The following is a 56,644-nucleotide window of genomic DNA, read 5'->3' as shown; positions in this document are numbered from 1 at the left end:
GACGCCAAAGAAAACACCGCAGCCGCACCGGCTGCACCTCAGATTCAAATGCGCGTTCTGGGACAATTCATTCGTGATCTGTCTTTTGAAAACGTGATGGCCCAAAAGGGTGTGTCAGGCGACGTGCAGCCCGAGATTTCTGTTCAGGTCAATCTTGACGCTAAAAAGCGTCAGGTCGAGCATCAGTATGAGGTCTCGGTCAAGCTGAACCTCAAGTCCAAAGCCAAGGGGATGGAAGACGTCCTGTTCCTGTGCGAGATCGACTATTGTGGTCTGTTCCATGTGGAAGGCGTGGCCGAGGATCAGCTGCACCCCTTCCTGATGATCGAATGTCCCCGGATGCTGTTCCCGTTCCTGCGCCGTATTGTCAGCGACGTAACACGCGACGGTGGATATCCGCCGGTCAATCTGGACAATATCGACTTTGTAGCTTTGTACCGGAATGAGCTGATGCGCCGTCAGGCCGAGGCGCAGAAAGCAGAAGCCTAAACAATCTGACCCGCGCCGGGGACACCTTCAGGCGCGGGTCCACAGGGCGTTTTCGCCCAGTTTTTCAACAAAACCTTCATGCGCCGCGCGCTCTTCTTCCGTGATCCTTGAGGCCAACGGCGTCGGACGGGCTGTAGGCCGCCATTCCTCACCCCCGGCTGCTGTTGCCGCCACCGAAGTCGACAGACCAAAATCCGGCTGTCGTCCGCCGATAAGCTCAAGATAAACCTCGGCCAGGATCTCCGAGTCCAAAAGCGCGCCGTGCAGCGTTCGGTTCGAATTGTCGATATTAAACCGCCGGCACAGCGCGTCCAGAGTCGCAGGCGAGCCGGGGAATTTCTTGCGCGCCATGGCCAGCGTATCCAGTGCCTGTGCCATAGGCAGGGTCGGCAAACCCATCCATTTGAGTTCGGCGTTCAGGAATCTCATGTCGAACGAGGCGTTGTGGATCACCAACCGCGAATCCCGCACGAAATCCAGAAACCCCTGACCGACCTTTGCGAAAACCGGCTTATCCTTCAGCGTGACCTCGCCCTTTTCCGGCGGGCGTGGGTTATCCAGCAGGTCGGGGCCGATACCATGCACGCCAAAGGCCTCTTCGGGCATCCCGCGTTCGGGGTTGATATAGACATGATAGGTCTCGCCCGTGGCCATGTGGTTCCACAGCTCAACCGCGCCGATCTCGACGATCCGGTCGCCGCTTTCTGGGTCAAAGCCCGTGGTTTCGGTATCCAGTACAATTTCACGCATCTGCCAGCCCCGCCCGTATCTGCCTGACCACATCCTGCACCTGCGCGCGGGCGTGGTCCAGACTGTCCGTCTCGATCACATAGTCCGACCGAGCACATTTTTCGTTATTGGGCATCTGTTTGGCGCGGATCTGTTCGAACTGCGCCTCGGTCATCGTGCCGCGCGCCATCACGCGACGCTTTTGTTCATCGGCTGGGATCGACACACAGGCGACGGCATCCATCGAAGCGTCTCCACCGGTTTCGAACAGCAAGGGAATGTCGAAAACCAGAATATCCGCCGTGGCGTTCGCCCGAAACGACGCACGGTCTGCAGCGACCAAAGGGTGCACTATGCCTTCGATCTTTTTCAGCACAGCCGGGTCATTTCCGATGATTTGTTTCAACGCCTCCCGGCTGACTGCGCCGTGAACGATTGCGGTCGGGAAAGCTGCGTGCATTGGGTCAACGGCAGCTCCACCCCTTGAATAGAGTCTATGTACGGCCGCATCCGCATCCCACAGCGCGCAGCCTTCATCGACAAACATCTGCGCCGTCGTGCTTTTGCCCATTCCGATCGAGCCTGTCAGGCCCAGCGCGAAACTCATGACAAAACAGCCGCGCGCAGGTCCAAATTGACCTCGGGGCGGACGCCGAACCAGCTTTCGAAACCCGGCACCGCCTGATGCAGCAACATGCCTAGGCCGTCGACAGTGGTGCAGCCGACCTCTTCGGCGGTTTTTAATAAATGCGTTTTCAGCGGTGCGTAGACCAGATCCGTCACAACCGCACCGGGCTGCAACCCGTCCAGCGGCACACGCAGTTCGGGCTGGCCTTGCATCCCCAAAGAACTGGTGTTGACCACCAATTCCGCATCCTCGATCACATTTCCAGCCTGAACCCAATCGACAACCTTGACGCTGGGTCCAAATTCATCGCGCAATATCTCGGCCCGTTCACGGGTACGGTTGGTCAGCAAAATCTCGGGCACCTCTGCGTCAACCAAAGCCTGAAGCACCGCCCGCGCAGCACCGCCTGCCCCGAACACAACCGCAGGTCCGCCCGACGGGGACCAATCCGGCGCACCGCTGCGCAGGTTCTCAAGAAACCCGTAGCCATCGGTATTGTCGGCGTGAATTCGGCCATCTTTCTGGAACACCAGCGTATTTGCCGCGCCGATCTTGCGTGCCCGGTCCGAAACCTCGTCGGCCAGTCGCAGCGCAGCCTCTTTATGTGGAACAGTGACATTTGTCCCCACGAACCCAGCCTTGGGCAATGCGCGCAACACATCCTGCAAATCTTCCAGGGCCACATCCATCGGCACGTAGTGACCCGGCAGCCCATATGTCTTTAGCCAATGTCCATGCAACTGAGGCGACTTCGAATGCGCGACCGGATGACCAATCACCCCAGCCAAAGGAATTTTTGTCTTGCTCATTGATCAATCACCCCTTTGACAGCCAGGTAGTTCAGCAGCTCTAATAGAGGCATACCCAAAACGTTAAAATAATCGCCGTCAATGGTTGCGAACAAGCGCGCGCCCTCTTCTTCAAGCTTATAGGCCCCGACCGCATGGCGGATACTCTCCCAGTTGCGGTCGATATAGTCGCGCAGATAGGCGTCAGAGCTCATCCGCATCCGCAGTCGAACCTGACCCACATGCCTCCAGATCGGCTCGCCGTCTTGATAGATTACAGCAGCAGATAACAACATGTGCCGCTTGCCCCGCATCGCCTTAAGCTGCGCAAAAGCATCTTCGGCCGTTTTGGGCTTGGACAAAAGCTGACCGTCGAAATCCAGCACTTGGTCACAGCCCAGCACCATCGCGCCGGGGCTCTTGTCACTGACCTTGCGCGCCTTCATCTCGGCCAGCGCATCGGCAATGTCGCGCGGGCTGGCACCCTCGGCCAGCAAGGCGCGTTTCATCGTCTCTTCGTCTACGCGCGCGACTTGGACGGTAAACGGCACGCCTGCGTTCTGCAGAAGCTGCGCGCGAATGGATGACCCCGAGGCCAGAATGATGGGGACAGACATGTGGAAAACCCCGTGTGCAAATCGTTGAGCGTTCTAGGATGGTTTGTATGGTTTTCAGGTTGACACGCAAGCCCGGTGTTTTCGACTGAAACTTCCCCGAGTCGCCCAAATCCTGTCCATCCGGGACAAGGATAAGTCTGTCGAATGGTATAACCCGAATTTCCTTAATTACCCAAAGAGTTATCCCCAGAAGTACACATTCAATTATTGTTTAAAACACTGTTTTTTATAAATAATTTTTTTCTTCAACAGAATCTTTTTGTTCAAGCTGGATTCTATCCACCTGGGGAAAACACGTGTGTAAAAAAATAATCCACGGAAATTGTTCATCCTACAAAACCATCTTCCTTTTTCTTTTCTTATTTTTTTATTAGGGAGGGTTTCGAGCAACCCTCGGAGCCAGCATGACCGACCTCCTTTTCGCAATCTACCCGTGGGTGAAGTCTGTCCATATTATGGCTGTGATCTCTTGGATGGCAGGCTTGTTCTACCTGCCCCGTTTGTTCGTCTATCACGTAGAAAAGGCGCAAGCCGTAGACGGAGCGCAGGAGATCTTCTTTGAAATGGAAGAGAAGCTGCTGCGCGTGATCATGCGTCCGGCGATGATCGTGGCGTGGGTCTGCGGGCTGATCATGGTCCTTACACCCGGCATTGTTGGCTGGGACTGGGCCTGGCCCTGGGCCAAGGGGGCTGCGGTGATCGGGATGACCTGGTTCCATCATTGGCTGATGGCGCGACGCAAGGACTTCATAGAGGGGCGAAATAAGCTTACTGGGCGGCAGTACCGCATGATGAACGAGGTTCCGACCGTTTTGATGGTGATCATCGTTCTGGCGGTCGTTCTGAAGTTCTGAGCGAGCATTTGACTCGGACCACCGGGATGCGTATGTAACGCACAACACGCCCGTCCGGGCGGCGTATCTTCCGTACTGAAATTCCACTTCGTGCCGCGCAGTCAGCGGTGAAGGTTTGTATCATGTCCAATGAATCTCTGAATCTGGCCGATCTGAAAGCCAAAAGCCCCAAAGACCTTCTGGCCATGGCCGAAGAGCTAGAGATCGAAAACGCCTCGACCATGCGTAAAGGCGAGATGATGTTCCAGATCCTGCGCGAACGCGCGGACGAGGGCTGGACTGTGGGCGGCGACGGCGTTCTGGAAGTGCTGCAAGACGGCTTTGGTTTCCTGCGTTCGCCCGAGGCGAACTATCTGCCGGGTCCGGATGACATCTATGTGTCGCCTGATATGATCCGCCAGCATTCGCTGCGCACTGGCGACACCGTCGAAGGTGAAATCAAAGCGCCGGATGACAATGAACGTTATTTCGCGCTGATCAAAGTGACCAAGATCAACTTTGAAGAGCCCGAAAAGGCCAAACATAAAATTCTGTTCGACAACCTGACGCCTCTGTACCCGGATGAGCGCCTGAAGATGGAGATCGAGGACCCCACCATCAAGGATAAATCGGCCCGTGTGATCGACCTCGTGTCGCCGATTGGGAAAGGCCAGCGGTCGCTGATCGTGGCGCCTCCGCGGACGGGTAAGACGGTGATCTTGCAAAATATCGCGCATTCGATCGAACAGAACCACCCGGAGTGCTATCTGATCGTCCTGCTGATCGACGAACGCCCCGAAGAGGTGACGGACATGCAGCGTTCGGTGAAGGGGGAGGTTGTATCCTCGACCTTTGATGAACCTGCAACGCGCCACGTGGCCGTTTCGGAGATGGTGATCGAAAAGGCTAAGCGTCTGGTTGAGCATAAACGAGATGTTGTGATTCTTTTGGACTCGATCACAAGACTTGGTAGGGCGTTTAACACTGTGGTCCCATCTTCGGGTAAGGTTCTGACCGGTGGTGTGGATGCGAATGCTCTGCAACGACCCAAGCGGTTCTTTGGTGCGGCCCGGAACATCGAAGAGGGCGGTTCGCTGACCATCATCGCCACAGCGCTGATCGACACCGGCAGCCGGATGGACGAGGTGATCTTTGAAGAATTCAAAGGCACCGGTAACTCGGAAATCGTGCTGGATCGCAAGATCGCCGACAAGCGCGTGTTCCCAGCCATCGACATCCTCAAATCCGGCACCCGGAAAGAGGACCTGCTGGTCGACAAGGGCGATCTGGCCAAGACATTTGTTCTACGCCGTATCCTCAACCCGATGGGCACGACCGACGCGATCGAATTCCTGCTGTCCAAGTTGAAACAGACGAAGACAAATGGCGAGTTCTTCGATTCAATGAATACCTAACACAGGTCTTAACCAACGCGAGGCCTTCGAATGGATACGATATTCGCCTTGGCCAGCGCGCAAGGCAAAGCCGGGGTGGCGGTGATCCGCCTCTCGGGGCCCATGGCGCATTCTGCAGCGGCAGATTTGACGGGTGGGGATTTACAGCCGCGCGGGATGAAGTTGCGGACCTTGCGGACACCAGATGGGTCACGTCTGGATGATGGGCTGATTTTGACATTTCAGGCACCAGCCAGTTTCACTGGCGAGGACGTGGCAGAGCTACAAATACATGGCAGTACAGCCGCGGTGAATGCCGTCATGCGTTGCCTGTCGGATACGAACGGTCTGCGCCTGGCAGAACCCGGAGAATTCACCCGCCGCGCGCTTGAGAATGGTAAGATGGATCTGACCCAGGTCGAGGGGTTGGCCGATCTCATTGATGCGGAAACAGAAGCGCAGCGCAAGCAGGCGCAGGTAATACTTGCAGGTGGACTAGGAACGCTTGCGGAAAGATGGCGTCGTGATTTGATCAGAGCGGCCTCATTGTTGGAGGCCGTGATCGATTTTGCCGACGAAGAGGTTCCAACAGATGTAACTCCTGAGGTCCGCTCTTTGATCTCGGGTGTTGTTACGGACTTGCGGCATCAAGCCGAAGGTGTCCGGATTGCTGAACGCATCAGATCTGGTTTTGAAGTGGCTATAGTAGGTCTTCCAAATGCAGGTAAGTCGACTTTGCTTAACGCATTGGCAGGGCGTGAAGCGGCAATCACTTCCGAATACGCCGGAACTACCCGAGACGTCATTGAAGTAAGGATGGACTTGGATGGGCTTCCGGTTACCTTGCTGGATACAGCGGGCCTTCGCGAGACTGAGGATCACGTTGAAAATCTGGGAATCGAGCTTGCCAGGAAACGGGCGGAAACAGCTGATCTTAGAGTTTTCCTTGCCGAAGATCCCGAATTATTGGGTATCTCCATGCAAAAGGGGGATATCCATGTGTTGCCGAAATCTGATCTTCGCAGTGTATCAGATGGTGGAGTATCGGGGATAACAGGTCAGGGCGTGGATAGACTAGTATCCGATATATCGGGTGTACTTGGTCAACGAACCACTAGTTCTGGTATTGCAACACGGGAACGGCATCGTGTTGCGCTGGTAAATGCTCAGACCTCCTTGATCGCTGCGATGTCGTTTCTTGAATCAGGCCCCGACATGTATGATATCGTGGCTGAGGAGTTGCGCAGTTCAATTCGGGCGCTCGAGGCGTTGGTTGGCAGAATAGGCGTGGAAGATTTGTTGGACGAGATCTTTTCAAGTTTTTGCCTGGGTAAGTAAGGAGTGTTTCACGTGAAACATTCAGATTTCGATGTTGTAGTTATTGGTGCAGGCCACTCAGGAACCGAGGCTGCTCATGCTGCGGCACGGATGGGTGCCAACACTGCACTGGTGACCCTTTCTGTGTCAGATATTGGCGTCATGTCCTGCAACCCAGCTATTGGAGGTCTAGGTAAAGGGCATCTTGTTCGAGAAATCGACGCGTTGGATGGCGTCATGGGCCGGGTCGCCGATGCGGCAGGAATTCAGTTTCGTTTGCTGAATCGCCGAAAAGGCCCAGCGGTGCAAGGGCCCAGAACACAAGCAGACCGAGCTTTGTACCGATCTGCAATGCAGAAAGAAACACAAGCACAACAGAACCTCACCGTAGTTATTGGTGAAGTCGTTGACTTTCTGATGTCTGGCAACAAGGTTGTCGGCATAAAGCTCTCGGATGAGTCCGAATTAAGCGCCGCTGCAGTGATCTTGACCTCGGGTACGTTCCTGCGGGGAATCATTCATATAGGTGATGTTTCTAGACCTGGTGGCCGAATGGGTGATAGACCATCGGTTAAACTGGCCGAGAGACTGGATAGCTTCGAACTTCCATTAGGTCGACTCAAGACAGGAACGCCCCCGCGGCTTGATGGCCGCACCATTGATTGGTCTGGTCTAGAGCGTCAGGACGGTGATGACGTTCCGACGTTATTCTCATTTTTATCTAAGACTGTCCAAGCGCCTCAGATTTCCTGCGGCATAACACATACCAACTCACGAACGCATGAGATTATCGAGCAAAACCTGTCGCGATCAGCGATGTATGGTGGCCACATTGACGGGATTGGTCCTCGGTATTGTCCATCTATAGAAGACAAGATTGTTAGGTTTGCAGACAAGGACTCTCATCAAATTTTCCTTGAGCCCGAGGGTGTGAATGACCACACAATCTATCCCAACGGAATCTCCACCTCTTTGCCCGAAGATGTTCAATTGGAATATGTTCGGTCGATTAGGGGCCTAGAAAACGCAGAGATTCTTCAACCTGGGTACGCAATTGAATATGACTACGTCGATCCGCGTGTACTGACGTCATCATTGGCACTTCCAGAGGTGCCTGGACTTTTCCTTGCCGGGCAAATCAATGGAACAACAGGTTACGAAGAAGCCGCGGCCCAAGGATTGGTTGCGGGTTTAAATGCTGCTTTGTTGGCATTTGATAGGGGTCCCGTCCATTTCACACGTTCAGACAGTTATATCGGCGTTATGATAGATGACCTGACAACTCGTGGCGTTGCTGAACCGTATCGAATGTTTACTTCTCGGGCCGAATTCCGCTTGTCTTTGCGTGCTGACAATGCCGATCAACGTTTAACACCGATTGGTTTGGATTTAGGCTGTGTGAAATCTGTTCGCAGAAACTCGTTTTATGAAAAGATGGAAAAGCTTAGCGCTGCAAAGGCTAAGTTGATTGAACGCAGTTTTACGCCAAAGGAAATCCGATCTGCTGGTATCAATGTAAACCAAGACGGTAACCGCAGGTATGGTATGGCCGTTCTAGCATTCCCAGATGTGTCGTTCGAAGATTTACTTCCATTAATTCCTGCTTTGGAGGCCGTCGACCAAGACATACGCCTTCAGGTAGAGCGCGACGCCTTGTATGCGAATTATATCGAACGTCAGAAAAAAGATGTTGAGGCGATGAAGCGGGATGAGTCTTACGAAATTCCGCAGGATTTTGACTTTTTTGCTTTGGAAGGGCTGTCTTCTGAGATGAAGCAGAAACTATCCATTGCCAGACCTGAAAATATCGCTCAGGCCGGACGCGTAGAAGGCGTAACGCCCGCAGCTTTGACTTTGGTCTTAGCGAAACTTCGGCGGGACCAAAAGGTGCGAAAAGCATGATCGGGGCGATTTTCGAAGGTCTGGATGTTTCACGTGAAACATTGGAACGGCTGACGACATACGTTGACTTGGTAAATCGCTGGAATCCCAAAATAAATCTTGTCTCTCGCAACAGTCTTAATGAAATTTGGGTTCGGCACATCAAGGACTCGGTTCAGGTTTATCGGTGTGCAGATACTTTCGACAATTGGGCTGACTTGGGTAGCGGAGGAGGTTTTCCAGGTATGGTATGCGCTTTGATGGCGGTACAAGAGAACCCAAATGCAGAGTTTACTTTTGTCGAAAGCGATCAAAGGAAATCGGCGTTTCTAAGGAATGTTGCGCGCGAATGTGGTGCCAATTGCAAGATCATATCTAAGCGAATTGAAACAGTCGGCCCATTGAATGCGCAAGTCTTGTCAGCCCGTGCACTAGCGGATCTGAAGACACTTTTATCCTATTGTGACAGGCATTTAAGCGAGTCCGGTGTGGCGTTGTTGCCGAAAGGCGCAAACTGGAAAAAAGAATTGGACGACGCTCGGGAAGAATGGAATTTCCAAGCCGACCCGATTACAAGTTTAACAGAACCCCAAGCCGTTATCCTTAAGATCAAAGGAGTTTCACGTGGTTGACTTGTCTCGCCCCACCGGCCCCAGAATTATTGCGGTTGCCAATCAAAAAGGTGGGGTAGGGAAGACAACAACTGCGATCAACCTCGCAGCGGGACTAGCCGAAGCTGGGTGTAATGTCCTGGTTGTCGATCTGGATCCCCAAGGCAACGCCTCAACCGGGCTTGGTGTTGAAGACCGGGATTGGACAACTTACGACCTTATTCTGGACGACGCTCCGCTAGAGGCAGTTATCCAAGAGACAGAAATTGGCGGACTCTACGTCATTCCGGCCACAGTGGATCTGAGTTCGGCGGATATTGAGCTTATTTCAAACGAGAAGCGCAGCTATCTGTTGCACGACGCGTTGCGACAAACGGCGATCGACAAGTTTGAATTTGATTTTGTGCTGATCGACTGCCCACCGTCACTGAACTTGCTGACTGTGAATGCTATGGTGGCTTCGCATTCTGTCCTTGTTCCTTTGCAAAGCGAGTTCTTCGCCTTGGAAGGTTTATCACAACTGATGTTGACGATCCGAGAGGTACGACAAACGGCGAATCCCGACCTCAGAATCGAAGGTGTTGTGTTGACCATGTATGACAACCGCAACAACTTGTCCCGGCAGGTCGAAAAGGACGCGCGTGACAATCTGGGTGAGATGGTATTTAAAACCAAGATACCTAGAAATGTTCGGGTGAGTGAGGCTCCGTCTTATGCGTTGCCTGTATTGCAATATGACTCCGGCTCTTTAGGGGCGATGGCATACCGTCATTTGGCACGGGAAGTCATTCATAAAAACAAAAAAGCCGCTGCATAAGCGGTAAAAGGAGGGTCACGTGGCCGCAAAGAAAGCAAAACCCCGAGGTTTGGGCCGCGGATTGTCCGCTTTGATGGCTGATGTGACGCAAGAACCCGAAGGTCGCTCTGTATCCGAACCGCGTCGTCCGGACATGACGGTACCAATCGAAAAACTGCACGCGAATCCTAATCAGCCACGCAGAACATTCTCGCGCGAGCAACTGGATGAACTTGCGGCTTCAGTCAAAGAAAAGGGCATCATTCAGCCGCTGATCGTACGCGAGATCTCTGAAGGGGACTATGAAATCGTCGCGGGCGAACGTCGATGGCGCGCTGCTCAGATGGCGCAATTACACAATATACCGGTGATCGTCCGGGATTTCGACGACACTGAGGTTCTGGAAGTCGCTATTATCGAAAACATCCAGCGCGCCGACTTGAACGCAGTAGAAGAGGCGGCGGGCTACAAACAGCTTATGGATCGCTTTGGTCATACGCAGGAGAAACTCGCCGAAGCACTGGGTAAAAGCCGCAGTCATATAGCGAATCTTTTGAGACTTTTGTCTTTGCCAATGGACGTTCAGCATTTCGTCGTTGAGGGGAAGCTTTCTGGCGGACATGCGCGGGCTTTGGTGACGGCTGAAAACCCGACCGATCTGGCCAAAACCGTCATTCGAGATGGTCTTTCGGTGCGTGCAACTGAGGCTTTGGTAAAAAAGCAGCACCAACCCGAGGCTGAAAAATCTGCACCTCGATCACGGAATTTGGATGCGGGCAAAGACGCCGATACGCGCGCGCTTGAAAAAGACCTGTCTGCAATTCTCGCAATGAAGGTTGTCATTAATCATAAAGCCGGAACCGAGACGGGACAGGTTGTTTTGACATATGAGAATCTGGATCAACTGGACGATCTGTGCGCCAAACTTAGCCGTTAGGCCGGGTCCAGATAAAAGTTAGCACACCGCCAAGAACGACGGCTTGAATTGCCAATACGTAGATGGGCACTGCGATCAGAACAGAAATTCCAAAGACGGCGGCGATCGACACGGTGGCCGCTCTTTTTGCGGCGGGTCGAATGGCGCCAGAGCTCTGCCAATCCTGGATTAATGGTCCAAACGTACGATGCGTGATTAGCCAGTGGTGCAGGCGTGAAGACGAGCGCGCGAAGAAGAACGCCGCCAACAGTAGGAACGGCACCGTGGGCAGAAGGGGCAGCACAATGCCGATCACGGCAAGCGCGACGCTAATCAAACCCAAAGCTGCCCAGAGATACTGCATGTTACCCCAACAATTCTCGAGTGACGGCGTTTAGAACTGCGCGTCCATCTTTGGTTGCGCGAAGCCGGTTATCATGCAGTTCGATCATCCCAAGTTCGCAGAGATGTTGCAGTCTCTCTTGTGGCAGAGGTTGCTTGGACAGAGCACCAAATCGATCAATATCTAGTCCTTCGTCAATCCTAATCGCCATCATAAGGTATTCAATTGCCTGATCTTGCAGAGTTAAGGCAGCTCGCTCCTTCTCACCTGATCCCGCAGATGCGGCTTTCAGCCACGCATTCGGCGATAGGTATGTTTCGGTGGCCCATTTTGTTCCGTTTGCGGTTACTCGTCCGTGTGCTCCGGGGCCGATGCCGACATAATCGCCATAACGCCAGTAAATCAGATTGTGTTGCGACTCTGACCCCGGTCGGGCGTGGTTCGAAACCTCATAGGCGGGCAGGCCGTGGGCCTCACAAATCTCTTGCGTGGCGAGGTACATGTCAGCGGCGTGGTCATCCTCGGGCAGGCCGCGCAGTTTGCCCACCGCGTAACGGTCGCCAAAGGCGGTGCCTTCCTCGATCGTCAGTTGGTACAGTGACAGATGATCAGCGGCCATCGACAGAGCTTCGGTTAGTTCCGCGCGCCAATCGTCCAACGTTTGATGCTGGCGGGCATAGATCAGATCGAAACTGACACGCTCAAAGCAATTCCGTGCGATATCAAAGGCGGCGCGTGCTTCGGCCACTGTGTGGATACGGCCCAGACGACGCAGATCTTCATCGTTCAGCGCTTGTACCCCCATTGAGATCCGGTTCACGCCGGCATCACGATAGGCAGCGAAGCGCCCAGCCTCGACCGAGCCGGGATTGGCCTCAAGCGTGATTTCCATGTCATTGGCGGGGCGCCACAGGGCGCGGGCCTCATCAATCACAGCAGCGACTGTGTCGGGGTCCATCAGAGATGGGGTGCCGCCACCGAAGAAGATCGTGTTCAGGACGCGATTGGACGTTTCTGTGGCCGAGCGACGCAACTCGGTCAGATACGCCTCAAGCCATTGTTTTTGATCAATATTACGGGAAACGTGGCTGTTGAAATCACAATATGGGCATTTGGCCTCGCAAAAGGGCCAATGCACATACAGGCCAAAGCCCCCGTTGCGCCAATCATCCGCCAAAGCAGCCCTTCACGAACATCTCCACCGCGTGGCCGCGATGGCTGATCTTGTTCTTTTCCCAGCGATCCATCTCGGCAAAGGTAATGTCATAGCCGTCGGGGACAAACATCGGGTCATAGCCAAAACCGCCTTCGCCACGAATGGGCCAGACCAGATGGCCGGGGGCGATGCCCTCGAACACTTCGTCATGACCGTCGGGCCAGGCCAGCACCAGCGTGCTGCGGAACTGCGCAGTACGCGGGTGGGGGGCGTTTTTGGCTTCCAACTCATTATGAGCGCGGGTCATCGCCATCAGGAAATCCCGGCCATTGCCGGTTTCGGCCCAATCGGCAGTGTAGACGCCGGGTGCGCCGTTCAGCGCGTCGATGGTGATCCCGGAATCGTCCGACAGGGCAGGCAGGCCGGTTGCCTTGGCGGCGGCATGCGCCTTGATCCGGGCATTGCCGACAAAGGTATCCTCGGTCTCTTCCGGTTCGGGCAGATTCATCTCGCCCGCGCCGATCACGGTCACGCCAAAGGGCTCAAGAAGATGCGCCATCTCCTCAAGCTTGCCTCTGTTGTGCGTGGCGACCAGCAGCCTGTCGCTGTCGAACTTGCGGGTCATGCGGTGGCGGCTTTCTGTGCGGCTGCCAGTTCGCCGACGCCTTTCTCGGCCAGATCCATCAGCTGGTCCATCTGCGCGCGGCTAAAGACCGAGCCTTCGGCGCTCATCTGCACTTCGATCAGCTTGCCCGAACCGGTCATGATGAAGTTGCCGTCCACGCCGGCCTCGCTGTCCTCGGGGTAGTCCAGATCCAGCACCGGCTGACCGGCATAGATGCCACAAGACACCGCAGCGACGGGATCGACCAGCGGATCGGAAATCACGTCACCCGCCATCATCAGCTTGTTCACCGCCAGACGCAGGGCGACCCAGCCGCCAGTGATCGAGGCACAGCGGGTGCCGCCATCGGCCTGAATGACGTCGCAGTCGACAGTGATTTGACGTTCCCCCAAGGCAACCCGGTCGACACCGGCGCGCAGGGCGCGGCCGATCAGGCGTTGGATTTCCACGGTGCGGCCCCCTTGCTTGCCCGAGGCCGCCTCGCGCCGCATCCGCGTGTTGGTTGCGCGGGGCAGCATCCCGTATTCCGCCGTTACCCAACCCAGGCCCGAGCCTTTGATGAAAGGCGGCACGCGATCCTCGATTGTGGCGGTACACAGCACATGGGTGTCGCCCATCTTGATCAGGCAAGACCCTTCGGCATGTTTGGTGAAACCTGTCTCGATGGAAACAGCGCGCATTTCGTCTAGATTACGTCCTGAGGGTCGCATGGAATTTCCTTTGTTTGCTGGCTTTGGGATACCGCCCCGTGGCGTTACGATGCAACCCCGATTGACCTTTCATTTACCTGCGATTTAATGACGATCCAGCAGGGGGCCGCCGATGAGCGAAGCAAGTAAAATTCTGAATGAGATGAACGACCGCTCGCGCGAGGTGTTTCGGTTGATCGTCGAAAGCTATTTGGAAAGTGGCGAGCCGGTGGGCAGCCGCACCCTGACCCGCACCCTGTCGGAAAAGGTCAGCGCCGCGACGGTGCGCAATGTGATGCAGGATCTGGAGTTTCTGGGCCTGTTGGACAGCCCTCATGTGTCTGCGGGGCGGATTCCAACGCAGCAGGGGCTGCGGATGTTTGTCGATGGGCTGCTTGAGGTCGGCGATTTGGGCGCTGATGACCGGCAGAAGCTGGACGAGACATTAGGCTCTAACGCAGGTGATGTAGGCGGAATGCTGGACCGGGTGGGATCGGCCCTGTCACACGTGACACAAGGCGCATCACTGGTGCTGACGCCCAAGCATGAGGCCGAGATCAAGCATATCGAGTTCGTCTCGCTGGGCCATGACCGGGCTTTGGTGGTGCTGGTGTTTTCGGACGGGCACGTGGAAAACCGTCTGTTCACCCCGCCTCCGGGGCAGACGCCCAGTTCCATGCGTGAGGCGGCGAATTTCCTTAATGCGTTGATCGAGGGGCGCACGATCAGCGAAGTACGCAAGCAGATGTTGTCTCAGATCGACGCGCGTAAACAGGAAATTGATGTGCTGGCGCGCGACATGGTCGAAAGTGGAATCGCGGCCTGGGACAATGATGGCAGCGACTCAGCCCGTTTGATTGTGCGCGGGCGGGCGAATCTGCTGCATGATCCGGCGCAGGAAGAGGAATTGGATCGCATTCGCACCCTGTTTGACGATCTGGAGCGTAAGCGTGACATCGCCGAATTTCTTGAATTGACTGAAGATGGCGAGGGTGTGCGCATTTTTATCGGCTCTGAGAACAAACTTTTCTCACTTTCGGGTTCCTCTTTGGTGGTGTCTCCATATATGAACGCTGATCGAAAGATAATCGGTGCGGTCGGGGTTATTGGACCTACGCGACTGAACTATGGACGGATCGTGCCGATCGTGGATTATACGGCGCAACTGGTCGGCAAGCTGATTTCCGACCGGAGCTAGAGGGTAAGAGATGGCAGAGCCCAAGAACGAAGATTTTCTGGACGATATAGCAGCCGCCGAGGCCGAAGAGCTGGCGGAAGAAATCGCAGAGTTCAGTGACGAGGCATTGGAACTGGACGAACTGCGCGCCGAGCGTGACGAGTACAAAGACCGGTTCATGCGCGCGCTGGCCGATGCCGAAAACGCGCGCAAGCGGGGCGACAAGGCGCGTCGCGATGCGGAACAATATGGTGGGTCCAAACTGGCCCGTGACATGCTGCCGGTTTACGACAACATGAAACGCGCGCTTGAGGCCGCGACCGATGAGCAGAAAGAGGTTGCTGCCGGTCTGATCGAAGGTGTTGAGCTGACCATGCGTGCGCTGACGAACGTGTTCCAGAAACACGGGATCGAGGTGATCACCCCCGAGGTTGGTGATCGATTTGATCCGAATGTGCATGAGGCGATGTTCGAAGCTCCGGTGCCGGGAACGCGCGCGGGCGACATCATTCAGGTCTCAGCCGAAGGGTTCATGCTGCATGACCGCCTGCTGCGCCCGGCGCAGGTTGGGGTGTCGTCGACACCTGCGAGCTAAGCGATCACATAGACTTGGAAACGGGCGGTCAGGATTTGGCCGCCTCTTTCAGTTTGTAGATAAGGTCCAGCGCCTCGCGCGGGGTCAACTCGTCCGGCAGGATGTCGTCCAGCATATCCGTGACGGGCGATGCTTTGGGCGCGGGCGGCGGAGGTGGCGGCGCGGCTGAGAACAGAGGCAGGTCGTCGATCAACGCCTTTTGCTTGCCGCCTTCGCGTTCGGTTTTTTCCAGCTGGTCCAGAACAACGCGGGCACGGTCGACCACGGATGCGGGCAGCCCGGCCAGCTGCGCGACCTGTACCCCGTAGGATCGGTCGGCGGCGCCTTTGTGAACCTCGTGCAGGAAGATGACCTCGCCTTCCCATTCCTTTACGGCGACGGTGGCATTGTCGACGCCTTCGAGCTTCCCGGCCAGCGCGGTCAGTTCGTGGTAATGGGTGGCAAACAGCGCGCGACATTGGTTGGCGGCGTGCAGATGTTCCAGCGTGGCCCAGGCGATGGAGAGGCCATCATAGGTGGCGGTGCCACGCCCGATTTCATCCAGAATAACCAGCGCGTGGTCATCGGCCTGATTGAGGATGGCGGCGGTTTCGACCATCTCGACCATGAAGGTTGAACGCCCACGGGCTAGATCGTCAGAGGCTCCGACCCGGCTGAATAGCTGGCTGACCACGCCGACATGGGCCCGTTCGGCCGGGACATAGCTGCCCATTTGCGCCAGTAGGGCGATCAAGGCGTTCTGGCGCAGGAAGGTCGATTTACCGGCCATGTTGGGGCCCGTCAGCAGCCAGATCGCGGCCCCCTGATCGGCGCTCAGATCGCAGTCATTGGCGATGAAAGCATCACCCGATTGCTGGCGCAGCGCGTGTTCGACGACCGGATGACGACCACCTTGCACGTTGAATGCGCGCGAGCTGTCGACCTGTGGACGGCACCAGTTTTCACCCCGCGCCAGATCGGCTAGCGCGGTGGTCAGGTCCAGCTCGGCCAGCCCGCGGGCCGCTTGGTTGAGGCGGGCGGCAATGGCCAGAATATCGCCAGAAAGCCTTTGGTAGAGCCGTTTTTCGATCTCAAGCGCCAGATTTCCGGCGTTCAGGATGTGGGTTTCGATCTCGGACAGTTCCACCGTTGTGAACCGCACCTGATTGGCGGTGGTTTGGCGATGGATATAGGTTTCACTGAACGGCGGATTCAGCATTTTCTCGGCGTGCGTAGCCGTGGTTTCGATGAAATAGCCCAGCACGTTGTTGTGCTTGATTTTCAGCGAGGTGATGCCGGTGTGCTCTGCGTATTTCTGCTGGAACCCGGCGATGACGGACCGGCCTTCGTCGCGCAGAGTGCGGGCCTCGTCGAGTTCGGGGTCGCAACCGGGGGCGATGAAACCGCCGTCGCGGGCCAGAAGGGGCGGCTCTGCGACCAAAGCCTCGTCTAGAAGGTTCAGCAGATCGTCGAACCCCACGAGGTTCTGCAACGCGGTCGAGAGCAGAACGGGCAGATCCTGCGCCTCGCAGATTTCGGCAATCGCGGCGGCCTGGGTCAGGCCGTTGCGGATGGCAGCCAGATCGCGCGGCCCGCCACGGTCCAGCGACAGGCGCGACAGGGCGCGGTCCAGATCGGGGGTTTTGCGCAGTGCCTCGCGCAGGTCCGAGGCGATCAGGCTGTCCTCAGCGGCGAAACTCACCGCATCAAGCCGGGCATGGATCACGTCCAGATTACGAGACGGACTGGACAGGCGCTGTTCCAGCAGACGTGCGCCGCCCGGCGTCACGGTGCGGTCAACCACCGACAGCAGTGATCCGGCGCGGCCGCCTGACAAAGACCGGGTCAGTTCCAGATTGCGGCGCGTGGCGGCGTCGATCTGGACCACGCGGTCCTCGGATTCCTTCAGCGGCGTTTGCAGCAGGGGCAGTTTGCCCTTTTGCGTGATCTCCAGATAGTCGATCAACGCGCCCATGGCCGACACTTCGGCTCGGCCAAAGGACCCGAACGCATCCAAAGCGCCCACGTGAAACAACCCGCAGATGCGTTTTTCCGCCGCCGTGCTGTCGAAACTGGCGCGTCCGATGGGCGTGAGCGAAATGCCCAGATCTCGCACCGTCTCGTTCAGCGCCTGTTCCATCCCGTCGCCCACGATTAACTCGGACGGGGCCAGCCGCGCCAGTTCGGGGCTGAGCCGCACAGATGTCAAAGGCATCACGTGAAACGCGCCGGTCGAGATATCGGCCCAGGCCAACGCGGCCTCATCCCGAACCTCTGCATAGGCGGCCAGAAAGTTGTGACGGCGGGCTTCCAGCAGGGCGTCCTCGGTCAGTGTGCCCGGGGTGACCAGACGCACAACATCGCGCCGAACCACCGATTTAGAGCCTCTTTTCTTAGCTTCAGCCGGGCTTTCCATCTGCTCGCACACGGCCACGCGAAAGCCTTTGCGGATCAGCGTCAGCAGATAGCCCTCGGCGGCATGAACCGGCACGCCGCACATAGGGATGTCCTCACCATTATGCTTGCCGCGTTTGGTCAGGGCGATGTCCAGTGCCTCGGCGGCATTGACGGCGTCCTGAAAGAACATCTCGTAGAAATCGCCCATGCGGTAGAACAGCAGGGCGTCTGAATGGGCCTCTTTGATCTCAAGATATTGCGCCATCATCGGCGTGACTGTGGACAAAAGCGGCCCCCTTTTGGCGTCTTCCGGGCGCGACCTTACAAATCCCCTAACCGTGACGAAAGGTGAAAACGTATTGTCGTTGAGGCGCAGCCCCGCCTGCGTTATGACGCATAAGCCCCGAAGTCATGGAAACGACCGATAAGATGCCTAAAACGAAGATTACAAAAGAAGAGGCGCTGGCCTTTCACCTGGACCCCACCCCCGGCAAGTGGGAGGTGCAAGCCACCGTTCCCATGACCACGCAGCGCGATCTGTCGCTGGCCTACAGCCCCGGCGTCGCTGTTCCATGTGAAGCCATCGCCGAAGCGCCCGAGACGGCCTATGACTATACAAACAAGGGCAATCTGGTGGCTGTGATCTCGAACGGGACGGCGGTTCTGGGTCTTGGCAATCTGGGCGCTCTGGGGTCGAAACCGGTGATGGAGGGCAAATCCGTCCTGTTCAAACGGTTCGCCGATGTGAACTCGATCGATATTGAGCTGGACACCGAAGACCCGGATGAATTCTGTCGCGCTGTGCGCCTGATGGGGCCTACTTTCGGCGGCATCAACCTTGAGGACATCAAGGCGCCCGAGTGTTTCATCATCGAACAGCGCCTGAAGGAAGAGATGGACATCCCCGTCTTCCACGACGATCAACACGGCACGGCAGTGATCTGCGCGGCGGGCCTGCTGAATGCTCTGCATATTTCAGGCAAGAAGATCGAAGACGTTAAGATCGTGCTGAACGGTGCGGGCGCGGCAGGCATCGCTTGTATCGAACTGCTCAAATCCATGGGTGCGCGGCACGAAAACTGCATCGTCTGCGACACCAAGGGCGTGATCTATCAGGGCCGGACCGAGGGGATGAACCAGTGGAAATCGGCCCACGCGATCACCACTGACCTGCGCACGCTGGACGAGGCGATGAACGGTGCCGACGTGTTCCTGGGCGTGTCGGTCAAAGGGGCGGTTACTCAGGATATGGTCGCCAGCATGGCCGATAATCCGGTCATTTTTGCCATGGCGAACCCTGACCCTGAGATCACGCCGGAAGAGGCGCATGAGGTCCGCGTGGATGCCATCGTCGCCACGGGCCGCAGCGATTATCCCAACCAGGTGAACAACGTTCTGGGCTTTCCCTACCTGTTTCGCGGCGCGCTGGATATCCACGCCCGCGCCATCAATGATGAGATGAAGATTGCCTGTGCCCACGCGCTGGCCAATCTTGCGCGCGAGGATGTGCCGGATGAGGTTGCGATGGCTTATGGCAAGTCGCTGACCTTCGGGCGTGACTATATTATCCCTACGCCGTTCGATCCGCGCCTGATCCATCGCATTCCGCCCGCCGTTGCCAAGGCCGGCATGGATACCGGGGCCGCGCGGCGTCCGATCATCGACATGGACGCCTATGAGCTCAGCCTGAAATCCCGCATGGATCCGACGGCCAGCATTCTGCGCGGTCTGAACGCACGGGCGCGTCAGGCGCAAAGCCGGATGATTTTTGCCGAGGGCGATGACCCCCGCGTGTTGCGCGCTGCGGTGACTTATCAGCGCTCGGGCTTTGGCAAGGCGCTGGTTGTGGGTCGCCAGGATGACGTCAAACAAAAGCTGGAAGAGGCTGGGTTGGGCGATGCTGTGCGCGAGCTTGAGGTGGTGAATGCCGCCAATACCATGCACCTCGATACCTATACCGATTTTCTGTATAAACGCCTGCAGCGTAAAGGTTTCGACAACAAAGATGTCTACCGTCTGGCGGCGCGTGACCGCCACGTGTTTTCCTCGCTGATGCTGGCCCACGGCCATGCTGATGGTCTGGTGACTGGCGCCACGCGTAAGTCAGCGCATGTACTGGACCGCATCAACCATGTGTTCGATGCTGACGCCGCGCATGGCGCGGCGGGGGTAACAGCGCTTTTGTATAAAGGGCGGATCGTGCTGATCGGCGATACTTTGGTGCATGAGTGGCCGGATGAGAATGATCTGGCCAATATCGCCGAACGCTCGGCTGCTGTTGCACGCCATATGGGGCTTGAACCACGCGTGGCCTTTGTCAGCTTCTCGACCTTCGGGTATCCGGTGTCGGAACGTGCTGAAAAGATGCATCGCGCCCCGGCCGTTCTTGACCAGCGCGGCGTGGATTTCGAGTATGAGGGCGAGATGACCGTCGATGTGGCGTTGAACGTGGATCAGCAAGCGGCTTATCCGTTCCAGCGTCTGACGGGTCCGGCCAATATCCTGATTGTGCCTGCGCGGCACTCGGCTTCGATCTCGACCAAGCTGATGCAAGAGATGGGCGGCGCGACCGTGATTGGCCCGATCCTGTCGGGTGTCGACAAGCCGATCCAGATCTGCTCAACCGTCTCGACCGCGAATGACATCCTGAACATGGCCATTCTGGCCTCGTGCGACATTTCGGGTGAACCATGACGATCTGGAACCTCGGCTCGATCAATGCGGATATGATCTATGACGTGCCGCATCTGCCCGGGCCGGGGGAAACGCTCTCGGCCAGCCGTCTGGACCGGTTTTTGGGTGGCAAGGGTGCGAATACGTCCGTGGCCGCGGCCCGAGCTGGCGCACGGATTGCGCATATCGGAGCCGTTGGTGTTAATGGGCGCTGGGCGCGGGATCGACTGACCGAGTATGGTGTTGATACGCGCTACATAGCTCAGGTCGATGTGCCAACGGGCCACGCAATCATTGCTGTCGATGCGCAGGGTGAGAACAATATCATCCTGTTTCAGGGCTCGAACCATGCGATTTCACAGGATCAACTGGGGCAAGCGCTGTCATCTGCGTCACAAGGCGATCTGTTGGTGATGCAGAACGAAACCAATCTGCAGGTTGAGGCGGCGAAGATGGGCCGTGAAATGGGTCTGACGGTCTGTTATGCTGCTGCTCCGTTTCAGGCAGAGTCCGTTCAGGCCGTGCTGCCATATCTGGATTTCCTGATCCTCAACGCGGTCGAGGCCGAGCAGTTGCACAAGGCCACCGGTCAACCTGTTACGGACCTCCAGATTGAGCATGTGATTGTCACACTGGGGGCCGAAGGCGCGCGGTATTATCATCGCGGAGAAGCCTTGGACTTCCCGGCCCATAAGGTGCAGGCCGTGGATACGACCGGAGCAGGCGACACCTTTACCGGCTATGTTCTGGCGGGGATGGATCGCGGAATGCCGATGGCGCAGGCGATTTCACAAGCAAATCGTGCCGCGGCCCTGATGGTCACGCGGCACGGTACGGCAGATGTGATCCCCGACCTCAAAGAAGTCAGGGAAGCGCGGTTCGATTAAGACCCGGCAAAAGGTGCGTCGCCACCCCAAAGCTGTTTTACGCGGGCGTCTCGGCCACAGGCGTTGCGATAAGCCTTATAGGCATTCTTCTGGCGCTTGGGTCCGAAGCGGGTGAAGACCAGCTTGTCGCCTTTGTAGTAATCCTGATGGTATTCCTCCGCCGGATAGAATGCGCTTTCTTGCAGGATGGGGGTTACAACAGTCTGTCCCAAAGCGCGCTGGGCGTCGGCCTTTGCAGCCTCAGCCACGGCCTTTTCGCCGGCGCCGGAGACGAAAATCGCCGTGCGATAGCTGTTTCCACGATCACAGAACTGACCGCCAGCATCCGTGGGGTCGACCGATCGGAAGAACATGTTCAGCAGGGTTTCACGGGAAACGCGAGCCGGGTCGAACGTAATCTGGACGGCCTCGTAGTGGCCGGTGCCGCCCTTGGACACCTGATCATATGTTGGGTTGGCAGCTTTGCCGCCGGTAAAGCCCGAAACCGCTTCGATCACACCGGGGACGGATTCGAAATCGGATTCGACGCACCAGAAACACCCTCCGGCAACGGTCAGGGTCTCGGTTCCTGCTGCGGGCGCGGGGGCGGCACGCAGCAAGGCCGCGATCGTAATCAAAGCAAAAAGAAGCGTCGGTTTGACGTAGTCGAGATAAGCGATGCGTGTCATGGCAGGTCTCCTTCTGATAGAAACTTGCCTTCTCTTTTTGATCCGTGCAATCGCCTGACATCGTTTGTCACGCGCTGGTGAGACGAGTTTATCCCAGCAATTGTCCCAGCTTCATCGCAACGCCCATGTTTCCCGAAATCTTGAGCTTACCCAGAGCAACACCCGTCATGGGGTTCAATTTGCCCGTTAGCAGTTTGGTCAGGTTGCTTTGCGAGATTTTGATGGTGCAGTCCGTATCCTGATCCTGTGTCGTGGCCTGATTGTCGGCCAGAACAATCACGCCATCGGAACCGCAATCGAATTTGAGAGAGCCCTCAAAGCTCTTGCCTGCGAGGTTCTTTTGAATTCCGTCCGCGATCTCTTGCAACATGATATCCTCTTTCCCTGTTCGCGAGACCGTAAAGAGCCAATGGGTTTATCCGCAAGCTTGACCAAAGGACAACTTACGTAACGGTGAAGAAGGCTCTGACCCTAGGCACAACAGCTAGTGGCGGTGGTTCAACTCTCTGAGGTTTTCCTGCCGTTCCTGGAACCCCGGATGGGTGCTGAACCAATCGGTACCGTGATCTCCGAACTCGGTCTCGAGAATATCGAAAAACTCGGACAACCCATTTGGGTCAAAGCCTGAACGGGCGGCCAGATCGACTCCGTATCGGTCAGCAGACAATTCATGCTGGCGCGAGTAGGACAGGGACAGGATCAGATTGCCCTCTAGCAGAACCTCTTCAAGGATGGGGCCAGCATCCCCGGCCATCATTCCGATCAGGACAAATGTCCCAAGCGACCGATACAACTGGGTCAAACCGTGCTGTTCAGCGACATGCCCGATTTCATGACCCAGCACACCTGCCATCGCGTCCACCGAGATCAGCTTTACCAGCTCATCGCTGACGACGATGGTTCCGTTGGGCAAGGCAAACGCGTTTGGGCCAATTCCAGGCAGGCGCCTGAATTGCAGATTGTAGGCAAAGTCTTGCGCCTCGGGTCCCATGTTGGTCAAAAGACGGTCGAAACTGTTCTGAACCTGTTCCTGTTGGTCCGGACTCAGGGCGCTGGGTTTCGCCAGCACTTTGTCTATTGCTTGCAAGGTGCTGGCATCGATGGCCGATACAAGCGGCGGTGGCGTCATCCAGACGGCCAGTGCGACCAGCACGGTCAGGCCATATTTCCATATACCCCAGGCGGCAAACAGACAGGCGATCGAGACCAGAATAAGCCGAGGGTGAAAGCGTTCGGTATGGTGCAGCCAGGATCCACTGCTATCGGAAATCAAGTGTTCCAGCGCGGCATGCCTGGTGGTCAGAAACAGCGTGCCATCTGGAAAATTCACCCTGCGTTCGGTCGACCCGACGCGGGGCTCGATATCCAGCTCATTCGGGGCGCAGCGTGTTTGTATCTGCCCGTCTCCGTCGATCAACCAGACGGTATTGGATCCAACAGCCAGACGCGCATGGATTTCGCGTGAGCTGAGTGGTGGATAGGCGCGCCCTTCAACGGGCGCGCTGATATTATCGGGCAGATCTTGCAACGGTCAGACCGCGATACCGATGTCAAAGCCTTCGATGTCACCATAGGCATCGCCAATGGCACTGACATTGGCCGTGACACCTCCGACGAATTCGTCCAGCGAACCCGAGGGGATAAAGGTGGTGTGATCGGCCAGATACCGCGCCCGGCGAACATGCGCCCATGGCAACATCAGACCAAGGGTCACAGAAATGACGATCGCATTTGAAACAGAAATCCACAGCAAGCGCAGCGCGTTCACATCCGAATGGAACCTGTGACCGTCGCCCAGAATGGCGTAGTTGTAAACCGTATTGCGCACCATGGCGCGATAGATGATCGATGCCGGAACAAAGACCGCAAAAAGAAGCAACAAGATCAGGAAAACGTCGATCGCGGCGGCGACGTCCTCGGGGTTTTCGTTGATCGAGGCCAGAGCTTCTACGAAATTCATGTTTACACCAACCACTGCAATCGCAACGACGATGGTTCCCAAACCCCAAGCCATCGCCGCCAGTGCGGCCTTGTAAAACGGCCCGATCGGGCTGTCGAAGGACATCGCAGTTGCACCAAATTTGTGACCGTTCACGTGAAACCTCTGGACGGATCGCGTGACAAATGGCCATGTCGTATAAAGCGTCAGCGCGGCGATGATCGGGTACAGGAAGTAATTGGCCGCGGCCGATCCCCATGTGCCTTGAAAGTCGAACCGAACATTCGACCAGCTGGAGACACGTGCCTGAAACCGCAGTGAGCGGACCAGCAGATATGGGATCACGAAGATCAGCCCCAATATCATCACAAGGTTCACAATCGGGATTGCACCGAGAACGGAGTAAATCACAATACCCGCAACGACGATAATCCGTCCGAACAGAATCTGAAGGCCGGTTGCGTGATAGTCAAAGCTGCGTTCTGCCACATAGGTGTTTTGATAAAAGTATTTCTTGGTCCGAACCTTTGCCCACGCGCTGTAAATTCCGAACGTGATAAGCGACAACAGCAAGTTGACGATCCAGATCCCGAAATACTCGCTGGCCGAGCCTCGGAACTCGAATTCGTTTGGGGTGCCTTGTGGGTGATTTGCCTGCATTTCAGCCTCAAAAGAATGGATAGAATAAAGGGCCGATCCCACAAGGGAACCGACCCGCTTTGTCTGAACATTCAAAAAGGCGATTGTACGGCAGAGTTGCGACCGCGAAGCCCTATTCAACCTTTTGGTGCAGCGTTGCCGCTATTTCAGGCGCTTGTCGCGTGCGGCCAGCAGTTTCAATCGCAGCGCGTTCAGCTGGATAAAGCCCGCCGCGTCTGTCTGATCATAGGCACCGGCATCTTCCTCAAACGTCACATGCGCTTCGGAATACAGCGAGTGATCCGACCAGCGGCCAACGGTCGAGGCCAGACCCTTGTACAGTTTCACGCGGACGGTGCCGGTGACATGTTCTTGCGATTTGTCGATGGCCGCTTGCAGCATCTCACGCTCGGGCGAGTACCAGAAGCCGTTATAGATCAGCTCGGCATATTGCGGCATCAGCTGGTCCTTCAGGTGCATCGCGCCGCGGTCCATGGTGATGGACTCAATGCCACGGTGGGCCTCCAGCAGGATGGTGCCGCCGGGAGTTTCGTAGATACCGCGCGACTTCATACCAACGAAGCGGCCTTCGACCAGGTCCAGACGGCCAATGCCGTGCTTGCCGCCATATTCGTTCAGCTTGGTCAGGATGGTTGCGGGGCTCATCGCCTCGCCATTGATGCTGACCGCGTCGCCTTTTTCAAAGCCAATTTCGATGAATTCGGGCTGATCAGGCGCATCCTCGGGGTGGACGGTGCGCTGGTACACATAGTCCGGCGCCATGTCGGCGGGGTCTTCCAGAACCTTGCCCTCGGACGAGGTGTGCAGCAGGTTCGCATCGACCGAGAACGGAGCCTCGCCGCGTTTGTCCTTGGCGATCGGAATCTGATGCGCTTCGGCCCATTCGATCAGACGGGTACGGCTGGTCAGATCCCATTCGCGCCAGGGCGCAATGACCTTGATATCGGGGTTCAGCGCATAGGCGGCCAGTTCGAACCGCACCTGATCGTTGCCTTTGCCGGTCGCGCCATGCGCCACGGCATCGGCCCCGGTCGCTGCCGCAATCTCAACCAGGCGCTTCGAGATCAGAGGCCGCGCAATCGACGTGCCCAGTAGATACAGCCCTTCGTATTGCGCATTGGCGCGGAACATGGGGAAGACGAAGTCGCGAACGAACTCTTCACGGATGTCTTCGATATAGATGTTCTCGGGCTTGATCCCCAGCAGCTCGGCCTTTTGGCGGGCGGGTTCAAGTTCCTCTCCCTGACCCAGATCGGCGGTGAAGGTCACGACCTCACAGCCATACTCGGTCTGCAACCATTTCAGAATGATCGAGGTATCAAGGCCACCGGAATAGGCCAGAACAACTTTCTTGGGCGCGGACATCTGACTTCCCTTTATGCGTAGAACGACTGGCCCCTAGCGGGTTTTGAAAGCGGGGGCAAGTTATCTGCGTTGACGGGCTGCCTGATTTCGGGTGAAACATTCGCATATAAAACACGAAATGGTTGAAAGGGCAGTTTTCGGATGTTGGGTTGGAAGATTTTTGTGCACTCGGTGCGGATGGTTTTTGGAAATTTTAAGCAAGCGCTTCAGATAACGCTGGGTCCGTCATTGATTGCAACGGCGCTGACGATTGCCCTGTTTTTTCTAATCGACATCCCGTGGGACCTGTTGGACGCCAGTACCGGGGCGTTTCCTTCGACCGCAGCCAATGGTTCGTTTGCGATTTTGGTGGTCTGTGTTGCAATCATCTTTGTGCTGACGATGTTCTGGATCGCCGTGTCCTGGCACCGTTTTATCCTGCTGACCGAATATCCCAGCGGGATATTCCCGGCATTCCGGTTCGATAGAATCCTCGCCTACCTTGGGCGCATTCTTTTGCTTGGACTTCTGATGGGGGTCGCGTTTCTGCCGATGAGTGTCCTTCTGTTGGCAACCGGCGGTGGCGCGTTTTCAGCCGCTGTAATGGTCGTATACGCCATCTTTCTGATAGTCGCTTTTTACCGCCTGTCCGTTATCCTGCCAGCCGCAGCGCTTGGTGAGCCGTTAAGCCTTTCGAACGCATGGGGCAGTACCTCAAGTGCAGGCGGAGCGATTATTGTGCTTTTGGTCGTGAACGCCCTGTTCCAATTTTTGGTACAGATGGTCTTTACGCTGCTGGCCATTATTCCGATCTTGGGGATTCTGCTAACGCTGCTATTCTCAATGCTGGTATTGCCGCTGATCAACGTCAGTATTCTTACTACCATGTATGGCGTCTTCATCGAAAAACGCGAACTCGATTGACGCCCGTACACATATGTATTCCTTGCTCTTTTAGTCAGGATCGGCCACTGAACGGGTCATGAGTGATTTCATGACCCGCGCCCGCGCCGCCGAACAGGCGATGCGCTCTGTTTTTCCGGCAACGCCGCTACAGCGCAATGCCCATCTGTCTGACCGATATGGCGCGGATATCTGGCTGAAACGCGAAGACCTCAGCCCGGTACGCTCATATAAAATTCGCGGCGCGTTCAATGCCATGCGCAAACAGCAGGGACAAGACCTGTTCGTCTGCGCCAGCGCGGGCAATCACGCACAGGGCGTGGCGTTCATGTGTAAACATCTGGACGTGCGCGGGGTGATCTTCATGCCAGTGACGACGCCGCAGCAAAAAATCCAGAAAACCCGCATCTTCGGTGGCGACAATGTCGAAATCCACCTGACCGGCGACTATTTCGACGACACTCTGGCCGCTGCGCAGGCCTGGTGCGCCGATCAGGGTGGGCATTTCCTGTCGCCGTTCGACGATGAGGACGTGATTGAGGGGCAGGCCTCACTGGCCGTTGAGATCGAGGAGCAGTTGGGCCATCTGCCTGATCACGTGATCCTGCCGGTTGGCGGGGGCGGTATGTCCTCGGGCGTGGCAACGTGGTTCGGGGATCGCACTCATTGCCTGTTTGTTGAACCTAAAGGCGGGGCCTGCCTGCACGCGGCGATGGCGGCGGGGCATCCGGTGGCACTGGACCATGTGGACAATTTCGTCGATGGGGCGGCGGTGGGCAAGATCGGCGCGAAACCCTTTGCGCTGCTCAAGGATCGTCACCTGTCCGACGTGCATGTCCTGTCCGAGGACCGCATCTGCACCACCATGATCGAGATGTTGAATGTCGAGGGCATCGTGCTGGAACCCGCCGGTGCGCTGGCGATCGAGGCGCTGGGCGATATCCAAAGTTTTATCCGCGGCAAGACTGTGGTCTGTGTGACATCCGGTGGGAATTTCGATTTCGAACGCCTGCCCGAGGTTAAGGAACGGGCGCAGCGCTATTCGGGTGTGAAAAAGTATTTCATCCTGCGCTTGCCGCAACGCCCCGGAGCTTTGAAAGAATTTCTGAGTATCCTCGGCCCCGAGGATGACATCGCCCGGTTTGAATACATGAAAAAATCGGCGCGCAATTTCGGTTCGGTCCTGATCGGGATCGAAACCCGCAAGCCCGAGAATTTCGCCCGCTTGTTTGCGCATCTGGACGAAGCCGGATTCACCTATACCGACATCACCGAAGACGAAACGCTTGCACAGTTCGTGATCTGACGGCGCATTTGTCGATCGACTTGTTTGCACTTGGAAATTCGCCTAGGCACGAGCGAGCGAACAAGACTGGAAAGTGCACAGATGAAGCCGCTTGCAGCAGTGACCATGGTATGGCGCGACTATTGGTATCTTGAGAAATGGGTCGCCTACTACTCGGCCCAGCTTGGGCCCGAGAACGTCTATATTCTGTCGCACGGAGCTGATCCTGAAATCGATCGGATCGGCGAGGGCTGCAATGTGATTGCGATTTTGCGCGATGGTTTGCACCAAACGTTTGAATATGCCCGCTGGCGAATGCTGTCGGATTTTTCAGCTATGCTGACTCAGTTCTACAGCCGAGTGATTGTTTCGGATTGTGATGAAGTGCTGCTAACCGCCGATGGATCGGGCTTGCTAGACTATGAATTCGCATTTGGTGAAAACACCGCTGGCGCTGTCGGATTCAATTTGGTCACTTTGCAGGACGATGATGAAGATTTGTTGTTCAAGGGCGAAAAGTTCAGCCTTTTCGAGGTTCCCTATTCGAAACCGTGTATCGTCCAGCGCCGGGCCGCTTTTGGAACGGGCGGGCATGGTGTGACAAACGACACGTTCCGTCTGCTGCCGGGTCTGCTCAACCTGCACTTTCACTATGGAAATCTACAAGAGTTGCATCGACGCCAAGAGGAAAGATCGCCGCTTGTGGACCAATCCATGGCGGATGGCGTCAAGATCGCCAGCACACCAGGGCAATCGGTCGGTATCGTGGGCTGGCGTCGGCGCTCACGCCGTTTCCGTCGTCTGGTAAAAGAGCTTGCACGCACACAGGAATTGCCGATGGAAGAATGTGTCGAACTGAGCCGACTGGAGGCAACCCGAACGCTAAAGACAATGGCCGACGGATATTTCACCCACGACCGGGCGCTTGAGGTAACTTTGCGGAAATTCCGTTTTCCCGAGGACTTTCCGATCAAACTGTAAGGCTACGAGATCTTCCCCAGATCGGACTTGAATTCCGCAGCTGATGCCTCAAACACCTGAACGATACTATCGAGGTCTACAGACTTGCTGTTCCCCTGTGCGGAATGCCTTTCACCGTCTTGGCACAGCTTTGCCAATGATTGGAATCCCAGGCTGAGTGCGCTGCCTTTCAGAAAATGCAGGTTTTGGTCAAAACTTACCCGATGGGTGTCGGTGCGAAGGCGGCCAATTACCTCTTGTACTTCATCAAGAAAAATATTCACCACTTCGTCAAACTCGCTTGCGCCGACCTCATCCCTAAGCTGTTTGACTCTGGCCCAGTCGATCATGCCGCAAGCTCCGCAATAACTGTTGTCTGATTGCTTAGCCCGCCCAAGGTAAAGGTTGGGTTAAGCGGGTTCAGTATTGCCTTTCACCGGTTGTTAAACCGCTGCGCTATAGGTTGAGCAGAATTAGGTAGGCGCCCCATCGCTGAGGACTCACGTGGCAGAGGTCAGTCGCAAAGACATCAGGTCAGAGCTGGATTTTGGAGCGATCCAAAAGGTGCTTGTCGTTGATGACAGCCGCCTGCAACGACGCATTCTTGTGGCGTCTCTGAAGAAATGGGGGTTCGAAGTTTTCGAGGCCGACAATGGTGAAGCGGCCATCGAGATCTGCGCAAACACACCGCCTGATCTGGTGCTCAGCGACTGGGTCATGCCGGGGATGAGTGGGTTGGAATTTTGTCGGGCCTTCCGCGCGTTGGACTGCGACCAGTACAGCTATTTCATTCTGCTGACATCAAAAAGCGAAAAGCAGGAAGTGGCGCGCGGTCTGGATGCGGGGGCCGACGACTTCCTGATCAAACCGCTTGAGGCGGATGAACTGCGCGCCCGTATTTCGGCGGGCGCCCGCATTCTGGATATGCAGCGTGAATTGTCCGAGAAAAACCGTATGATCGAAACCGCGCTGGAAGAGTTGCGCGTGGCGCATGACGCCATCGACAAGGATCTGATGCAGGCGCGCAAGATTCAGGAATCTCTGGTGCCGGAACTGATTAGGGAATTCGGCAAGTCGCGGGTCAGTTTGTTATTGAAACCTTGCGGGCATATTGGCGGCGACCTGGTCGGTATGTTTTCGCCCGGCGTGAACCGGCTGGGATTTTACAGCATTGATGTCTCGGGCCACGGTATAACCTCGGCCATGATGACGGCGCGGTTGGGGGGGTATCTGTCCAGCAACCACTTTGATCAGAACGTGGCGATGGAAAAGCGATTTGACAAATTCTATGCGTTGCTGCCGCCGGAACAGGTGGCCGAGATGTTGAATTCTCGACTAATGGCGGATGCGGGTGTCGAAGAATATTTCACGATGGTTTACGCGATTGTCGATTTGCGCAACGGGCATCTTAAGATGGTTCAGGCCGGTCATCCCCATCCGCTAATGCTGCGGGCCGACGGAACCACCGAATTTCTGGGCGAAGGCGGTTTGCCAATCGGCCTGCTGCCGGATGTCAAATTCCAGCGTACTGAGACCTATATGCAGCCGGGCGACAAACTGCTGCTGTATTCTGATGGCTTCACCGAATGCAGTATTGCTGATGGTGGCTTGCTTGAAGAGGAGGGGTTGCGAGACCTGGCGCTAAACTGCGTGCCCGAGCGATGTGGGACAGAGTTTCTGGATGATATGTTCTGGCGGCTGACACAGAAGATGGTGCCCAACACCGGAATGGACGACGATGTGTCCGCAGTTTTTTTTGAATACAGCGGAACCTAAAGGCTCTGTAAATGTAGCTTGGCGAAGTGGCGGTCGCCCGCATTGCCCAACATCTGCGCAGCGTCCGCGCAGTCCATCCATAGCGCCTCGTGAAACGGCTCGGTCGGGGGGCCGATGCGGCGCAGGGGTCGGGCGCGGTAGATCAGGCAGATTTTCTCGGCCCACAGGTCGTATTCGGGCATGAAGGTAAAGCGCCGAAACGCGCCCATGCGACGCGGCGCGGCGATCAGCCAACCGGTTTCCTCGTACACTTCGCGATGCAGGGCGGTGATCGGTGATTCGCCCGGATCAATACCGCCTCCGGGCAGTTGCAGATCGGGGCCGGGCTGCAACTGGCAGGTCAGCAACAGGCTGCCGCCGCGCGGTAACAGAGCATAAACTCCGACACGTCTGATGTATTTCTGCCCCGATTGCGGGGTTTCACCGAACCGTCTGATCATGTATGGCCCCTTACAACCCGAAAACTTCGACCTATATGCTGGCGGTATGCCAATCTGTGGCGTGTAAGGAAACCCCATGTCTCTTGGAACCAAAATCGCGTGGGACGACACCGTCCTGCCCTTTCAACTTGATCTGTCGGATATGCGCGGCCGCGTCGCGCGGCTGGACGGGGTGCTGGACGGCATCCTGAAACAGCATGATTACCCCGAAAAGGTCGAGGCTCTGGTGGCCGAGATGGCCCTGCTGACCGCGCTGATCGGCCAGACCGTTGCTCTGCGCTGGAAACTGTCGCTTCAGGTGCAGTCCAAGGGCGCGGTGCGCATGATCGCCACCGACTACTATGCCCCCACGCAAGAGGGCGAGCCGGCCCGCATCCGTGCCTATGCCAGTTTCGACCGAGATAAGCTGACCGACGCCGCCCCCTTTGATCAAGTGGGTGAGGGGTATTTTGCCATCCTCATCGACCAGGGCGAGGGCACGCAGCCGTATCAGGGCATCACCCCGCTGGCGGGTGGTTCGCTTAGTGCTTGTGCCGAGGCGTATTTCGCACAATCTGAACAGTTGCCGACGAGGTTCTCGCTCAGCTTTGGCAAATCGACTGAGCCGGGCGTCGGTGAACACTGGCGCGCGGGCGGGATCATGTTGCAGCATATGCCCAAAGCCTCGCCCTTTGCCGCATCGGGTGAAGGCAGCGGTGAGATTCTGACGGCCAATGATCTAGTCGACGGGGATGAAGGTGAAAACTGGGGCCGCGTGAACATCCTGCTGGATACGGTCGAGGATCTTGAGCTGATCGGCCCCTCGATCGCGCCCACCGACCTGCTGATCCGCCTGTTTCACGAGGAACAGCCGCGTGTCTATGACGCGCAGCCGGTGCAATTCGGTTGCACCTGTTCCGAGGATCGTGTGCGTCAAAGCCTGTCGATCTACTCGGCGCGCGACATTGAAAAGATGACGACGCCCGAGGGCGACGTGACCGCAGATTGCCAGTTCTGCGGTGCGCATTACGTGCTGGATCCGGCCTCTGTCGGTTTTGATGCGGATGAGGCCTGATCCCACCGAACAGCTGCGGGCGGCGCTGCGCCGCCCCGGCCCGGGGTCCAGCGATTTCGACCTAAACCCCGACACGGTGCTGCCCGAGGGGCGCAAACTGCGTCCGGCCGGTGTGCTAGTGCCGATCTCAATCGCAAGCGATGAGCCTTGCCTGATCCTGACGAAACGGTCCTCGGCGCTGAAACATCATCCGGGCCAGATCGCCTTTCCCGGCGGCAAACAAGACGAAGGCGACGCGGATGTGACCGCCGCCGCCTTGCGCGAGGCGCAGGAGGAAATCGGCCTGCCCAGCGACGTGCCGCAGGTTTTGGGCCATCTGCCGCCGCACGAAACCGTCACCGCGTTCACTGTGACGCCGGTTGTGGCAATCCTGCGAGACCCGTTCCCGATCACCCCCGAGCCGGGCGAGGTTGACGAGGTATTCTCGGTTCCTCTGACACATGTGCTTGATCCGGCGAATTATGTTGTCGAATCGCGCCGCTGGGGTGGCCACAAACGGTATTATTATGCAGTGCCGTTCGGTCCTTATTATATCTGGGGCGCGACGGCCCGGATGTTGCGGGGATTGGCCGCGCGGATGAACGAATGACACAAATCTCGGACGGTTGGGTCGCGGACCCAGCAACCCAAAAATTGTGCGCAGCCCTGACGGATGCCGGGGCACAGGCGCTTTTTGTTGGTGGTTGCGTGCGCAATGCGCTGTTGAAGGCACCGGTTTCGGATATCGACATCGCAACGGATGCGCGCCCCGAACGGGTGATGGAACTGACGCAGGCCGCGGGCCTCAAGGCCATTCCCACCGGGATCGAACATGGCACTGTCACCGTGGTCAGCCACGGCGTCCCACATGAGATCACCACCTTTCGCCGTGATGTAGAGACGGACGGCCGCCGCGCCGTTGTGGCCTTTGCCGACGCAATCGAAGAAGACGCCGCGCGGCGTGACTTCACCATGAACGCGCTATACGCCCGACCCGATGGCTCTGTATTGGACCCGCTTAACGGTTTGCCGGACCTGCAGGCGCGGCGGGTGCGCTTCATCGGCACCGCCGAAAACCGCATTCGCGAGGACTACCTGCGCTCGCTGCGCTTTTTCCGGTTTCATGCGTGGTACGGCGATATGGATGCGGGTTTCGACGCGGATGCACTGGCCGCGATTGCTGCCAATCTGGACGGATTGACCGGTCTGTCCCGCGAACGGGTCGGGGCCGAGATGTTGAAGCTGCTTGGCGCGACTGATCCTGCGCCCTCGGTCGCAGCGATGCGGCAGGCAGGAGTGTTGGCGCAGGTGCTGCCGGGGGCCGAGGATCGCGCGCTTGCCCCGTTGGTTGCGTTGGAAGAACAGGCCGGGGCCACGCCTGACCCGATCCGCCGCCTGGCTTCCATAGCAACGCCCGAGATCGCCAAAACCCTGCGCCTAAGCAAGGCGCAGCTGCAACGCCTGACCCGGATGCGTGATGAAGCAATGGCCACCACCAGCATTGCCGAGCTGGGCTTTCGCTATGGCGAAGAGGGCGGGATGCACGAAACCCTGCTGCGTTGCGCCTTGCTGGAACAGCCTTGGTCCGAGGCGATGCGCCAAGACCTGCGCGCCGGGGCGGCCGCCGATTTCCCCGTTCAGGCTACTGATCTGATCCCTGAATTTACCGGTCCCGCGCTGGGTAAGAAGCTGGCCGAGCTTGAGGCCCGCTGGATCGCATCCGGCTTTGCCTTGACCCGAAGTGATCTGCTGGGCGGGTAGGCGAGGTCTCAAAAAGGGATGACAAGCCGAAAGCTTTGTGCTTACGTGCGGCTGTCACATGATTGGAGGGATGCGAATGTATTACGGGATCTGGTTCGGCTAAAGCCGGAACACTTTGACCCGTAGGGGTGGTGTTCTGGCGCCATCTGTCTTCGCATGACCTGTTATCTGCTCAATCTGGAGCATCCTCCATGTTTCGCTATTTCGAAAACCTTGTTGACCCTTTTGTCGCCTATCAGGAAACCAACACACCACCCACGCGGCTGTGGCCGTTCATGTTGGAATACACGCGACCGTTTTATCGGCTGTTCTTTTGGGCTGCGCTGATCTCGATTATCGTAGCCGGTGTCGAAGTCGGGCTGATCTACTATATGGGCCGCGTTGTTGACCTGCTGTCCGGGTCTCCGGCCGAGGTTTGGCAGGCCCACGGCACCGAGTTGATCCTGATGGCCGTCTTCGTGTTGCTGCTGCGTCCGCTGCTGCACGTGGTGGACGTACTTTTGCTAAACAATGCGATTTTGCCCAATATAGGCACTATTTTTCGTTGGCGCGCGCATAAGCATGTACTGCGTCAGTCCGTGGGCTGGTTCGAGAATGATTTCGCGGGCCGGATCGCCAACCGCATAATGCAGACCCCCCCTGCGGCGGGTGAGGCGGTGTTTCAGGTCTTTGACGCAATCTCGTTCTCGCTGGCCTATCTGGTGGGTGCTGCGATCCTGTTGATGGCAGCTGATCCGCGTTTGCTTTTGCCGTTGCTGATTTGGTTTGCATTGTACGGTTTTCTGGTACGCTGGACAGTGGCGCGTGTTGGCCCTGCGTCGCAGGCGGCCTCTGATGCGCGCTCGGCTGTCACAGGGCGAGTTGTGGACAGCTATACCAATATCCATTCGGTCAAGATGTTTGCCCATGACGCGCAGGAACTCGACTATGCCCGCGAAGCCATCGAGGAAACCCGCCGTACCTTCCAGATCGAGATGCGGATTTTCACCATCATGGATGCGGTTTTGGTCACGTTGAACGGGCTGCTGATCGTGGGCGTTGTCGGTTGGGCGATTGCGCTGTGGATGCAGGGCAGTGCCTCGGTTGGGGTGGTAGCGGCGGCCACCGCTTTGACCCTGCGGTTGAATGCGATGACCGGCTGGATCATGTGGGCGCTGACCAGTTTCTTTCGCCAGCTTGGCGTTGTGGCCGAAGGGATGGAGACCATTGCTCAACCCATCGATCTGCTGGATGCGCCGGGTGCCGAACCCTTGCAGCTGGGCAACGGCCAGATCGACATTCGCGATCTGTCGCACCACTACGGGCGCAAAACCGGGGGGCTGGACCACATCAACCTGACGATCCAGCCGGGCGAAAAGATCGGCCTCATCGGGCGATCCGGCGCTGGAAAATCGACCCTAGTAAAACTACTTTTGCGGTTTTACGACGTCGAACAAGGGGCGATCCTGATCGACGCTCAAAACATCGCGCAGGTCACGCAGGACAGTTTGCGCAGCCATATCGGCATGGTGCAACAGGACAGCGCGCTGCTGCATCGCTCGGTCCGGGACAATATCCTTTATGGCCGTCCCGACGCGACCGAAGAGCAGATGATCGCCGCCGCCAAACAGGCCGAAGCGCATGAGTTCATCCTGGATCTGCAAGACCCTCAGGGGCGCATCGGCTATGACGCGCATGTGGGTGAACGCGGTGTAAAGCTGTCGGGTGGGCAACGGCAGCGGGTGACGCTGGCACGGGTCATTCTGAAAAACGCGCCGATTTTGTTGTTGGATGAGGCGACCTCTGCCCTAGATTCCGAGGTCGAAGCCTCAATCCAGGAAACGCTTTACGGCATGATGCAAGGAAAAACCGTGATCGCCATCGCCCACCGTCTGAGCACCATTGCTCAGATGGACCGCATTCTGGTCATGGATGGCGGCAGGATCGTCGAACAGGGTGGTCATGCTGAACTGCTGGCCAATGGCGGGCTGTACGCGCAGTTCTGGGCGCGGCAATCTGGTGGCTTTCTGAACCCCGAGGCTGCGGAATGAAGCTTGCCGACCTGATCAACCCGTTCAAAAACACCGAAACGCCCCCGCCGCAAACGCTGGGGGCGTTCATTCGCTGGTGCCTGTCGGGCGCCTGGCCGATGATCTTTGTAGCCGCGGCCTTCTCAGCCACCGCCGGCGCGATGGAAGCGGGCACGGCGTGGATGCTGGGTCTTGTGATCGACCTGACTGCGGAAACCGGGCCCGAGGGCATTCTGAGCGGCCCCGCGCTGTGGACGATCTTAGGGGTGGCGGCGTTTTTCATGCTGCTGCGTCCGGTGTTTTTCGGGCTGTCGGCCTTTTCGAACAACTACATCGTCATGCCCAACATTCCGCCGCTGGTTCTGGCCAAGCTGAACCGCTGGACTCTGGGTCAGTCTGTGACCTATTTCGACGACGATTTCGCAGGCCGGATCGCGCAGAAGCAGATGCAGACCTCGAACGCGTTGGCCTCTGTCGTGTCGGAAACGATTAGTGCGATTGTGTTTGCACTGGCCTCGCTTGTGGGCTCTTTGCTTTTGTTAGGGTCTATTCATCCGCTGGTGATCCTTCCTTTTGCCGCTTGGCTGGTGGTCTATTTCCTGCTGATCCGCTGGTATCTGCCGCGCATCCGCGTGCGGTCGGCGGCACGGGCCGGGGCGCGGGCGATGGTGTCGGGGCAGGTGGTCGACACGATAACCAATATCAAAACTGTGAAGCTCTTCGCCCATTCCGCTTTCGAGGATCAGGCCGCACGAAACGCGATGGTCGATCTGCGGGAAAAGATGCTGGCCTTCGGCAAGCTGTCGGCCAGTTTCCGGCTGATCCTTATGGTACTGGCCGGGGTTCTGCCGGTTCTGCTCTTGGGCGTCACGCTGATGCTGTGGCGCAATGGGATCGCGACAGCAGGGGATATTGTGGCGGCGGGTGCGGTCTCGATCCGCATTTCGCAGATGACCGGCTGGGTCAGTTTCACGCTGATGGGCCTTTATGCCAATGTGGGTGAGGTCGAGAACGGCATGAACACTCTGGCCAAGCGCGACCGGGTCGAGGATGCGCCAGACGCGACCGTCCTTCGCGTGCCCGAGGGCTGGATCGCCTTTGACCATGTCAGCTTTGCCTATGGCCGCGATGTGGGCGGTGTGTCCGATGTGAATATGACCGTTCACGCGGGCGAGAAACTGGGCATTGTCGGCGCATCCGGCGCGGGTAAATCAACCTTGGTTTCGCTGCTACTCAGGCTCTATGATGGGGAAAAAGGCGCGATTTCGATTGATGGGCAGGATATCAGCCAGGTCACTCAGGACAGCCTGCGCAGTCAAATCGGCATGGTCACGCAGGAAACTGCGATGTTCAACCGATCCGCGCGCGAGAATATTCTGTACGGCCGCCCGGACGCGTCCGAGGAGGATATGATCGCAGCCGCTCAAAAAGCCGAAGCGCATGAGTTCATCCTGTCGCTACAGGACGCCCATGGCCGCACAGGATATGACGCGCATCTGGGTGAGCGGGGGGTGAAATTGTCGGGCGGGCAACGGCAGAGGATCGCTCTGGCCCGCGCCATTCTGAAGGACGCGCCGATTCTGGTGTTGGATGAGGCGACGTCGGCATTGGATTCCGAGGTTGAGGCGTCGATTCAAACCGCGTTGCACCGGGTGATGCAGGGCAAGACCGTGCTGGCAATCGCGCACCGCCTGTCAACGCTCAGCGAGATGGACCGGATCGTGGTTTTGGATCAGGGCCGGATCGTGGAAACCGGCACCCATGAGGCCCTGTTAGAGCAAGGCGGCCTGTATGCCCGGTTCTGGCATCGCCAGTCCGGTGGGTTCATTCAGGCAGAGGCGGCAGAATAAGGGCCCAAAGGGCTTTTGTTGCGCGCAAACCCCCGGTATCAGGCCCCCATGACGCAGCAATTCACCATAATCCGCCTTGGTCATCAGGGCGATGGCATCGCCGAAGGCCCTGTCTATGCCCCGCGTACCCTTCCGGGTGAGGTGGTTAGCGGCACGGTGGACGGTCAGTTTTTGCAAGATATCCGGGTCGAAACCCCCTCGGACCAGCGTGTCAAGGCGCCGTGCCGCCACTACAAGGCGTGCGGCGGGTGTCAGCTGCAGCACGCGTCAGACGATTTTGTCGCTGGGTGGAAAGTGGATGTGGTGCGCAACGCGCTGGCCGCGCAGGGGCTCGATGCGCCGACGCGGCCCATTCACACCTCGCCGGAACGTTCGCGCAGGCGGGCCACCGTCGCCGTGCGGCGGACGAAAAAGGGCACGCTTGCGGGATTCCATGGACGCGCGTCTGATACCATCACCGAGATACCTGATTGTCACCTGCTGGATCCGGACCTGATCGCTGCGATCCCCGTGGCCGAGGCGTTGGCCCTGTTGGGTGGCAGCCGAAAGGGAGTTTTGGCCGTTACCCTGACCCTGTCCGAGGGCGGGCTGGATGTGGCCGTGAAAGGTGGTAAACCGCTGGACGGCCCGCTGGAGCTGGCCCTGGCGCAAGCAACCGAGAAACATGGCCTCGCCCGTCTTAGTTGGGACGGTGAAGTCATCGCCATGCGCCAACCCCCCGTTCAACGGTTCGGCAAAGCGGCGGTCGTCCCGCCCCCCGGCGCGTTTCTGCAGGCCACGAAATACGGAGAACAGGCTCTGTTACAGGCGGTTTCGCAGGCCACGCAAGGGGCAAAGCGGATCGTTGACCTGTTTGCGGGCAGCGGAACCTTCTCTCTGCCGCTGGCGGAAGCCGCCGAAGTGCATGCCGTCGAAGGCGAATCCGCCATGACCGAGGCACTGGATCAGGGCTGGCGGCGGGCGCAGGGCCTCAAGAAAGTCACGACCGAGGCGCGCGACCTATTCCGCCGCCCTTTGATGCCCGATGAGCTGAAATCCTATGACGCCGTGGTCATCGACCCGCCCCGCGCCGGGGCCGAGGCGCAAACTGCTGAGCTGGCGCAGGCCAAACGTCCGGTGATTGCCTATGTTTCGTGCAACCCGGTGACTTTTGCCCGCGACGCAAAGACGCTGGTTAACGCGGGATACACCCTTGAATGGGTACAGGTGGTTGACCAATTTCGATGGTCGTCCCACACCGAACTTGCCGCCCGGTTCACCCTGAACCCCTAACCGCACAGGAGACCATCCCAATGGGGATCACTCAGCGCCTGCTGACCATCATCGAAGCCCCATGGTTTGGGAAATTCATCACCGGGGTCATCCTGTTCAATGCGGTGCTTTTGGGGATGGAGACCTCACCCACGCTGATGGAGGCTGCGGGCCCCCTGATCGTAACTCTGGATAAGTTGTGTCTTGCGATCTTTGTGGCTGAGATCGCGATGAAGCTGGTCGCAACGGGCCGCAGGTTTTTTACAAGCGGCTGGAATATCTTCGATTTCATCATCGTGGGCATCGCTCTTGTCCCGAGTGCGGGTGCCCTGTCGGTGCTGCGGGCACTGCGAATTCTGCGGGTGTTGCGGGTAATATCCGTTGCGCCGCGCCTGCGCCGAGTGGTGGAAGGCTTCATCTCGGCGTTGCCGGGCATGGCCAGTGTGTTCCTACTGATGGCGATCCTGTTTTATATCGGGGCCGTGATCTCGACCAAACTGTTTTCCTACAGCTTTCCCGAGTGGTTCGGTGATCTGGGTCTGTCGGCCTACACGTTGTTCCAGATCATGACGCTGGAAAGCTGGTCGATGGGTATCGTCCGCCCGGTGATGGAGGTGTACCCCTATGCCTGGTTGTTCTTTGTGCCCTTCATCATGGTCACGACATTCGCCGTGGTGAACCTGCTGGTCGGTCTGATCGTGAATTCGATGCAGGATGCCCACCATGCCGAGGATGAGGTTAAAACCGACGCCTACCGCGATGAGGTTCTGGAGCGGCTGGAAAGCATCGAGCGCCGTTTAATTGAGCACTCGGACATCAAAAAGTGATTTCAGTTTTTGCCGATTCTGGCATAATCCTTGAAAAAAACAGAGCAGCAGGCAGTGAAACATGGATCGTCGAGCATTTGGAATGGGTGCTGTAGCAACGCTGGGCCTTTCGGCCTGCGCGTCGGCCAGCCCAAGGTTTCTGACCTATGACGGGCCCGAGGTCACCTCATTAGTGATCAACAAGGGTGCACGTAAACTTTATCTTCTTCATAACGAACATGTCCTGAAGGAATACAAGGTCGACCTTGGCTTTGCTCCGCGGGGCACCAAGACCAAGCGCGGTGACGGACGCACGCCGGAAGGCACGTATCTGATTGATCGCCGCAATCCCAACAGCCGTTATCACCTGTCGTTGGGTATTTCCTATCCCAACTCGCAGGATGTGGCTCAGGCCAAGGCGGCCGGTGTTGATCCGGGCGGAGACATCTTTATCCACGGCCAACCCAACAAGCGGGCCGAGCGTAAACGGGCAAAGAAAACAGAAGACTGGACGGCGGGTTGCATCGCGGTCACTAACGAAGAGATCGAAGAGATCTATGCGATGGTGAATCGCGGCACGACTATCACGTTGCGCCCGTAGCCGGTTTCCATCCTCCGAACCCGAATTGCATATAGTCGCGCTGGTAGGCATCCTCTGCCAGCGTTTCGAGTGTTTCGTCGTAAATTTCGGCCAATGTGAATGGCGCGTCATCGGGGGCTGTATCCGGCATGGGTGGGGCATCATGACCCATCTCTCGCACCAGATCAGGAAGCGCTTTGGTCATTTCATCTTCGCGTAAGATCAGATCGGGCAGAGCGAACGACGCCATCCCCTCAAGGACTTGTGCCTGACTGCACCAGACGCCATCCACTCGAACAGGGGTTTGCCCGGCGAGGTTTTGGCGCAGAAACACCAGAAACGCGCTGAACGCTTCATGGTGTTGATCCAGTGAATAGGTTTCAGCGCGCACATGTCCCGGGATCGGGATTTTGAACCGGTTGCGCAGTATGTTGCGTATCTTCAGATAGGCGCCAGGTTCGGTACTGAGGATGTACCTGCAAAACACCGAATGTGCGCGGGCCAAAGGATGGCGCACAACGGTGAACTTACGATGCCCTTTGTTGGACTGAAGCCAGTGCCGGGTTTGCTTGCGGTTCTGGTTCGTCAACAGATCCTCGGGCGACACCCCGTCGAGTTTGGCCAACCACGCCTTAACCCGATCCTCGACACCTCCGCGAACTGGCAAATACATCACTCGCGTGTTCGGTGCTGCAACGTAATTGGCGACCGCCGGACCTCTTCGAGGTTCAAAATTGGGTGTGCGATGCAGATTGAAATAGTCCAGCCCGTGCAGGGATTGCTCGGTCTCGTCAGGGTTGGTGACTTTGGCCAGAGGCGGCTCGGGGTTTTGCGGCTTGAGCGTGTCGTCGATCCGGGACAAGCGACTTTCCACACCTAACCACTTGGCCAGACCGTTCAGAGTTTCAAGACGATGCAGGTCATCATACGAGATGTAGAAGGCCGTTTGGCCGCTTGCCTGCAAATGGTGCAGCAAAAACAGCTGAAAATCCTGCTGCTGGTCCAGATAGTCCCTAAAGCTGTGAGGATCGAATTCAACCTGAGCTTCGCGCCGGCGTTTTATGTTCTTTAACTGCCATTGCTTGGTTTCCCGCGCTATCTGCAGGGAAATGAAACTGTCCAACGGATTACGCGTCAGGATGATCTTGGCGCAACGGGGATCGCTCAAAACAGGCTCTAACACGCGGGAATCATGCCCTTGGAAAAAACGAAACCCATTCATTTCGCCGGGTGCAATCCTGATTGCTTCCAGCAGGCGTGACGGGTCGGCGTCCCGTTCGTCCAACGAAATGTCCAAAAGCGTGTCCGATTTAACGCGTCCGATGAAATGGGGATTGAACGCCTCGCCATGGCTTGTGACACCATCCAGTGCGTTCAGGTTCGCCTCGAGCAGGTTGGAGCCGGTGCGCATGGCGGCAAGGATGACAAAATAGTCGAAACGGGGCTGCATAAGTGGTCACTGCACCAGATAGGGTTTGTGATAGGGTCTTGTCCGTTTGCCGAACACATCATCAGCAGGAAAATCGCCCATCAGGTAAGGGTGCATTCCTTGGTTTTTTAGGTTCTGCAGAAACTGTCCAAAGCCGCTCAGGTCAACCATCGTCGGCGCGGTCGTCAGGTGGGCTTGGGTCTGCATTCCAATTTCGTCTGCCTCAGTTTGCAGGGGTTCCATGGGGGATTCGACGAATTCAGCCAGTGACCACGTTCGTACCCGCGCTTTGGTCCAGACCGAGTTCAGAACCTCGAGCTGCTTGGTTTCGATCTGCTGAAGGCGCGCGGCCTCGGCCCGGATATCCGAAAAATTCATATTTGACCGAAACAGAGATATGGCCCACGCCCCGGTCACGACCGAAATCTGAGCATTCTTGTCGCGCGCCAGAAACCAATTAAGCGACTGCGTGTCGCGAGGTCCGTATTGAAAACACTGGCGCTCGCCGCGCGTGTTCCAGATCAGATTAGACAGGAAGGCGGTTGGGTTATAATCCCGCAAAGTCGCGCAGTCGCTGAGTGCGCCATTCGAGATCGTCTCACCCCCCGAAAACTGGGCACGTTCCGGGGCAAAGAGATGGCCATGGACGCGTGCACCAGTCGTATCCGTCAGCCAGCTTTCAAAATCGTCGAACAGTTCCGTAAAGCCCTGAAACACTGAGTAGGGAAAACACGTCAGACCGTTCTCGCTGCCATGCCGGGGAAAGCGGCTTTGCATGTACAAGCCATCCCGCCCGCGCGTGCGACGCTCGACCGCTTTGGAAAACACTCGGTCGATCTTGCCGGGGCTTGGCTCAGCCGGAGTGACTGCGCTGCTCTGTTTGGTCAGAAAGGTCTGATACAAGCGGTCGGCATTGCACCAAATCTTGCGGGCCACAAAACAATCGGACCGCCGTAAAAGCTGTAAATGGTCGTCGTAGAATATATGCGGACGACCTTGGAAATCGAACTTGGACAAGGTCAATGACCGGCTTTCGATATGTGTGGAATACAATCGGGCGAGTGTTTGGAAATAGCTTTCGTCCGGGATCCACACCCGCCGGAAATAGCGATCATAGACCTTGCGTTTGGGGTCTTGCAGAATTGCGGACAGGGTCTGGCGTGTCAGACACCACCATTGGCTACCCATATGCGGAACCAGCCCCTCGGGAATGCTGCGACGCATTCCCAGTGCGCGTTGCAATTTGACATAGGCATCAAAAAGTTTGCGATGCCTGCGCCATGAAAACGGAAATCGCAGCGTAAAGCGTTCCTGATCCAGGCCGCCAATTGTCCAGCTTACGTCTGCCGTGGTTGCACTTTCGATGAAATCCACTCTGGGGCGTTGCGCGAGGTACTCGATCAGTTCAGGTACTGGTCGCAAAGGTAGGCAAGCGCCCGAGGACAGGTAAACATGGTGAACATCTGGGAACGCGTCCAGCATCAGTTCGGCCCCTGCCTGCGACGCCTCGACAAGACCCCAACTGCCCCACGGACATTTGTGACGTCTGGAGAACCGGATAAGTGGATTGTCGTCACAAGAAGCCACAAAATCGGAAAAGACCTGATCTGACACGTTCTGATCCACGTGGATCACGACGGGGCATCCCGACGCCGTCCAATGCCGCGCAACCTGCTCGGCCCGGTGCAGAGCCGTGTGTACCAGCATAACGACGCCCAGATTGCTCATGCCCAGTTTCCCTTGGACATAAGACCCAGAATCTCAAGCTGTCGCCAGTTGATGTACTTCTCGGACCACGTGCACCAAAAGACGGGCTGCTCGTCCAGGCCCTGCGCATAAGCCTGATATTCGCCGGATTTGCGATAATGCTGGCGACGGCCCATTTCTTCGCGGGCTTTTTCGCTCAGCGTATTGATCAGTTTTGCGTGCAGCAGCGCGCCGCTGGCCTTTTCGCCGCCCCATTCGTCATAGACCTGGTTCAACCCTCGTGGCAGCAGCGAATGAGTCGAGCTGACATAAGCATAGCGACGATCCCATTTCACCAGCGGGATTTTGTTAAGCGCTGGTGCCTTTGACGGGGTATCGCGAAAGAATACCCGTGCCCGCGGCCCACCTTGTATCCAAAGGTTTCCGTATTCCGGGTTCCGGGTGATCATGTAATTGCCGGAATCGAACCAATGGGCGATTTCGAACGGATCCTGCCCTTCGGTATAGACCTGTGCATCGACCGGGCCACGCGGGTACATATCCAGCAGCATCGTGCCAAAGCTGCGAACGGCGCATCCGTCCAGCCAATCTGTCAGTGCCCGCAGCGGCCGCGTGTCGCAAAACGGGTAGATAAAAAACTCATCCGGGTCCACGGTCAGAACCCAGTGCCCATGGGCATATTTGCGCAATAGGTAGTTCGACCAATCTATCCCGAAGGTCGCGCGCCGATAGCTGGCGTTTGTATGCCAGACCGAAACATCCGGCTGCGCGGCCAGAAACTCGGCCGTGCCATCGTCACTGTCATTGTCCACGAAAAGAAAATGGTTCACACCCAGCTTACGATAATATTCCAGAAAATAAGGAAGGCGGATTTTTTCATTCCGCACCACGCTCATCAGCAAGGTGTCGCGGCGTTTGATCTTGCCAGTGTTGTTCGAGACGGTCGAAAGCTCGCGTCGTTTTCGAACGCAGCGCAAAATACGGCGCTTGCGCCGCAGTCTCATTCGGTAAGAATCCAACAGGCTCACGTGACCGCCCAACCTTTTGATTTACGCGAGCATCCCCGGGGCCTGGATGTGCCAGAGTGGTGCCGGGTGATTGTCGAGTTATGCCATTTTTTCATGTATCAAAGCAATGCATTTACAAGTCGTTAGCCCCAGTGGCGGTTTCCCACTCAATTAGACCCATTAGTTTGGCTCGCTGCAGCGTTTTCCAACCCGTGTAGCGTGCGGATTGAGAGGTCCAGAGAGTCGGCCGATCGGCTATCCCGTCATAGTAGTCACCAAATTGATCTGGATCGTGGAAATGCTGTCGGCGGGTTTTTTCGGACTGCGATTTTTCGACGATCTCGGGCAGGAATTTCGTATGCAGCAATACCCCGGATGGGGTTTGGTTATTCGGCCCGTTGTAGGTGGCATTCAAGTCTCGGGGTAATGCGGAATGGCACGAGTTTACAAAGGCATACCGCCGCGACCAACGTATTAGTGGAATCTTGTTCAGGGTTGGGGATCGGTCCTGCTTATTTGAAAAGAACATGCGCTCCCGCACACCGCCCTGCACCCAGAGATTACCTAAAGGCGACTGCCTTCGTGATCTGTAAGGCGCCGGATCGAACCAGCTCAGCAGGTCGGTTGGGTCGGTTTCAGAGTTATAAGGTTCGGCACCCAGCGGGCCTTTGGGGTACAGGTCCAGCATCAAAGCACCAAAAGAGCGCTGTCCCCTTGCGTCCAGCCATGGGGTCAGGTCGTGCAAGGTCCGGGTGTCGTAGTCAGGATAGACAAGCAGTTCATCGGCATCCACCATCAAGGTCCAGTGCCCGTGACCATAGCGCATTTGCAACCATGTCAGCCAATCCAAGCCGAAGCGCGACGCACGATAGCTGGCCTGCGTTTGCCATAGCGAAACATCCGGTTGGTCGCGCAGCAGCTCGACCGAGCCATCATCGCTGCCATTGTCCACGATCAGAAAGTGGTCAACACCCAGCGCGCGATAATGGCGCAGGAACCAGGGCAGACGGGTGATCTCGTTGCGCAGAGTGGTAAAGGCCAAAATTGCGTCTTGTCCGATCCCAGCGGTCCGGTTTGCCAGGGCCGTTAGGTCGTGGCGACTGCGAAAGGATCGCCACAACAGCCGCCTCCGTTTCAGCCGCAACCGATACTTCTGCGTCCAACTGATGGGCGGAAGGTTATCGGGTGCGGGATCGGTCACCAAAAGCTCATTTCTCGTAATTGCCGTTTTGGTGCCACCGCCAGGCGTCGCCAATCATAGTCTCTAACGTGGATCTTTCCGGCGACCAGCCCAGTTCCTCCCCGGCCCGGACGGACCCTGAAACCAGTTTGGTGCAGTCTCCAGCCCGGCGTGGGCCGATTGAATAGGGCACCTCGCGGTTGGTGACGGCTTTGGAATGTCCGATCACCTCCATCACCGAAAAGCCCGAGCCGGTGCCCAGATTGAACACCCGGCTGCCCTTGCCCTGTTCCAGCCAATTCAGCCCCAGCACATGGGCATCCACCAGATCGCAAACATGCACGTAGTCGCGGATACATGTCCCGTCGGGCGTATCATAATCGGTGCCGAACACAGTCAGCCCGTCGCGCTTGCCGTCAATGGCATCCAGCATCAAAGGGATCAGGTGGGTCTCAGGGCGGTGGAATTCGCCCACTTGGCCCTCGGGGTCCGCACCCGCCACGTTGAAATAGCGGAAAATCACGTGGTTCAGCCCATGCGCGGCCTCGAAATCCCTCAGGATATCCTCGATCGCCCGTTTTGAGGCCCCATAGGCGTTCAGCGGCAATTGCGCGGTGTCTTCATCCAGCACCACATTGTCGTGCTCGCCGTAGGTCGCACAGGTCGATGAGAACACAAAGTTCCGGCAACCCGCGGCGACCGCGGCTTCGATCAGGGATAGCGAGCCGGTGACGTTGTTGGTCCAGTATTTACCAGGCTCGGACATCGCCTCACCCACCTGGCTGAGGGCGGCGAAATGCATGACGGCGGCGGGTTGGTGCTTGGCAAAAACCTCATCCAGCCGGGCGCGGTCCAGCAGGTCGCCCTGTTCAAAGGGCCCGAATTTCACCGCGTCCTGCCAACCGGTGATCAGGTTGTCATAGGTCACAGGTGTATAGCCGGCCTGCGCCAGCGCCTTGCAGGCATGCGATCCAATATATCCGGCCCCGCCGGTGACAAGAATATGCGTCAATTCAGTATCCAGTTTTCGAAACCGGGCGTGTTTAGTTCCTGTTGGATAAACACGCCAGCGTCAGTTTTATTCAATCCAGGCCCATCTCGGCCATCATCTGTTCCAGCTTGGGCACATCCTGTGGGTTGTTCAGCTCCCAGAACTGGCGGCCTTTGGCCTCAACCTCGACGCACAGAACTTTGCGGCCGTTTTCCATGAAGCGCAGCTGTTCCAGCCCTTCCAATTGTTCCAGAGGGCCCGTGGGCCATGTGGGATAAGCCGCCAGCGCATCTGGGCGATAGGCATAGACGCCCACATGGTGAAACACCGGGGTGTCGTCAGTGGCCGCATAGGACTGCGCGGTATAGGGCACCACCTCTTTAGAGAAATAGAGCGCGCTATGATCTGCCGCGAAAACGGCAGTGGTGCCACCAACCCGGCCATGTTTACGGTCGTTCAGCAGGCTGTTGAGCGCATCGCCATCGCAGCGCAGCACTGGCGTGGCAACCCCGGCGTCGGGTGCGGCGCGCAGGCCCGCGATCAGGTCCTCGACAAACCAATGCGGCGTCAGGGGTGCGTCGCCCTGCAGATTGACCACAATGTCATAGCCCGCGCCCAGATTGGCATGGGTCTCGGCGCAACGTTCGGTGCCGTTCTGGCAAGTTTCCGAGGTCATCACGACCTCGGCCCCAAACGCCTCGGACGCGGCGCGGATACGGTCGTCATCGGTGGCAACAACCACCTTGTCGACGCCCGACACCGAACAGGCCGCGCGCCAGGACCGTTCGATCAGGGTCATGGCTTTGCCGCTAGCCCCGGTCAGCGGCACCAGCGGTTTGCCCGGATAGCGGGTCGAGGCGTAGCGGGCGGGAATAGCGATGAGAACAGACATCAGGCCTCCTTCAGCTCAACACCCGGAGCGTAGGCGATGAAGAACGGGTTTGCATAGCCGTCCTTGCCGTAGGTCAGGGGGGAATGATCGTCGAACCGCACCACGTGTCCGCCCGCACCGGCCAGAACAGCGTGGCCTGCGGCGGTGTCCCATTCCATCGTACGGCCCACGCGGGGATAGAGGTCCGCTTCGCCTGTGGCGACCAGACAGAATTTCAGCGACGAGCCCGCGCTTTTACTGTCCTTGACCTGATATTTGTTGATGTAATCCTCGGTCGCCTGATCCCGGTGCGACTTCGACGCCACGATCATCAGCGCCGAATTGTCTGGTTTAGAGACTGATATCGGTGTCACATCCCCCGCTTGTGCCTTGTGCAACGTGCCAGTTTCCTCGACCGATTGGCCATTCGGTTGGGTATAGAACATGCGCCCTTTAGCGGGTGCATAGACAACGCCGCGCGTCGGCACGCCATTCTCGACCAAAGCGATATTTACCGTAAAATCGCCGCGCCGGTTGATGAATTCCTTGGTCCCGTCCAGCGGGTCAACGATCAGGAACGTTTCGCCTTTCTCCGAATGCGAGGCGGCCTGTTCCTCGGTCACCAGCAGAATATCGGGAAACGCAGCGCGCAACCCGGCCGAAATCAGAGCGTCTGCAGCCTCATCCGCTTCGGTCACGGGGCTGGCATCGGATTTGACTTTGACGTCGAAATCATCTGCCTCATAAATCTCCATGATCTTGTCGCCAGCTTCCAAGGCGAGGCGTCGAATGACAGGGATGAGGGCGTCGTAGGTCACAACAATGCTCCGTTCCAGTGATTTGTTGATCGAAAATTCTGACGGCCTTATGATGCGCCGGTTACGGAACGGCAAGAAATTCGTGGCAAATTGCAGGCGATTCAGCGGGAAAGAGTGCGTACGTGTTTTATTTTGAGCGAAATAAATCGCTGGTGGGCGGTGCCTTTACCACACTTGAGCTGATCTATCATGCGGTCGTGCGCAGCATCCGTTCGCAGCGGTCGAATGCTGTGCTGGCCGTAATTATGAACATTGTGCAAATTCTTGCGCTGGTCACGGTGTTCTATCTGATCATGACCTTGGTCGGTAAAATTACGGGTGTTGCAAAGATTCGCGGTAACCCGATCCTGTTTTTGTTGTCCGGGGTATTTCTGTTTCTGACCCATGTGAAGTCTGTCAGTGGTGTGTCTGGGGTTTCAACGGGCAACAATCCGATGATGTTGCATTCTCCGATGAACATGATGGTATCGCTTTTGGCAGCGGCCTTTGGGACATTATACACTCAGCTCGTTTCGATCCTGGTGATCCTGTTTGTATACCACGTCGCGATCGAACCGCTTGAGGTGCAAGATCCTGGTGGTGCGTTCTACATGCTGGTTTTGGCATGGTTCACGGGATGCGCTGTAGGCGTTGTGTTCATGGCGCTGAAGCCTTGGCTGCCAACTTTTGTGTCCATTTCCTCGACCGTGTACCGGCGTATGAACATGATTTTCTCGGGCAAGATGTTTGTAGCAAACAGTTTGGGAGGGTTTACTTTATTGATGTTCATCTGGAACCCGCTGTTTCACATTATTGATCAGTGCCGCGGGTTTGTGTTTCGCAACTACTTTCCGCGCAACACAAGTTGGGAGTACCCGCTGTGGGTCGGTCTTGTCTTGCTGCTGATCGGGCTGCTGGGCATTTTCTTTACACGCCAGCATATCTCGCAAAGCTGGGGTGCCCGCAGTTAACGTGCGACACGCAAGGTCAGATTGATCCGCCCCCCTTTGGGCAGCAACCGGGATGAACCGAACCTAATTCGGTCTATGCCATGATAGGCCAGGCGCGCAGGTCCGCCCATGATTACGACATCACCCGAGTTCAGCCAGATCGACTCGGTCTTGCCGCCGCGGGTGGTGTTGCCGATGCGAAACAGCGCGTCGTCACCCAGTGAGACAGACAGAACGGGCCATGAAAAATCCGCCTCGTCCTTGTCCTGATGAAGCCCCATGCGCGTTCCTTCGCCGTAGTAGTTGATCAGGCAGCAATCGGGATCGCGTTCGGATGATGCGAGGTCCCGCCAGATATCAAGGATGGGGTCGGGGATAGCAGGCCATGACATGCCTTTAGGGTGCAGATCCTGATACCGATATCCCGCTTTATCTGATACCCATCCCAAAGATCCGGCGGATGTCATGCGGACTGACATTTCCTTGCCCGAAGCCGTAGTTGGTCGAAACAATGGCGCAGATTTCAGAATCGGCCGCAGCAGATCGACCAGTTGCGCCTGAGCGTGCCCGTCCAGATAAGCTTTTCGTATATCGAAATCGCGCAAAAGCAGCCGTGCCATCCAAGATTCCCCAATCCTTGCCAAAACCTTGCAAAAAAGGCCACAGATTCCCGAAAACCTGCGATTTACACCGCTTGCAGGCTTTTGGTCTCGCCCTTATATACGCCGGGACGCGTCATGGTGTAGGGCCATTGCGCAATTGAGATCGAGGCAGGGATGCCATAACGGGTCCCGGCCTCGGGACATCGCCTTGAAGAGAAAGGGATCGAACATATGAGTAAAGTAATCGGGATTGACCTGGGAACCACCAACTCGTGCGTGGCTATCATGGACGGCTCGCAGCCGAAGGTCATCGAAAACGCCGAAGGGGCGCGGACCACGCCCTCGATCGTCGCCTTCACCGAAGATGAGCGACTGGTCGGTCAGCCTGCAAAACGTCAGGCGGTCACTAACCCCGACAACACGATCTTTGGCGTCAAGCGTCTGATCGGTCGTCGCGTGGATGATGCCGAAGTCGAAAAAGACAAGAAAATGGTGCCGTACAACATCGTGAATGGTGGCAACGGCGACGCGTGGGTCGAAGCCCGCGGTGAAAAGTACTCCCCAAGCCAAATTTCGGCCTTCACACTGGGCAAGATGAAGGAAACCGCAGAAAGCTATCTGGGTGAGGAAGTCACACAGGCGGTTATTACTGTTCCCGCCTATTTCAACGATGCTCAGCGTCAGGCCACCAAAGATGCCGGTAAAATCGCCGGTCTGGAAGTGCTGCGGATCATCAACGAACCGACAGCGGCTGCTCTGGCCTATGGTCTGGACAAGGAAGAAACCCAAACCATCGCGGTTTATGACCTTGGTGGCGGTACCTTCGACGTGACCATCCTGGAAATCGACGATGGTCTGTTCGAGGTCAAATCGACGAACGGCGACACCTTCCTGGGTGGTGAAGACTTTGACATGCGCATCGTCAACTACCTGGCGGATGAGTTCAAAAAGGAACACGGTGTCGACCTGTCGCAAGACAAGATGGCCCTGCAGCGTCTGAAAGAAGCCGCTGAGAAAGCCAAGATCGAGCTGTCCTCGACCTCGCAAACCGAAATCAACCAGCCGTTTATCTCGATGGGTGCCAACGGCCAGCCGCTGCACATGGTCATGAAGCTGACCCGTGCCAAGCTGGAATCGCTGGTTGGCGACCTGATCAAGAAGTCGATGAAGCCTTGCCAGGCGGCCCTTAAAGACGCGGGCCTGTCGGCTGGCGACGTGGATGAGGTTGTTCTGGTCGGTGGTATGACCCGGATGCCGAAAGTGATCGAAGAGGTCACCAAGTTCTTCGGTAAAGAGCCCCACAAAGGCGTGAACCCGGACGAAGTGGTTGCCATGGGCGCCGCTATTCAGGCCGGTGTTCTGCAAGGCGACGTCAAAGATGTGGTTCTGCTGGACGTGACCCCGCTGTCGCTGGGCATCGAGACGCTGGGCGGCGTGTTTACCCGCCTGATCGACCGCAACACGACCATCCCGACCAAAAAGTCTCAGGTCTTCTCGACGGCCGAAGACAACCAGAACGCTGTAACCATCCGCGTGTTCCAGGGTGAGCGTGAAATGGCTGCGGACAACAAGATCCTGGGTCAGTTCAACCTCGAAGATATCCCACCCGCACCGCGCGGCATGCCTCAGATCGAGGTGACCTTCGACATCGACGCCAACGGCATTGTCTCGGTTTCGGCCAAGGACAAAGGCACCGGCAAAGAACAGAAGATCACCATTCAGGCCTCGGGCGGTCTGTCCGACGACGATATCGAAAAGATGGTCAAGGACGCCGAAGAGAACGCGGAAGCCGACAAGGAACGCCGCGAGCTGGTCGATGCCAAGAACCAGGCGGAAAGCCTCATCCACTCGACCGAGAAGTCGATGGAAGAGCATGCCGACAAGGTCGACCCGACCACCATCGAAGCCATCGAACTGGCGATTGCCGCGTTGAAGGACGAGCTGGAAACTGAAAACGCCGACAAGATCAAGTCTGGCATTCAGAACGTCACCGAAGCCGCGATGAAGCTGGGCGAAGCTATCTACAAGGCGCAAGCTGAAGATGGCGAAGATGAACCGGCCGCAGCTGATGCCGCACCGGGCGATGATGACATTGTCGACGCTGAGTTCGAAGATCTGGACGACGACAAACGTAACTAACGGCTCACCGGGCCAATTCGGGCCGGTCCGTTCTCCGGGCCGGCCCATTTACGTTGAGGCAGAAGGACATACTGATGTCAAAACGCGACTACTACGATGTGCTCGGCGTAGCCAAGGGCGCATCGGCGGATGAGATCAAGAAGGGTTTTCGCAAGAAGGCCAAGGAATTGCATCCCGACCGCAACAAGGACAACCCGGACGCTGAGGCCCAGTTCAAAGAAGCGAACGAGGCTTACGACATCCTGAAGGACGCCGAGCGCAAGGCAGCCTATGACCGTTTCGGCCACGCGGCCTTTGAAAACGGCACCGGTGGCGGCCGTCCTGGCGGCGGCTTTGGTCAGGGCGATTTCTCGAGCGCGTTTTCCGACGTGTTCGACGATCTGTTCGGCGATTTCATGGGCGGCCAACGTGGCGGAGGCGGTGGACGTCGCGCGGCGCGCGGCTCGGACCTGCGCTATAACTTACGCGTGACGCTGGAAGAGGCGTTCTCGGGTCTGCAAAAAACCATCAACGTGCCTGCCGCTGTGGCCTGCTCGGCCTGTGATGGCTCGGGTGCGGAAGGTGGTGTAGAACCCACGACCTGCCCCACTTGTTCGGGCATGGGTAAGGTCCGTGCGCAGCAGGGCTTTTTCACGGTGGAACGCACCTGTCCGACCTGTTCGGGTCTGGGTCAGATCATCAAGAACCCCTGTAAATCCTGTGGCGGTGCGGGTCGCGTGGAAAAAGAACGCGCCCTGTCGGTCAATATTCCGGCTGGTGTCGAAACCGGTACGCGCATTCGCCTAGCGGGCGAGGGTGAGGCTGGAATGCGGGGTGGTCCTCCGGGTGATCTGTACATCTTCGTCGAAGTGTCGGACCATAAACTGTTCGAGCGTGACAGCGTGAACCTCTATTGCCGCGTACCTGTCAGCATGGCCAAAGCAGCCCTGGGTGGGTCGATCGAAGTCCCCACCATCGATGGCGGGCGTGGTCGCGTTCAGATTCCAGCTGGCAGCCAGTCTGGCCGTCAGATGCGCCTGCGTGGTAAAGGTATGCCCGCGTTGCGCGGTGGTGGTGTAGGGGACATGTTCATTGAACTTGCGGTGGAAACGCCGGTGAACCTGACAAGCCGCCAGAAAGAGCTGTTGAAAGAGTTCGACGACTTAGGTGAAGACAACCACCCAGAGTCCAAAAGCTTTTTCTCATCCGTCAAATCTTTCTGGGATGGAATGAAGGGCTGAAAAGCAGGGTAGGGGGCTCTGCCCCCGCCGCCCGTTCCGGGCGACTCCCCCGAGATATTTATAGCCAGATGAAGCAGGGGATCCGAACTTTATCTGGCCACAAGTAGCTCGGAACGTGAGGCAGAGCCTCGCAGAATCCTCTTGATTATTTCTCGCGTGCCTGAAATGTTCCGCACCAACCGTTGGGGTGCCTCTTGTGAGGGGCTGAGAGGTGCTATTGCATCAACCCATCGAACCTGATCCGGGCAATACCGGCGGAGGGAACGGTCGCCAAATTATGGACGTTTTCTACGCCACGATTGCCCAAGATAATCTGGAGCAACGATATGGCGTCTATTGCCTTGACGATAGCAGGTTCGGACAGTGGAGGGGGGGCCGGCATTCAAGCCGACCTCAAGGCCATGTCTGCTCTTGGAGTGTATGGCGCCAGCGTGATCACGGCGATCACGGCGCAGAACACGCGGGCGGTGACGGCTGTTCACAGTATTCCGTTGGATGTGATTGCAGCACAAATTGAGGCCGTGCTTAGCGATCTGGATGTCGGGGCGATCAAGATCGGGATGCTAGCAACTCCAGAAATTATCCGAACCGTGGCTGACAGTATCACCGGGTTCGGCGGTCCGATTGTGCTCGACCCGGTCATGATCGCCAAATCGGGTGACTCCTTGCTGGCTGAGGACGCGGTGCAGACATTGCGTGATGTGTTGGTGCCGTGTGCTTCTGTACTGACGCCGAATTTGCCCGAGGCGTCATGTTTACTGGGCTTGTCGGACGCGGAGACTACAGAACAGATGATCGAACAGGGGCTTGGGCTATGCGACCTTGGGGCTCAGACCGTATTGATGAAGGGGGGACATGGAAAGGGTGACGTCTGCCACGATCTTTTGATGGATCGGACGGGCTTGATCGCTGAATTCTCGGCCCCCCGCCGTCAAACCAAAAATACGCATGGCACCGGGTGCACATTGTCTTCTACGGTTGCGGCGGGATTGGCGAAGGGGTTGTCAGTTCCCAACGCAGTCGCGCAGGCGCACGAATACCTGCAGGGTGCGATTGCACAAGCAGATCGTTTGAACATTGGGCATGGTCATGGGCCGGTGCATCATTTCCACCAGGTTTGGCCTGCGTGACGATCTGGTCGGTCATAGGTTCGGGCGTTGCTGGTTTGGCTGTGGCCAGTGAATTGGTCTCGCGCGGGGCACAAGTGCAGGTTTTTGACCCCGGCGGGCCACCCGGAGCGCATGGTTGTTCTTGGTGGGCCGGTGGGATGCTAGCCCCATGGTGCGAGTATGAAAATGCTGAAGAGCCAGTGATGCGTTTGGGGCAGACCGCGTTGGATTGGTGGGCCGCGCGGACTCAGGTGCAACGGTGTGGGACGTTGGTTGTGGCCAATCCGCGCGACTTGCCTGATTTACGACGATTTGCGCGTAGGACTGAAGCATTCGTCGAAGTCGGTCAATCTGAAATCTCTGAGTTAGAGCCTGATTTACATGATTTCCCCAAGGGTCTGCACTTTGCGCAAGAGGCACATCTTGATCCGCGTCAAGCGCTGCATGACCTGTATCGACAGTTGCAGGATCAGGGCGTTGTGTTCCACCGCAAGCTTGCGCCTTCGCGGTTGGAAAACGCGATTGACTGCCGGGGGCTGCACGCGCGCGAGGTCTTGCATGATCTGCGAGGTGTGAAGGGTGAGATGTTGGTGATCCGCTGCCCCGAGGTCACTTTGACCCGGCCGGTGCGGTTGCTGCATCCCCGGATGCCACTTTACATCGTTCCGCGTGGTGGTGGCGTCTACATGCTGGGTGCGACGATGATCGAGAGCGAGGACAGCAGCCGCATCACCGCGCGGTCTATGCTGGAACTGCTCAGCGCGGCTTATGCGTTGAACCCGGCCTTCGGCGAGGCCGAGGTGCTGGAGATTGGCGTCGATCTACGTCCTGCCTTCCCCGACAACCTGCCGCGTATTCGGCGGTTGGGGCACATGATTTACGCCAACGGTCTTTATCGCCACGGCTATCTACTGGCCCCGGCGCTGGCGCAGGGTGTGGCCGATCTGGCGCTTGAAAATAAACATTCGGAGATGGTCGATGAAGATCGTGCTTAATGGCGAGACCCGAGAAATAACGGCTCTGACGCTGGCGGAAATGTTGGTTGAATGCGGATTCTCGGGCCGGGTCGCAACGGCGGTGAACGAGGAATTCGTTCCTTCGAGCCTGCGCATTGCGCACGAACTGGTAGATGGCGACCGGGTCGAGGTCGTCGCACCGATGCAGGGGGGCTGAGGATGAAAACGTTTTACGGCACAGATTTGCCCAACCCCTTAATGCTGGGCACGGCGCAATATCCAAGCCCGGCCATTCTGGAGCAGGCGTTTCGGGAAAGCGGGGCCGGGGTGGCCACCGTGTCGCTGCGACGGGAATCTGGCGCGGGGCAAACATTTTGGCAGATGATCCGCGATCTTGGCGTGTTGGTCCTGCCAAACACCGCCGGGTGCCACACGGTCAAAGAGGCTGTGACCACCGCACATATGGCGCGTGAGGTGTTCGACACCAAATGGATCAAGCTGGAACTGATCGGCCACACGGACAGTCTGCAACCGGATGTGTTCCAACTGGTCGAAGCTGCCCGCATCCTAACCGAGGATGGATTTCAGGTCTTCCCGTACACCACCGACGATCTGATCGTGGGTGAACGTCTGCTGGCCGCAGGGTGTGAGGTGCTGATGCCCTGGGGCGCGCCGATTGGGTCGGGGCGCGGATTGAACAACGAATACGCGTTGCGGGCGATGCGGGCGGAATTCCCGGATGTGCCGTTGGTGATTGATGCTGGCATTGGCCTGCCCAGCCACGCCGCGCGCGCGATGGAGCTGGGTTATGACGCTGTTCTGCTGAACACGGCCGTCGCGCGTGCCGGTGATCCGCCGGCGATGGCGCAGGCCATGATGCAGGCGACCCTTGCCGGGCAAC

Annotated in this window: 55 protein-coding genes and 1 riboswitch (2 of these 56 cut by a window edge); of the genes, 31 read left to right on the top strand and 24 right to left on the bottom strand. The window is 57.3% G+C overall.

Translation table 11 applies throughout. The features are described 5' to 3' along the window. On the top strand, positions 1–489 hold the 3' portion of the coding sequence (gene secB / locus AC2FNR_RS01375) for a protein-export chaperone SecB (protein ID WP_170355607.1). 12 nt of this gene lie to the left of the window's left edge; 489 of the gene's 501 nt are visible here — the last part of the coding sequence; its start codon lies off the left edge, out of view; the stop codon is at positions 487–489. Positions 490–516: 27 nt separating this feature from the next. Here secB and dnaQ read toward each other — a convergent pair whose 3' ends face one another. The 4 genes from dnaQ to AC2FNR_RS01355 are packed head-to-tail and all read right to left on the bottom strand — an operon-like array spanning position 517 to position 3,251. Then, positions 517–1,239: a DNA polymerase III subunit epsilon gene (gene dnaQ, locus AC2FNR_RS01370; RefSeq protein WP_496847706.1), complete on the bottom strand. Its 723-nt coding sequence runs from the start codon at positions 1,237–1,239 to the stop codon at positions 517–519. Continuing rightward, on the bottom strand, positions 1,232–1,825 hold the full coding sequence (gene coaE, locus AC2FNR_RS01365; RefSeq protein ID WP_496847705.1) for a dephospho-CoA kinase: 594 nt from the start codon (positions 1,823–1,825) through the stop codon (positions 1,232–1,234). Before coaE ends, dnaQ begins: the two co-directional genes overlap by 8 nt. Beyond that, entirely contained in the window at positions 1,822–2,655 is an 834-nt protein-coding gene (locus tag AC2FNR_RS01360) for a shikimate dehydrogenase (RefSeq protein ID WP_496847704.1), read from the bottom strand. The genes coaE and AC2FNR_RS01360 overlap by 4 nt, the downstream gene beginning before the upstream one ends. Beyond that, on the bottom strand, positions 2,652–3,251 hold the full coding sequence (locus tag AC2FNR_RS01355; RefSeq protein WP_170355611.1) for a Maf family protein: 600 nt from the start codon (positions 3,249–3,251) through the stop codon (positions 2,652–2,654). The genes AC2FNR_RS01360 and AC2FNR_RS01355 overlap by 4 nt, the downstream gene beginning before the upstream one ends. A 404-nt stretch (positions 3,252–3,655) precedes the next feature. On the opposite strand from AC2FNR_RS01355, the gene AC2FNR_RS01350 reads away from it, so the two are divergent. The 7 genes from AC2FNR_RS01350 (at position 3,656) to AC2FNR_RS01320 (ending at position 11,020) form a co-directional block, all read left to right on the top strand. Next, positions 3,656–4,105 (top strand): CopD family protein, encoded by a 450-nt coding sequence (locus AC2FNR_RS01350; protein ID WP_170355612.1) that lies wholly within the window; start codon positions 3,656–3,658, stop codon positions 4,103–4,105. 122 nt (positions 4,106–4,227) lie between these two features. Continuing rightward, positions 4,228–5,499, top strand: a complete 1,272-nt coding sequence (gene rho / locus AC2FNR_RS01345) for a transcription termination factor Rho (protein WP_170755515.1) — start codon at positions 4,228–4,230, stop codon at positions 5,497–5,499. A 30-nt stretch (positions 5,500–5,529) separates the two neighbouring features. Next, positions 5,530–6,816, top strand: coding sequence for a tRNA uridine-5-carboxymethylaminomethyl(34) synthesis GTPase MnmE (mnmE, locus tag AC2FNR_RS01340; RefSeq protein ID WP_496847703.1), 1,287 nt, complete (start codon positions 5,530–5,532; stop codon positions 6,814–6,816). Positions 6,817–6,828: 12 nt separating this feature from the next. Then, entirely contained in the window at positions 6,829–8,697 is a 1,869-nt protein-coding gene (gene mnmG / locus AC2FNR_RS01335; protein WP_496847702.1) for a tRNA uridine-5-carboxymethylaminomethyl(34) synthesis enzyme MnmG, read from the top strand. Continuing rightward, positions 8,694–9,308, top strand: coding sequence for a 16S rRNA (guanine(527)-N(7))-methyltransferase RsmG (gene rsmG / locus AC2FNR_RS01330; protein ID WP_496847701.1), 615 nt, complete (start codon positions 8,694–8,696; stop codon positions 9,306–9,308). Before mnmG ends, rsmG begins: the two co-directional genes overlap by 4 nt. Continuing rightward, complete coding sequence (locus AC2FNR_RS01325; protein ID WP_170355617.1) at positions 9,301–10,104, top strand: ParA family protein; 804 nt, start codon at positions 9,301–9,303, stop codon at positions 10,102–10,104. The genes rsmG and AC2FNR_RS01325 overlap by 8 nt, the downstream gene beginning before the upstream one ends. Before the next feature lie 19 nt (positions 10,105–10,123). Then, on the top strand, positions 10,124–11,020 hold the full coding sequence (locus AC2FNR_RS01320; RefSeq protein WP_170355618.1) for a ParB/RepB/Spo0J family partition protein: 897 nt from the start codon (positions 10,124–10,126) through the stop codon (positions 11,018–11,020). Here the strand turns inward: AC2FNR_RS01320 and AC2FNR_RS01315 are convergent. From AC2FNR_RS01315 to rph, 4 genes are read right to left on the bottom strand one after another with little or no spacing between them, the layout of a single operon-like run. After that, positions 11,010–11,363, bottom strand: a complete 354-nt coding sequence (locus AC2FNR_RS01315; protein WP_353392528.1) for a YbaN family protein — start codon at positions 11,361–11,363, stop codon at positions 11,010–11,012. The two genes, AC2FNR_RS01320 and AC2FNR_RS01315, sit on opposite strands and share 11 nt — an antisense overlap. A gap of 1 nt (position 11,364) precedes the next feature. Then, a complete protein-coding gene (gene hemW, locus AC2FNR_RS01310) occupies positions 11,365–12,519 on the bottom strand; it encodes a radical SAM family heme chaperone HemW (protein WP_496847700.1) in 1,155 nt (384 codons plus the stop codon). Continuing rightward, on the bottom strand, positions 12,509–13,123 hold the full coding sequence (rdgB, locus tag AC2FNR_RS01305) for an RdgB/HAM1 family non-canonical purine NTP pyrophosphatase (RefSeq protein WP_496847699.1): 615 nt from the start codon (positions 13,121–13,123) through the stop codon (positions 12,509–12,511). Before rdgB ends, hemW begins: the two co-directional genes overlap by 11 nt. Beyond that, positions 13,120–13,833, bottom strand: a complete 714-nt coding sequence (gene rph / locus AC2FNR_RS01300) for a ribonuclease PH (RefSeq protein ID WP_496847698.1) — start codon at positions 13,831–13,833, stop codon at positions 13,120–13,122. The genes rdgB and rph overlap by 4 nt, the downstream gene beginning before the upstream one ends. Positions 13,834–13,945: 112 nt before the next feature. On the opposite strand from rph, the gene hrcA reads away from it, so the two are divergent. Next, positions 13,946–15,010 (top strand): heat-inducible transcriptional repressor HrcA, encoded by a 1,065-nt coding sequence (gene hrcA / locus AC2FNR_RS01295; protein ID WP_170755507.1) that lies wholly within the window; start codon positions 13,946–13,948, stop codon positions 15,008–15,010. 10 nt (positions 15,011–15,020) lie between these two features. Beyond that, positions 15,021–15,584, top strand: coding sequence for a nucleotide exchange factor GrpE (locus tag AC2FNR_RS01290; RefSeq protein WP_170355624.1), 564 nt, complete (start codon positions 15,021–15,023; stop codon positions 15,582–15,584). Between the two features lie 28 nt (positions 15,585–15,612). Here AC2FNR_RS01290 and mutS read toward each other — a convergent pair whose 3' ends face one another. Further along, positions 15,613–18,228, bottom strand: a complete 2,616-nt coding sequence (gene mutS / locus AC2FNR_RS01285; protein WP_496847727.1) for a DNA mismatch repair protein MutS — start codon at positions 18,226–18,228, stop codon at positions 15,613–15,615. A gap of 161 nt (positions 18,229–18,389) precedes the next feature. Between mutS and AC2FNR_RS01280 the strand changes: the two genes are divergently transcribed. Both AC2FNR_RS01280 and AC2FNR_RS01275 read left to right on the top strand, forming a co-directional pair. Further along, positions 18,390–20,654, top strand: coding sequence for an NADP-dependent malic enzyme (locus tag AC2FNR_RS01280; protein WP_496847697.1), 2,265 nt, complete (start codon positions 18,390–18,392; stop codon positions 20,652–20,654). After that, positions 20,651–21,520, top strand: a complete 870-nt coding sequence (locus AC2FNR_RS01275) for a ribokinase (protein WP_496847696.1) — start codon at positions 20,651–20,653, stop codon at positions 21,518–21,520. The genes AC2FNR_RS01280 and AC2FNR_RS01275 overlap by 4 nt, the downstream gene beginning before the upstream one ends. Here the strand turns inward: AC2FNR_RS01275 and msrA are convergent. The 5 genes from msrA to AC2FNR_RS01250 all read right to left on the bottom strand — a co-directional run bounded on the left by msrA (position 21,517) and on the right by AC2FNR_RS01250 (position 26,152). Next, positions 21,517–22,188 (bottom strand): peptide-methionine (S)-S-oxide reductase MsrA, encoded by a 672-nt coding sequence (gene msrA / locus AC2FNR_RS01270; RefSeq protein WP_170755505.1) that lies wholly within the window; start codon positions 22,186–22,188, stop codon positions 21,517–21,519. The genes AC2FNR_RS01275 and msrA overlap by 4 nt on opposite strands. 88 nt (positions 22,189–22,276) lie before the next feature. Next, positions 22,277–22,558, bottom strand: a complete 282-nt coding sequence (locus AC2FNR_RS01265; protein ID WP_170355627.1) for an SCP2 sterol-binding domain-containing protein — start codon at positions 22,556–22,558, stop codon at positions 22,277–22,279. Between the two features lie 114 nt (positions 22,559–22,672). Continuing rightward, positions 22,673–23,716, bottom strand: a complete 1,044-nt coding sequence (locus AC2FNR_RS01260) for a M48 family metallopeptidase (protein ID WP_496847695.1) — start codon at positions 23,714–23,716, stop codon at positions 22,673–22,675. 3 nt (positions 23,717–23,719) lie between these two features. Then, a complete protein-coding gene (locus tag AC2FNR_RS01255; RefSeq protein ID WP_496847694.1) occupies positions 23,720–24,787 on the bottom strand; it encodes a YjgN family protein in 1,068 nt (355 codons plus the stop codon). A gap of 141 nt (positions 24,788–24,928) precedes the next feature. Continuing rightward, complete coding sequence (locus AC2FNR_RS01250) at positions 24,929–26,152, bottom strand: argininosuccinate synthase (protein WP_496847693.1); 1,224 nt, start codon at positions 26,150–26,152, stop codon at positions 24,929–24,931. Positions 26,153–26,293: 141 nt separating this feature from the next. Between AC2FNR_RS01250 and AC2FNR_RS01245 the strand changes: the two genes are divergently transcribed. From AC2FNR_RS01245 to AC2FNR_RS01235, 3 genes are all read left to right on the top strand, one after another. After that, a complete protein-coding gene (locus AC2FNR_RS01245; protein WP_496847692.1) occupies positions 26,294–27,055 on the top strand; it encodes a hypothetical protein in 762 nt (253 codons plus the stop codon). A 58-nt stretch (positions 27,056–27,113) separates the two neighbouring features. Further along, positions 27,114–28,340, top strand: coding sequence for a threonine ammonia-lyase IlvA (ilvA, locus tag AC2FNR_RS01240; protein WP_480868927.1), 1,227 nt, complete (start codon positions 27,114–27,116; stop codon positions 28,338–28,340). Positions 28,341–28,421: 81 nt separating this feature from the next. Continuing rightward, positions 28,422–29,300: a hypothetical protein gene (locus AC2FNR_RS01235; protein WP_480868929.1), complete on the top strand. Its 879-nt coding sequence runs from the start codon at positions 28,422–28,424 to the stop codon at positions 29,298–29,300. A 2-nt stretch (positions 29,301–29,302) separates the two neighbouring features. Here AC2FNR_RS01235 and AC2FNR_RS01230 read toward each other — a convergent pair whose 3' ends face one another. Then, positions 29,303–29,629, bottom strand: a complete 327-nt coding sequence (locus tag AC2FNR_RS01230) for an Hpt domain-containing protein (RefSeq protein WP_170355634.1) — start codon at positions 29,627–29,629, stop codon at positions 29,303–29,305. Positions 29,630–29,783: 154 nt separating this feature from the next. On the opposite strand from AC2FNR_RS01230, the gene AC2FNR_RS01225 reads away from it, so the two are divergent. Continuing rightward, the gene (locus AC2FNR_RS01225; protein ID WP_496847691.1) at positions 29,784–31,055 is read left to right on the top strand and encodes a PP2C family protein-serine/threonine phosphatase; all 1,272 of its coding nucleotides are present in this window, start codon (positions 29,784–29,786) and stop codon (positions 31,053–31,055) included. Here the strand turns inward: AC2FNR_RS01225 and AC2FNR_RS01220 are convergent. Further along, positions 31,052–31,495, bottom strand: a complete 444-nt coding sequence (locus AC2FNR_RS01220; RefSeq protein ID WP_496847690.1) for an NUDIX hydrolase — start codon at positions 31,493–31,495, stop codon at positions 31,052–31,054. The two genes, AC2FNR_RS01225 and AC2FNR_RS01220, sit on opposite strands and share 4 nt — an antisense overlap. A 76-nt stretch (positions 31,496–31,571) precedes the next feature. Between AC2FNR_RS01220 and hslO the strand changes: the two genes are divergently transcribed. The 8 genes from hslO to AC2FNR_RS01180 all read left to right on the top strand — a co-directional run bounded on the left by hslO (position 31,572) and on the right by AC2FNR_RS01180 (position 40,806). Next, positions 31,572–32,549 (top strand): Hsp33 family molecular chaperone HslO, encoded by a 978-nt coding sequence (gene hslO / locus AC2FNR_RS01215; RefSeq protein ID WP_170355637.1) that lies wholly within the window; start codon positions 31,572–31,574, stop codon positions 32,547–32,549. Beyond that, positions 32,539–33,138: a CoA pyrophosphatase gene (locus AC2FNR_RS01210; protein WP_170755494.1), complete on the top strand. Its 600-nt coding sequence runs from the start codon at positions 32,539–32,541 to the stop codon at positions 33,136–33,138. The genes hslO and AC2FNR_RS01210 overlap by 11 nt, the downstream gene beginning before the upstream one ends. Beyond that, positions 33,135–34,289, top strand: a complete 1,155-nt coding sequence (locus tag AC2FNR_RS01205; RefSeq protein WP_496847689.1) for a CCA tRNA nucleotidyltransferase — start codon at positions 33,135–33,137, stop codon at positions 34,287–34,289. Before AC2FNR_RS01210 ends, AC2FNR_RS01205 begins: the two co-directional genes overlap by 4 nt. A gap of 191 nt (positions 34,290–34,480) precedes the next feature. Next, positions 34,481–36,319: an ABC transporter ATP-binding protein gene (locus AC2FNR_RS01200; RefSeq protein ID WP_496847688.1), complete on the top strand. Its 1,839-nt coding sequence runs from the start codon at positions 34,481–34,483 to the stop codon at positions 36,317–36,319. Next, positions 36,316–38,148: an ABC transporter ATP-binding protein gene (locus AC2FNR_RS01195; protein WP_496847687.1), complete on the top strand. Its 1,833-nt coding sequence runs from the start codon at positions 36,316–36,318 to the stop codon at positions 38,146–38,148. Before AC2FNR_RS01200 ends, AC2FNR_RS01195 begins: the two co-directional genes overlap by 4 nt. A 48-nt stretch (positions 38,149–38,196) precedes the next feature. Next, positions 38,197–39,420 carry a class I SAM-dependent RNA methyltransferase gene (locus AC2FNR_RS01190; RefSeq protein ID WP_496847686.1) on the top strand — a complete coding sequence of 408 codons (1,224 nt, stop codon included), beginning with the start codon at positions 38,197–38,199 and terminating at the stop codon, positions 39,418–39,420. Between the two features lie 20 nt (positions 39,421–39,440). Continuing rightward, entirely contained in the window at positions 39,441–40,226 is a 786-nt protein-coding gene (locus tag AC2FNR_RS01185) for an ion transporter (protein WP_170355643.1), read from the top strand. A 61-nt stretch (positions 40,227–40,287) separates the two neighbouring features. After that, positions 40,288–40,806, top strand: coding sequence for a L,D-transpeptidase family protein (locus AC2FNR_RS01180; RefSeq protein ID WP_480868943.1), 519 nt, complete (start codon positions 40,288–40,290; stop codon positions 40,804–40,806). Here the strand turns inward: AC2FNR_RS01180 and AC2FNR_RS01175 are convergent. The 7 genes from AC2FNR_RS01175 to cysQ form a co-directional block, all read right to left on the bottom strand. After that, on the bottom strand, positions 40,790–42,235 hold the full coding sequence (locus tag AC2FNR_RS01175; RefSeq protein ID WP_496847685.1) for a nodulation protein NodH: 1,446 nt from the start codon (positions 42,233–42,235) through the stop codon (positions 40,790–40,792). The two genes, AC2FNR_RS01180 and AC2FNR_RS01175, sit on opposite strands and share 17 nt — an antisense overlap. 6 nt (positions 42,236–42,241) lie before the next feature. Beyond that, complete coding sequence (locus AC2FNR_RS01170; RefSeq protein WP_496847684.1) at positions 42,242–43,942, bottom strand: DUF5927 domain-containing protein; 1,701 nt, start codon at positions 43,940–43,942, stop codon at positions 42,242–42,244. Beyond that, positions 43,939–44,925, bottom strand: a complete 987-nt coding sequence (locus AC2FNR_RS01165) for a glycosyltransferase family 2 protein (RefSeq protein WP_496847683.1) — start codon at positions 44,923–44,925, stop codon at positions 43,939–43,941. Before AC2FNR_RS01165 ends, AC2FNR_RS01170 begins: the two co-directional genes overlap by 4 nt. A gap of 136 nt (positions 44,926–45,061) precedes the next feature. Next, entirely contained in the window at positions 45,062–46,129 is a 1,068-nt protein-coding gene (locus AC2FNR_RS01160; RefSeq protein ID WP_496847682.1) for a glycosyltransferase family 2 protein, read from the bottom strand. 7 nt (positions 46,130–46,136) lie between these two features. Further along, a complete protein-coding gene (gene galE / locus AC2FNR_RS01155; RefSeq protein ID WP_496847681.1) occupies positions 46,137–47,120 on the bottom strand; it encodes a UDP-glucose 4-epimerase GalE in 984 nt (327 codons plus the stop codon). A 70-nt stretch (positions 47,121–47,190) separates the two neighbouring features. Then, positions 47,191–47,991, bottom strand: coding sequence for a 3-deoxy-manno-octulosonate cytidylyltransferase (locus AC2FNR_RS01150; RefSeq protein ID WP_496847680.1), 801 nt, complete (start codon positions 47,989–47,991; stop codon positions 47,191–47,193). After that, on the bottom strand, positions 47,991–48,788 hold the full coding sequence (cysQ, locus tag AC2FNR_RS01145; RefSeq protein WP_496847679.1) for a 3'(2'),5'-bisphosphate nucleotidase CysQ: 798 nt from the start codon (positions 48,786–48,788) through the stop codon (positions 47,991–47,993). Before cysQ ends, AC2FNR_RS01150 begins: the two co-directional genes overlap by 1 nt. Positions 48,789–48,910: 122 nt before the next feature. On the opposite strand from cysQ, the gene AC2FNR_RS01140 reads away from it, so the two are divergent. Beyond that, on the top strand, positions 48,911–49,738 hold the full coding sequence (locus AC2FNR_RS01140) for an ABC transporter permease (protein ID WP_170755481.1): 828 nt from the start codon (positions 48,911–48,913) through the stop codon (positions 49,736–49,738). On the opposite strand, the gene AC2FNR_RS01135 is transcribed toward AC2FNR_RS01140, so the two are convergent. Further along, positions 49,735–50,337, bottom strand: coding sequence for an alpha-ketoglutarate-dependent dioxygenase AlkB family protein (locus AC2FNR_RS01135; RefSeq protein WP_480868958.1), 603 nt, complete (start codon positions 50,335–50,337; stop codon positions 49,735–49,737). The two genes, AC2FNR_RS01140 and AC2FNR_RS01135, sit on opposite strands and share 4 nt — an antisense overlap. Positions 50,338–50,550: 213 nt before the next feature. On the opposite strand from AC2FNR_RS01135, the gene dnaK reads away from it, so the two are divergent. From dnaK to AC2FNR_RS01105, 6 genes are all read left to right on the top strand, one after another. Then, positions 50,551–52,458, top strand: a complete 1,908-nt coding sequence (gene dnaK / locus AC2FNR_RS01130) for a molecular chaperone DnaK (RefSeq protein WP_496847678.1) — start codon at positions 50,551–50,553, stop codon at positions 52,456–52,458. A gap of 74 nt (positions 52,459–52,532) precedes the next feature. Continuing rightward, positions 52,533–53,678, top strand: a complete 1,146-nt coding sequence (dnaJ, locus tag AC2FNR_RS01125; protein ID WP_170355653.1) for a molecular chaperone DnaJ — start codon at positions 52,533–52,535, stop codon at positions 53,676–53,678. A gap of 173 nt (positions 53,679–53,851) precedes the next feature. Further along, positions 53,852–53,958, top strand: a riboswitch (TPP riboswitch). A gap of 46 nt (positions 53,959–54,004) precedes the next feature. Beyond that, on the top strand, positions 54,005–54,808 hold the full coding sequence (gene thiD, locus AC2FNR_RS01120) for a bifunctional hydroxymethylpyrimidine kinase/phosphomethylpyrimidine kinase (RefSeq protein WP_496847677.1): 804 nt from the start codon (positions 54,005–54,007) through the stop codon (positions 54,806–54,808). Continuing rightward, the gene (locus AC2FNR_RS01115; RefSeq protein WP_496847676.1) at positions 54,805–55,782 is read left to right on the top strand and encodes an FAD-dependent oxidoreductase; all 978 of its coding nucleotides are present in this window, start codon (positions 54,805–54,807) and stop codon (positions 55,780–55,782) included. Before thiD ends, AC2FNR_RS01115 begins: the two co-directional genes overlap by 4 nt. After that, positions 55,766–55,960 carry a sulfur carrier protein ThiS gene (gene thiS / locus AC2FNR_RS01110; RefSeq protein ID WP_170355656.1) on the top strand — a complete coding sequence of 65 codons (195 nt, stop codon included), beginning with the start codon at positions 55,766–55,768 and terminating at the stop codon, positions 55,958–55,960. The genes AC2FNR_RS01115 and thiS overlap by 17 nt, the downstream gene beginning before the upstream one ends. A gap of 2 nt (positions 55,961–55,962) precedes the next feature. Continuing rightward, positions 55,963–56,644: the 5' portion of a thiazole synthase gene (locus AC2FNR_RS01105; RefSeq protein WP_496847675.1), read on the top strand. 83 nt of this gene lie beyond the right edge of the window; 682 of the gene's 765 nt are visible here — the first part of the coding sequence; the start codon lies at positions 55,963–55,965; its stop codon lies beyond the right edge, outside the window.

The organism is Ruegeria sp. SATB045, from assembly GCF_059613525.1.
This window is presented reverse-complemented; position numbering and strand designations above follow the sequence as displayed.

What these genes read in the sequence shown, in the direction of transcription:
- AC2FNR_RS01195 (WP_496847687.1), top strand. Translation starts at nt 36,316, where the DNA reads ATGAAGCTTGCCGACCTGATCAACCCGTTCAAAAACACCGAAACGCCC.
- dnaJ (WP_170355653.1), top strand. Translation starts at nt 52,533, where the DNA reads ATGTCAAAACGCGACTACTACGATGTGCTCGGCGTAGCCAAGGGCGCA.
- AC2FNR_RS01175 (WP_496847685.1), bottom strand. Translation starts at nt 42,235, where the DNA reads ATGCAGCCCCGTTTCGACTATTTTGTCATCCTTGCCGCCATGCGCACC.
- AC2FNR_RS01200 (WP_496847688.1), top strand. Translation starts at nt 34,481, where the DNA reads ATGTTTCGCTATTTCGAAAACCTTGTTGACCCTTTTGTCGCCTATCAG.
- msrA (WP_170755505.1), bottom strand. Translation starts at nt 22,188, where the DNA reads ATGACACGCATCGCTTATCTCGACTACGTCAAACCGACGCTTCTTTTT.
- dnaK (WP_496847678.1), top strand. Translation starts at nt 50,551, where the DNA reads ATGAGTAAAGTAATCGGGATTGACCTGGGAACCACCAACTCGTGCGTG.
- AC2FNR_RS01235 (WP_480868929.1), top strand. Translation starts at nt 28,422, where the DNA reads ATGAAGCCGCTTGCAGCAGTGACCATGGTATGGCGCGACTATTGGTAT.
- AC2FNR_RS01350 (WP_170355612.1), top strand. Translation starts at nt 3,656, where the DNA reads ATGACCGACCTCCTTTTCGCAATCTACCCGTGGGTGAAGTCTGTCCAT.
- AC2FNR_RS01205 (WP_496847689.1), top strand. Translation starts at nt 33,135, where the DNA reads ATGACACAAATCTCGGACGGTTGGGTCGCGGACCCAGCAACCCAAAAA.
- AC2FNR_RS01170 (WP_496847684.1), bottom strand. Translation starts at nt 43,942, where the DNA reads ATGAGCAATCTGGGCGTCGTTATGCTGGTACACACGGCTCTGCACCGG.
- AC2FNR_RS01180 (WP_480868943.1), top strand. Translation starts at nt 40,288, where the DNA reads ATGGATCGTCGAGCATTTGGAATGGGTGCTGTAGCAACGCTGGGCCTT.
- dnaQ (WP_496847706.1), bottom strand. Translation starts at nt 1,239, where the DNA reads ATGCGTGAAATTGTACTGGATACCGAAACCACGGGCTTTGACCCAGAA.
- rsmG (WP_496847701.1), top strand. Translation starts at nt 8,694, where the DNA reads ATGATCGGGGCGATTTTCGAAGGTCTGGATGTTTCACGTGAAACATTG.
- AC2FNR_RS01315 (WP_353392528.1), bottom strand. Translation starts at nt 11,363, where the DNA reads ATGCAGTATCTCTGGGCAGCTTTGGGTTTGATTAGCGTCGCGCTTGCC.
- AC2FNR_RS01190 (WP_496847686.1), top strand. Translation starts at nt 38,197, where the DNA reads ATGACGCAGCAATTCACCATAATCCGCCTTGGTCATCAGGGCGATGGC.
- AC2FNR_RS01220 (WP_496847690.1), bottom strand. Translation starts at nt 31,495, where the DNA reads ATGATCAGACGGTTCGGTGAAACCCCGCAATCGGGGCAGAAATACATC.
- AC2FNR_RS01210 (WP_170755494.1), top strand. Translation starts at nt 32,539, where the DNA reads ATGAGGCCTGATCCCACCGAACAGCTGCGGGCGGCGCTGCGCCGCCCC.
- AC2FNR_RS01275 (WP_496847696.1), top strand. Translation starts at nt 20,651, where the DNA reads ATGACGATCTGGAACCTCGGCTCGATCAATGCGGATATGATCTATGAC.
- AC2FNR_RS01135 (WP_480868958.1), bottom strand. Translation starts at nt 50,337, where the DNA reads ATGGCACGGCTGCTTTTGCGCGATTTCGATATACGAAAAGCTTATCTG.
- rph (WP_496847698.1), bottom strand. Translation starts at nt 13,833, where the DNA reads ATGCGACCCTCAGGACGTAATCTAGACGAAATGCGCGCTGTTTCCATC.
- ilvA (WP_480868927.1), top strand. Translation starts at nt 27,114, where the DNA reads ATGAGTGATTTCATGACCCGCGCCCGCGCCGCCGAACAGGCGATGCGC.
- AC2FNR_RS01360 (WP_496847704.1), bottom strand. Translation starts at nt 2,655, where the DNA reads ATGAGCAAGACAAAAATTCCTTTGGCTGGGGTGATTGGTCATCCGGTC.
- AC2FNR_RS01255 (WP_496847694.1), bottom strand. Translation starts at nt 24,787, where the DNA reads ATGCAGGCAAATCACCCACAAGGCACCCCAAACGAATTCGAGTTCCGA.
- hslO (WP_170355637.1), top strand. Translation starts at nt 31,572, where the DNA reads ATGTCTCTTGGAACCAAAATCGCGTGGGACGACACCGTCCTGCCCTTT.
- AC2FNR_RS01245 (WP_496847692.1), top strand. Translation starts at nt 26,294, where the DNA reads ATGTTGGGTTGGAAGATTTTTGTGCACTCGGTGCGGATGGTTTTTGGA.
- coaE (WP_496847705.1), bottom strand. Translation starts at nt 1,825, where the DNA reads ATGAGTTTCGCGCTGGGCCTGACAGGCTCGATCGGAATGGGCAAAAGC.
- AC2FNR_RS01290 (WP_170355624.1), top strand. Translation starts at nt 15,021, where the DNA reads ATGGCAGAGCCCAAGAACGAAGATTTTCTGGACGATATAGCAGCCGCC.
- AC2FNR_RS01265 (WP_170355627.1), bottom strand. Translation starts at nt 22,558, where the DNA reads ATGTTGCAAGAGATCGCGGACGGAATTCAAAAGAACCTCGCAGGCAAG.
- mnmE (WP_496847703.1), top strand. Translation starts at nt 5,530, where the DNA reads ATGGATACGATATTCGCCTTGGCCAGCGCGCAAGGCAAAGCCGGGGTG.
- AC2FNR_RS01230 (WP_170355634.1), bottom strand. Translation starts at nt 29,629, where the DNA reads ATGATCGACTGGGCCAGAGTCAAACAGCTTAGGGATGAGGTCGGCGCA.
- AC2FNR_RS01250 (WP_496847693.1), bottom strand. Translation starts at nt 26,152, where the DNA reads ATGTCCGCGCCCAAGAAAGTTGTTCTGGCCTATTCCGGTGGCCTTGAT.
- AC2FNR_RS01355 (WP_170355611.1), bottom strand. Translation starts at nt 3,251, where the DNA reads ATGTCTGTCCCCATCATTCTGGCCTCGGGGTCATCCATTCGCGCGCAG.
- rho (WP_170755515.1), top strand. Translation starts at nt 4,228, where the DNA reads ATGTCCAATGAATCTCTGAATCTGGCCGATCTGAAAGCCAAAAGCCCC.
- thiS (WP_170355656.1), top strand. Translation starts at nt 55,766, where the DNA reads ATGAAGATCGTGCTTAATGGCGAGACCCGAGAAATAACGGCTCTGACG.
- rdgB (WP_496847699.1), bottom strand. Translation starts at nt 13,123, where the DNA reads ATGACCCGCAAGTTCGACAGCGACAGGCTGCTGGTCGCCACGCACAAC.
- mutS (WP_496847727.1), bottom strand. Translation starts at nt 18,228, where the DNA reads ATGATGGCGCAATATCTTGAGATCAAAGAGGCCCATTCAGACGCCCTG.
- AC2FNR_RS01280 (WP_496847697.1), top strand. Translation starts at nt 18,390, where the DNA reads ATGCCTAAAACGAAGATTACAAAAGAAGAGGCGCTGGCCTTTCACCTG.
- AC2FNR_RS01165 (WP_496847683.1), bottom strand. Translation starts at nt 44,925, where the DNA reads ATGAGACTGCGGCGCAAGCGCCGTATTTTGCGCTGCGTTCGAAAACGA.
- AC2FNR_RS01150 (WP_496847680.1), bottom strand. Translation starts at nt 47,991, where the DNA reads ATGTCTGTTCTCATCGCTATTCCCGCCCGCTACGCCTCGACCCGCTAT.
- thiD (WP_496847677.1), top strand. Translation starts at nt 54,005, where the DNA reads ATGGCGTCTATTGCCTTGACGATAGCAGGTTCGGACAGTGGAGGGGGG.
- hrcA (WP_170755507.1), top strand. Translation starts at nt 13,946, where the DNA reads ATGAGCGAAGCAAGTAAAATTCTGAATGAGATGAACGACCGCTCGCGC.
- AC2FNR_RS01185 (WP_170355643.1), top strand. Translation starts at nt 39,441, where the DNA reads ATGGGGATCACTCAGCGCCTGCTGACCATCATCGAAGCCCCATGGTTT.